General features: G+C 71.3%; 51 protein-coding genes (1 of these 51 only partly in view). 28 read left to right on the top strand and 23 right to left on the bottom strand.

Annotated elements, in window-relative coordinates:
• From ABIA38_RS42105 to ABIA38_RS42095, 3 genes are all read left to right on the top strand, one after another.
• Positions 1-1,742, top strand: the 3' portion of a protein-coding gene (locus ABIA38_RS42105; RefSeq protein ID WP_424644304.1) for a penicillin-binding transpeptidase domain-containing protein. The gene continues 22 nt to the left of window position 1, outside the view; only the last 1,742 of its 1,764 coding nucleotides appear in the window; its start codon lies off the left edge, out of view; the stop codon is at positions 1,740-1,742.
• Between the two features lie 119 nt (positions 1,743-1,861).
• A complete protein-coding gene (locus ABIA38_RS42100; protein WP_424644303.1) occupies positions 1,862-2,743 on the top strand; it encodes an acyl-CoA thioesterase in 882 nt (293 codons plus the stop codon).
• Positions 2,744-2,783: 40 nt separating this feature from the next.
• Entirely contained in the window at positions 2,784-3,119 is a 336-nt protein-coding gene (locus ABIA38_RS42095; protein ID WP_424644302.1) for a glyoxalase superfamily protein, read from the top strand.
• Between the two features lie 12 nt (positions 3,120-3,131).
• On the opposite strand, the gene ABIA38_RS42090 is transcribed toward ABIA38_RS42095, so the two are convergent.
• From ABIA38_RS42090 to ABIA38_RS42075, 4 genes are all read right to left on the bottom strand, one after another.
• Positions 3,132-4,514, bottom strand: a complete 1,383-nt coding sequence (locus ABIA38_RS42090; protein WP_424644301.1) for an HNH endonuclease — start codon at positions 4,512-4,514, stop codon at positions 3,132-3,134.
• Between the two features lie 102 nt (positions 4,515-4,616).
• Complete coding sequence (locus tag ABIA38_RS42085; RefSeq protein WP_424644300.1) at positions 4,617-7,634, bottom strand: NACHT domain-containing protein; 3,018 nt, start codon at positions 7,632-7,634, stop codon at positions 4,617-4,619.
• 281 nt (positions 7,635-7,915) lie between these two features.
• Complete coding sequence (locus ABIA38_RS42080; RefSeq protein ID WP_424644299.1) at positions 7,916-8,530, bottom strand: LPXTG cell wall anchor domain-containing protein; 615 nt, start codon at positions 8,528-8,530, stop codon at positions 7,916-7,918.
• Between the two features lie 616 nt (positions 8,531-9,146).
• Complete coding sequence (locus tag ABIA38_RS42075; RefSeq protein WP_424644298.1) at positions 9,147-9,851, bottom strand: TetR/AcrR family transcriptional regulator; 705 nt, start codon at positions 9,849-9,851, stop codon at positions 9,147-9,149.
• 162 nt (positions 9,852-10,013) lie between these two features.
• Here ABIA38_RS42075 and ABIA38_RS42070 point away from each other — a divergent pair, with 162 nt between their 5' ends.
• The 7 genes from ABIA38_RS42070 (at position 10,014) to ABIA38_RS42040 (ending at position 17,949) form a co-directional block, all read left to right on the top strand.
• Positions 10,014-10,673 (top strand): FMN-dependent NADH-azoreductase, encoded by a 660-nt coding sequence (locus ABIA38_RS42070; protein ID WP_424644297.1) that lies wholly within the window; start codon positions 10,014-10,016, stop codon positions 10,671-10,673.
• A complete protein-coding gene (locus ABIA38_RS42065; RefSeq protein ID WP_424644296.1) occupies positions 10,673-10,993 on the top strand; it encodes a DMT family transporter in 321 nt (106 codons plus the stop codon). The genes ABIA38_RS42070 and ABIA38_RS42065 overlap by 1 nt, the downstream gene beginning before the upstream one ends.
• A gap of 147 nt (positions 10,994-11,140) precedes the next feature.
• Positions 11,141-11,977, top strand: a complete 837-nt coding sequence (locus tag ABIA38_RS42060; protein ID WP_424644295.1) for an ABC transporter ATP-binding protein — start codon at positions 11,141-11,143, stop codon at positions 11,975-11,977.
• A 9-nt stretch (positions 11,978-11,986) separates the two neighbouring features.
• The gene (locus ABIA38_RS42055) at positions 11,987-14,551 is read left to right on the top strand and encodes an ABC transporter permease (RefSeq protein WP_424644294.1); all 2,565 of its coding nucleotides are present in this window, start codon (positions 11,987-11,989) and stop codon (positions 14,549-14,551) included.
• A gap of 10 nt (positions 14,552-14,561) precedes the next feature.
• On the top strand, positions 14,562-15,809 hold the full coding sequence (locus ABIA38_RS42050; RefSeq protein WP_424644293.1) for a sensor histidine kinase: 1,248 nt from the start codon (positions 14,562-14,564) through the stop codon (positions 15,807-15,809).
• Positions 15,806-16,456, top strand: a complete 651-nt coding sequence (locus tag ABIA38_RS42045; protein WP_424644292.1) for a response regulator — start codon at positions 15,806-15,808, stop codon at positions 16,454-16,456. The genes ABIA38_RS42050 and ABIA38_RS42045 overlap by 4 nt, the downstream gene beginning before the upstream one ends.
• 140 nt (positions 16,457-16,596) lie before the next feature.
• Positions 16,597-17,949, top strand: a complete 1,353-nt coding sequence (locus ABIA38_RS42040; RefSeq protein WP_424644291.1) for a TerD family protein — start codon at positions 16,597-16,599, stop codon at positions 17,947-17,949.
• 24 nt (positions 17,950-17,973) lie between these two features.
• Here the strand turns inward: ABIA38_RS42040 and ABIA38_RS42035 are convergent, their stop codons facing one another.
• Together ABIA38_RS42035 and ABIA38_RS42030 are read right to left on the bottom strand one after the other, a co-directional pair.
• Positions 17,974-18,705, bottom strand: a complete 732-nt coding sequence (locus ABIA38_RS42035) for a hypothetical protein (RefSeq protein WP_424644290.1) — start codon at positions 18,703-18,705, stop codon at positions 17,974-17,976.
• A gap of 51 nt (positions 18,706-18,756) precedes the next feature.
• Positions 18,757-19,380, bottom strand: coding sequence for a TetR/AcrR family transcriptional regulator (locus tag ABIA38_RS42030; RefSeq protein ID WP_424644289.1), 624 nt, complete (start codon positions 19,378-19,380; stop codon positions 18,757-18,759).
• A gap of 154 nt (positions 19,381-19,534) precedes the next feature.
• On the opposite strand from ABIA38_RS42030, the gene ABIA38_RS42025 reads away from it, so the two are divergent.
• From ABIA38_RS42025 to ABIA38_RS42015, 3 genes are all read left to right on the top strand, one after another.
• Positions 19,535-19,846, top strand: a complete 312-nt coding sequence (locus ABIA38_RS42025) for a 4a-hydroxytetrahydrobiopterin dehydratase (RefSeq protein ID WP_424644288.1) — start codon at positions 19,535-19,537, stop codon at positions 19,844-19,846.
• A 55-nt stretch (positions 19,847-19,901) separates the two neighbouring features.
• Positions 19,902-21,260: an acyltransferase family protein gene (locus ABIA38_RS42020; protein ID WP_424644287.1), complete on the top strand. Its 1,359-nt coding sequence runs from the start codon at positions 19,902-19,904 to the stop codon at positions 21,258-21,260.
• A 149-nt stretch (positions 21,261-21,409) separates the two neighbouring features.
• Positions 21,410-21,967: a hypothetical protein gene (locus tag ABIA38_RS42015; RefSeq protein WP_424644286.1), complete on the top strand. Its 558-nt coding sequence runs from the start codon at positions 21,410-21,412 to the stop codon at positions 21,965-21,967.
• Between the two features lie 133 nt (positions 21,968-22,100).
• On the opposite strand, the gene ABIA38_RS42010 is transcribed toward ABIA38_RS42015, so the two are convergent.
• The 4 genes from ABIA38_RS42010 to ABIA38_RS41995 all read right to left on the bottom strand — a co-directional run bounded on the left by ABIA38_RS42010 (position 22,101) and on the right by ABIA38_RS41995 (position 26,491).
• On the bottom strand, positions 22,101-23,135 hold the full coding sequence (locus tag ABIA38_RS42010; protein ID WP_424644285.1) for an agmatine deiminase family protein: 1,035 nt from the start codon (positions 23,133-23,135) through the stop codon (positions 22,101-22,103).
• A 35-nt stretch (positions 23,136-23,170) separates the two neighbouring features.
• Positions 23,171-24,844 carry an urease subunit alpha gene (locus ABIA38_RS42005; protein ID WP_424644317.1) on the bottom strand — a complete coding sequence of 558 codons (1,674 nt, stop codon included), beginning with the start codon at positions 24,842-24,844 and terminating at the stop codon, positions 23,171-23,173.
• A 20-nt stretch (positions 24,845-24,864) separates the two neighbouring features.
• Entirely contained in the window at positions 24,865-25,734 is an 870-nt protein-coding gene (gene ureA, locus ABIA38_RS42000; protein WP_424644284.1) for an urease subunit gamma, read from the bottom strand.
• A 139-nt stretch (positions 25,735-25,873) separates the two neighbouring features.
• Positions 25,874-26,491: a TetR/AcrR family transcriptional regulator C-terminal domain-containing protein gene (locus ABIA38_RS41995; RefSeq protein WP_424644283.1), complete on the bottom strand. Its 618-nt coding sequence runs from the start codon at positions 26,489-26,491 to the stop codon at positions 25,874-25,876.
• Between the two features lie 215 nt (positions 26,492-26,706).
• Here ABIA38_RS41995 and ABIA38_RS41990 point away from each other — a divergent pair, with 215 nt between their 5' ends.
• Positions 26,707-28,209 (top strand): APC family permease, encoded by a 1,503-nt coding sequence (locus ABIA38_RS41990; RefSeq protein ID WP_424644282.1) that lies wholly within the window; start codon positions 26,707-26,709, stop codon positions 28,207-28,209.
• Positions 28,206-29,798: an amidohydrolase gene (locus ABIA38_RS41985; RefSeq protein ID WP_424644281.1), complete on the top strand. Its 1,593-nt coding sequence runs from the start codon at positions 28,206-28,208 to the stop codon at positions 29,796-29,798. The genes ABIA38_RS41990 and ABIA38_RS41985 overlap by 4 nt, the downstream gene beginning before the upstream one ends.
• Before the next feature lie 130 nt (positions 29,799-29,928).
• Here ABIA38_RS41985 and ABIA38_RS41980 read toward each other — a convergent pair whose 3' ends face one another.
• Complete coding sequence (locus ABIA38_RS41980) at positions 29,929-30,438, bottom strand: inorganic diphosphatase (protein ID WP_424644280.1); 510 nt, start codon at positions 30,436-30,438, stop codon at positions 29,929-29,931.
• Between the two features lie 231 nt (positions 30,439-30,669).
• Here ABIA38_RS41980 and ABIA38_RS41975 point away from each other — a divergent pair, with 231 nt between their 5' ends.
• Together ABIA38_RS41975 and ABIA38_RS41970 are read left to right on the top strand one after the other, a co-directional pair.
• Positions 30,670-31,473, top strand: coding sequence for an enoyl-CoA hydratase/isomerase family protein (locus tag ABIA38_RS41975; protein WP_424644279.1), 804 nt, complete (start codon positions 30,670-30,672; stop codon positions 31,471-31,473).
• Positions 31,474-31,601: 128 nt separating this feature from the next.
• On the top strand, positions 31,602-33,056 hold the full coding sequence (locus ABIA38_RS41970) for an amino acid permease (RefSeq protein ID WP_424644278.1): 1,455 nt from the start codon (positions 31,602-31,604) through the stop codon (positions 33,054-33,056).
• Between the two features lie 17 nt (positions 33,057-33,073).
• Here the strand turns inward: ABIA38_RS41970 and ABIA38_RS41965 are convergent, their stop codons facing one another.
• The gene (locus tag ABIA38_RS41965; protein WP_424644277.1) at positions 33,074-34,066 is read right to left on the bottom strand and encodes a DUF5996 family protein; all 993 of its coding nucleotides are present in this window, start codon (positions 34,064-34,066) and stop codon (positions 33,074-33,076) included.
• Between the two features lie 153 nt (positions 34,067-34,219).
• Here ABIA38_RS41965 and ABIA38_RS41960 point away from each other — a divergent pair, with 153 nt between their 5' ends.
• A complete protein-coding gene (locus ABIA38_RS41960) occupies positions 34,220-35,278 on the top strand; it encodes an FAD-dependent monooxygenase (RefSeq protein WP_424644276.1) in 1,059 nt (352 codons plus the stop codon).
• A 627-nt stretch (positions 35,279-35,905) separates the two neighbouring features.
• Here the strand turns inward: ABIA38_RS41960 and ABIA38_RS41955 are convergent.
• The gene (locus tag ABIA38_RS41955; protein ID WP_424644275.1) at positions 35,906-36,880 is read right to left on the bottom strand and encodes a zinc-binding dehydrogenase; all 975 of its coding nucleotides are present in this window, start codon (positions 36,878-36,880) and stop codon (positions 35,906-35,908) included.
• A 182-nt stretch (positions 36,881-37,062) separates the two neighbouring features.
• Between ABIA38_RS41955 and ABIA38_RS41950 the strand changes: the two genes are divergently transcribed.
• Entirely contained in the window at positions 37,063-37,830 is a 768-nt protein-coding gene (locus tag ABIA38_RS41950; protein WP_424644274.1) for a DNA alkylation repair protein, read from the top strand.
• A 26-nt stretch (positions 37,831-37,856) separates the two neighbouring features.
• Here the strand turns inward: ABIA38_RS41950 and ABIA38_RS41945 are convergent, their stop codons facing one another.
• Complete coding sequence (locus ABIA38_RS41945; RefSeq protein ID WP_424644273.1) at positions 37,857-38,102, bottom strand: DUF397 domain-containing protein; 246 nt, start codon at positions 38,100-38,102, stop codon at positions 37,857-37,859.
• Between ABIA38_RS41945 and tgmC the strand changes: the two genes are divergently transcribed.
• The 3 genes from tgmC (at position 38,031) to lysA (ending at position 41,530) form a co-directional block, all read left to right on the top strand.
• Positions 38,031-39,152, top strand: a complete 1,122-nt coding sequence (gene tgmC / locus ABIA38_RS41940; protein WP_424644272.1) for an ATP-grasp peptide maturase system methyltransferase — start codon at positions 38,031-38,033, stop codon at positions 39,150-39,152. The genes ABIA38_RS41945 and tgmC overlap by 72 nt on opposite strands.
• A gap of 459 nt (positions 39,153-39,611) precedes the next feature.
• Entirely contained in the window at positions 39,612-40,160 is a 549-nt protein-coding gene (locus ABIA38_RS41935) for an SAV_915 family protein (RefSeq protein ID WP_424644271.1), read from the top strand.
• 44 nt (positions 40,161-40,204) lie between these two features.
• Positions 40,205-41,530, top strand: coding sequence for a diaminopimelate decarboxylase (gene lysA / locus ABIA38_RS41930; protein WP_424644270.1), 1,326 nt, complete (start codon positions 40,205-40,207; stop codon positions 41,528-41,530).
• A 96-nt stretch (positions 41,531-41,626) separates the two neighbouring features.
• Here the strand turns inward: lysA and ABIA38_RS41925 are convergent, their stop codons facing one another.
• The 5 genes from ABIA38_RS41925 to ABIA38_RS41905 form a co-directional block, all read right to left on the bottom strand.
• Positions 41,627-42,571: an NAD(P)-dependent oxidoreductase gene (locus tag ABIA38_RS41925; protein WP_424644269.1), complete on the bottom strand. Its 945-nt coding sequence runs from the start codon at positions 42,569-42,571 to the stop codon at positions 41,627-41,629.
• 189 nt (positions 42,572-42,760) lie between these two features.
• Complete coding sequence (locus ABIA38_RS41920) at positions 42,761-43,465, bottom strand: Type 1 glutamine amidotransferase-like domain-containing protein (protein ID WP_424644268.1); 705 nt, start codon at positions 43,463-43,465, stop codon at positions 42,761-42,763.
• 206 nt (positions 43,466-43,671) lie between these two features.
• Entirely contained in the window at positions 43,672-44,088 is a 417-nt protein-coding gene (locus ABIA38_RS41915) for a VOC family protein (protein ID WP_424644267.1), read from the bottom strand.
• A 690-nt stretch (positions 44,089-44,778) separates the two neighbouring features.
• Positions 44,779-45,588, bottom strand: a complete 810-nt coding sequence (locus ABIA38_RS41910; RefSeq protein ID WP_424644266.1) for an aldose 1-epimerase — start codon at positions 45,586-45,588, stop codon at positions 44,779-44,781.
• 283 nt (positions 45,589-45,871) lie between these two features.
• Positions 45,872-46,831, bottom strand: coding sequence for a hypothetical protein (locus tag ABIA38_RS41905; protein WP_424644265.1), 960 nt, complete (start codon positions 46,829-46,831; stop codon positions 45,872-45,874).
• A gap of 270 nt (positions 46,832-47,101) precedes the next feature.
• Here ABIA38_RS41905 and ABIA38_RS41900 point away from each other — a divergent pair, with 270 nt between their 5' ends.
• The 3 genes from ABIA38_RS41900 (at position 47,102) to ABIA38_RS41890 (ending at position 51,355) form a co-directional block, all read left to right on the top strand.
• Entirely contained in the window at positions 47,102-47,530 is a 429-nt protein-coding gene (locus ABIA38_RS41900) for an SRPBCC family protein (RefSeq protein WP_424644264.1), read from the top strand.
• Between the two features lie 283 nt (positions 47,531-47,813).
• Positions 47,814-50,216, top strand: coding sequence for a transketolase-like TK C-terminal-containing protein (locus ABIA38_RS41895; protein ID WP_424644316.1), 2,403 nt, complete (start codon positions 47,814-47,816; stop codon positions 50,214-50,216).
• A 134-nt stretch (positions 50,217-50,350) separates the two neighbouring features.
• Complete coding sequence (locus tag ABIA38_RS41890; protein ID WP_424644263.1) at positions 50,351-51,355, top strand: hypothetical protein; 1,005 nt, start codon at positions 50,351-50,353, stop codon at positions 51,353-51,355.
• 82 nt (positions 51,356-51,437) lie between these two features.
• Here the strand turns inward: ABIA38_RS41890 and idi are convergent, their stop codons facing one another.
• Entirely contained in the window at positions 51,438-51,989 is a 552-nt protein-coding gene (gene idi, locus ABIA38_RS41885; RefSeq protein WP_424644262.1) for an isopentenyl-diphosphate Delta-isomerase, read from the bottom strand.
• Between the two features lie 231 nt (positions 51,990-52,220).
• Between idi and ABIA38_RS41880 the strand changes: the two genes are divergently transcribed.
• Positions 52,221-52,802 (top strand): hypothetical protein, encoded by a 582-nt coding sequence (locus ABIA38_RS41880; RefSeq protein WP_424644261.1) that lies wholly within the window; start codon positions 52,221-52,223, stop codon positions 52,800-52,802.
• Between the two features lie 103 nt (positions 52,803-52,905).
• On the opposite strand, the gene ABIA38_RS41875 is transcribed toward ABIA38_RS41880, so the two are convergent.
• Positions 52,906-53,310, bottom strand: a complete 405-nt coding sequence (locus ABIA38_RS41875; protein ID WP_424644260.1) for a chaplin — start codon at positions 53,308-53,310, stop codon at positions 52,906-52,908.
• A gap of 206 nt (positions 53,311-53,516) precedes the next feature.
• Entirely contained in the window at positions 53,517-53,840 is a 324-nt protein-coding gene (locus ABIA38_RS41870; protein ID WP_424644259.1) for a chorismate mutase, read from the bottom strand.
• Positions 53,841-54,124: 284 nt separating this feature from the next.
• Between ABIA38_RS41870 and ABIA38_RS41865 the strand changes: the two genes are divergently transcribed.
• Entirely contained in the window at positions 54,125-54,526 is a 402-nt protein-coding gene (locus tag ABIA38_RS41865; RefSeq protein ID WP_424644258.1) for a hypothetical protein, read from the top strand.
• A gap of 42 nt (positions 54,527-54,568) precedes the next feature.
• Here the strand turns inward: ABIA38_RS41865 and ABIA38_RS41860 are convergent, their stop codons facing one another.
• Positions 54,569-54,856 (bottom strand): hypothetical protein, encoded by a 288-nt coding sequence (locus ABIA38_RS41860; protein WP_424644257.1) that lies wholly within the window; start codon positions 54,854-54,856, stop codon positions 54,569-54,571.
• A 494-nt stretch (positions 54,857-55,350) separates the two neighbouring features.
• Between ABIA38_RS41860 and ABIA38_RS41855 the strand changes: the two genes are divergently transcribed.
• Complete coding sequence (locus ABIA38_RS41855; RefSeq protein WP_424644256.1) at positions 55,351-56,670, top strand: FAD-dependent oxidoreductase; 1,320 nt, start codon at positions 55,351-55,353, stop codon at positions 56,668-56,670.
• Positions 56,671-57,171 lie beyond the last annotated feature (501 nt).

Genomic DNA, 57,171 nt, shown 5'->3' with positions numbered 1-57,171 from the left:
GGGGCGAAGAACACGTCTACGACCACGAGTACCGAGGTCACGACCAGTTCGCGGAGGAGCGGCAGGACGAGCAGCAGGACGAGCGGTACGACACACATCGGCGCAGAACCGGCTGGGTGTTTCTCGGGTTGGCCCTGTTACTGGTGATCGGCACCGGCTACGGGGCCTATTCGTTTCTCAAGCAGGACGATTCGTCCGCGTCGCCGACCGCCGGGGCGCCCGGTACCGCGTCGGCGAATGTGGTCGAGCAGAGTCCGCGCAATGCCGCGCGGCGCTTCCTCGGCGAGTGGCAGGCGGGCAACTGGACCGCTGCGGGCACCCTGACCACCGATCCGGCGGCGGCGAGCGGGACCCTGGTCGGGCTGAACGACGGGCTGCGGGTGACCGGCCGCCGGCTCACCGTGGGCGAGGCGCAGCCGGCGCACCCCGACGGGAGCATCCCGGTGGGCTTCGAGGCGCGCCTGACGCTCAACTACGCGGGGGACTGGACGTACACGGGCACCGTCACTGTCGCCAAGACGCCCGACAAGGGCTACCTGGTCGGTTGGGCGCCGACCGCGCTGCACCCGGAACTGACCCCGGCCACCCGGCTCAAGCTGGTGCCCAACCAGGGCAGCGTCGGCGGCGAGATCCTGCGGACCAAGGACGGTACGGCGTTGTCGCCGACCGAGTATCCGTCGCTGGCCACGATCCGTACCGGCCTGGCGAGCAAGGCCCGGCCGGGCGAGGACGCCAAGGTCGGCGGCACGGTGCTGCTGGTCGACGCGGCGTCGAGCGCGTCGGTCAAGCAACTCGGCACGGTCGGCGAGGTCCAGACTGCGGCGCCTCGGGAGGGCGGCGTCAAGACCACGCTGGACGCGGGCCTCCAGGCGGCGGCCGAGCGGGCGATCAAGGGCGAGTCGCGGACCGCGTCGCTCGCGGCGGTGCGAATCGGTACGGGTGAGATCGTCGCGGTCGCCAACAACCCGGCGAACGGCCCGAACAACGCGTTCCTGGGCACGACCCCGCCCGGTTCGACGCTCAAGATCGTCACCGCGGCGACGCTGCTGAGCAAGGGCGCGGTCGGCCTGGACGACAAGGTGGGCTGTCCCGAGTCGGCGAACGCGGGCGGCATGCGGTTCACCAACTCCGAGGGCCGCTCCTTCCCGGACGGCACCTTCAAACTCGCCTTCGCGCAGTCCTGCAACACCACGATGGCCAACCTGTCGAGCAAGCTCACCGGGAACGACCTGGCCACGATGGCGCACGACTGCTTCGGCATCGGCGGCGACTGGAAGACCGGGATCGTCTCGTTCGACGGCCGGGTGCCGGCCGCCTCCGGCGACACGATGAAGGCGGCGAACATGATCGGCCAGGGGCAGGTACAGATGAACCCGCTCACCATGGCGTCGGTGGTGGCCACCGCCAAGTCCGGCACGTTCCGGCAGCCGTACCTGCTCGCCGACCAGGACCAGGGCCGGTGGCACGCGCCGCGCGAACTGCCCGCCGGGGTCAGCGGCCAACTGCGCACGCTGATGCGGTCCGTGGTCACCGAGGGCACCGCGCAGAACGCCCTCGGCGGCCTGAGCGGCGACGTGGGCGCCAAGACCGGCACCGCCGAGGTGGGCGGCGGCAAGCCGAACAACGGCTGGATGGTGGCCTACCGGGGTGACATCGCGGTCGCGGTATGGGTCGAGGGCGGCATCACCGGCGGCCAGTCGGCGGGGCCGATCGTCAGGTCGTTCCTGGCGGCGGCGGGCTGAGTGCGGGGCGTGCGCGCGGCGGGGCGGGTCGGGCCGGGTGGGACGACCGGCCGGCTCGCCGCGGCCCGCCGGGCCGACGCCCCCGGGTGCCACCGGCCGCGCGGGGGCGATGGTCCATCATGGGCGATGTGACCGAACACGATCTTGCCGCCGAGGGCCCGGGCCGGGCCGAGACCTTCCTCGACCTGCTGCGCCTGGAGCAGATCGAGGAGAACATCTTCCGGGGCTGGTGCCACGCCGGCGCGCCGCTGCGCGCGTTCGGCGGCCAGGTCGCCGCGCAGGCCCTGGTGGCGGCGGGCCGCACGGTGGTGCCGGATCGACACGTGCACTCGCTGCACAGCTACTTCCTGCGCCCCGGCAGCACCACAGCGCCGATCGTCTACGAGGTCGACCGGGTCCGCGACGGGCGCTCCTTCGCGACCCGGCGGGTGACCGGCGTACAACACGGCGCGGCGATCTTCACCCTGTCGGCGTCCTTCAAGGTGACCGAGGAGACCCCGGAGCACCGCCGCGCGATGCCCGACGTCCCGCTGCCGGAGGACCTGCCGGACCCGTACGAGAAGTTGTCCGCCGAGGAACGTGCCCACTACGAGGAGTCGCAGACCCGCCTGCTGATGGACCTGCGCTTCGTCCCCGAGGACCGGTCGCCGGGCACCCACTTCGTCGACGGCATCCCACATCAAAGGGTATGGATGCGCGCGGCGAAGCAGCTCCCGGACGACCCGCTGATGCACGTATGCGGACTGACCTACATGTCCGACCTCACCTTGGCCGGCACCGCGGCCAAGCCCTACATCACCAACCCGGCCACCCTGCAGATGGCCTCCCTCGACCACGCGGTCTGGTTCCTCCGCCCCTTCCGCGCCGACGAATGGCTCCTCTTCGCCCAGGCCTCCCCCTCCGCCCAGGACGCCAGGGGCCTGGCCATGGGCGAGTTCTACAACCACGACGGCGTCTTGGTGGCCTCGGTGGTCCAGGAGGCGGTCATCCGGCAGCGGTAGCACGGCGCGGGTGACACCTCGGCCTGGCAGAGTGCGGGCCATGAAGGAACAGGCAATCCCGATCCTGCGCGTGGTCGACGCCGCCGAGTCCGTCCACTGGTACGCCCGCCTGGGCTTCGCCAAACAATGGGAACACCGCTTCGAACCGAACCTCCCGGCCTTCGTGGAGGTAGCGAGAGGCGAGGTAAGCCTCTTCCTCAGCGAACACACCGGCGACGCGACCCCCGACACCCTGATCTACCTCCGGCTGACCGACATCGCCCCGGTGGCCCGCGAGTTCGGGGTACCGATCGAACAGGCACCCTGGGGACAAGAACTCGAGCTGACCGACCCGGACGGAAATCGGCTGAGACTCGGCACGCCGACCGACGGTTGAACCGGACCGGCATCAATCCGAGGCGAAGCACCGCTCGCGATGGTAGGCAAGATGCACCTCGTCGATCTCGTGAGCCGAATTGCACCGCAACTTTCCGACCTCGGCGTGGTCCTCGGTGCGCCGGACCATCCCGTGCGGGTCCACATAGATGGCCAGGCCGTCGAACAGAACATGGTGGTTCGGGCACAGGCACAACAGGTTCGCCAACTCGTCGGGGCCGTTGTGCGGTCTCCCGAGCCCACGAATATGTGCGGCCTGGCTCGAGGTCCCGGAACGTATCCGCAACTGCAGGCCGCACACCTGGCACTCGTCGCCATGCAACGCCTTCACCTTGCGGGCGAGCGCACCATCGCGAATCAACTGCCACAACAACAACTCGCGCCGGGTCACCGGCTCCGCCGCCGTCGACCTCACGACCGAGGTCGTGTGGTCCAACAGCCCGAGCGCATCGTGCAGTTCGTGCCCGCCGACGGTGTCCGTACCCGCGATGGCAGTAATGGCTTCCAGCCGCTCGAAGAGCTCCTCGGCCAACACCTCGGCCTCGGTGATGAGCCGACCTCGGACCGGACCAGCCTCGTCGGTTTCCGTCGAGACGGCCGGGTCGACATGTGCGGTCTCGCCCGAGGCCGACGTCGACACGTTCTTCGGACCCTTCTCGGGGGACCCGGCTTTGGGTCGGCGAACCCGCGGAAGCGAAGGGCGTCCTTCCTCGACCCATTCGCGCCAGGCCCGTGGCGCAGCTGTCAGCGCTTGCTCCGAGGACAGCTCCGGATTGCGACGGTCTACGATCCAACGCCAGTCGAGGCGACCGTTTTCGAGCGGGACCAGGGAAATCTCATAGGCGTAGTTGGGGAACACGGGTCCGTCCGGACCGCCTCCCTGTTCGACCCGCTCGGCATGCCGGATGAGCCCGACACCGTCGAACCGCACCTGACCCTTTTGCTTGCCTCTTCGTTGGCCGGTACCGGGCACCGAACTGAAGATCAGCAACGGTTCGGCGACCCGCCGGTCCCCGCCTACGAGCGCAAGTTGGCGTCCCCAAGCGGCCAGCAGTACCGCATTGCCCGCGGTCGTACCCACGCGCTGCCGTTGTCCCGGCTTGTGGTCGCCGTAGTACCGAAGTCCCGCACCGTCCTGGTGAAAGTGATCGTGCCACGGGGTCTCTACGGTGCCGAACTTCCAGTGGCTCAACCGGATCAGCACCGCCGGGCGGCGTTTGCCGTCGACGGCGTCGATCCCGGCGATGCCATTGATCCCGGCCTCCAGCATGGCTCTCTTGCCGCCCGGAGTGTCCGTGACATGCCAGAAGTTGGCCAGGTCCTCCACTGTCTCCGGAGCGGGGTCCTTCGTCTTGGCATACCGATATTCCTTGCCGACTTCCAGAAACGAACCCACTCCGGCCCCGCTTTCCCCGACTTCGCCGCTGAGATCCGCTCACCCTGCCATGCCCTTCGAGGCCGGTCGAGCAGCAGCGCTTGCGCCGAGTCGGGCGCGGCATCAGTCGGCCGACATGCCGACCTGGAGTTTGAGTCGGCCGCCGGTGATGTGTTCGGTGAGTGGGCCGAGGTGTGGCCGTTGGGATTCGTCGATTCGAAGCCAGGTCAGGTTCGGGAGGGCGGCCAGGGGAGTCAGGTCGGTTACGTGGGCGTCGCAGATGCCCACGGTGCCGAGTCGGGGCAGCGCCGCCAACGGGGTCAGGTCCGTCACCGGCGAGCCGTCCACGTACAGGCAGTCGAGGCCGGTCAACCCACGCAGCGGACCCAGATCGGTGACCAGGGTGTCGGCGATGCCGAGCGTCTCCAGCCTCGGGTACTTCGTCAGACCGGACAGATCCGCGATCGGTGTGTGATGCAGGATCAGGCACCGTAACTTCGGGGCATCGGGCAGGACTCCCACCTCGTGCAGCGGCTCGTCGTTGAAGTGCAGGCTGGTAATCCAGGGGAACCGGGACAGTATCCTCGGACCGGAAAGCTGAGCGCACCCGAGGGTCAGCGAGGTCACTCCCGGCAACTCGACCAACGGGCTCAGGTCCGTGATTCCGGTGCCGACCATTCCGAGCGACTCGAGGTTCGGGAGCGCGGCGAGCGCACGTGCGGGTATCTCGGACATCTCGGCGGGGAGGTACACCGTCCGCACATCGGCGCGGCCCGCCAGCAGTTCCAGGGCCGCCGAATCCGGAACCTCCAAAACGCAGTTCTCGAAGCCCACGTACTTCAGAACGGTCTCGTAGTACCTCTCCCGATCCGTCAGTGTGCTCCACACGGTCATCAGGTCCAACCGGATCGCGGACCACTTCCGGTCTCGAAAGCGAGCCAGCAGGGGGATCACCGCATCGCCACCGATCGTCCCCGCCGTATGCACGATCCTTCGAGCGTCCTGATCCGACAGCCGCCGATCCCGGGTCAGGTCGACGAGCAGATCGATCACGAACTCCCCTGCGGCGGCCAGTTGACCGGCCGCGTCCCAACCCTTCGGTGGTAACAAATCGGCCGTTTCGGCCCGGAATCGGGCCGCCCGTTCCGGGTCCACCATGCCCACGCCGGATACGCACGCGGCGCCCAGTAGCCACAACCGGTCGCGGTGCCCCGGGTCGGGCTCGGCCTCTGCTCGGGTGATCAGGCCGTCCAGTAACTCCCGTTGCCGGGACGGGTCGTCCTGGGTGCGGGCGACGGCCATGATCAGTACGTCGTGGTACAGCGGGTCGTGCGCGTGGTTGATCAGGTGGTCCAGGTGCTCGGCGCGGATGATCTCCAGCGCCGCGAGGTAGTCCTGAAAACTGGCGTGCCGGAACTCGAAGACGTCCAACTCGGGTTCCTGGAGCAGGCCGCTGCGCGCAACCAGGCTGTCCAGTACCTCGCGTGCGGTGTACGGCGGTTCGACCGTCTGCCGGAATCGGGTCAGCACATCGGCCACACACCCGGTCGCCACCCGGAGGGTGATCGATCGGCGGCCGTTGAGCGTCATCCACATCGCCAGCGCGGCGAGCACCTTCTCCATCTGCGTCGGCTGGAGCCGCACCCGGGTGGTGGCGATCCGCCGGGCCCGTTCCCGGCCGCCGAGCAACATCGCCATCGCCGATCGGTACAACTCCGTCCGGCCCTCCGGGAGCGCCTGATCCGCGTGCCGATGCAACGCGCACATCAGCGCGCACAGCAGCGGATTCGTGCCGAGCCGGGCCAGATCCCGGCGGCGGTCCAGGGTCCGCTTCAACTGCTCGGCACAGGCGCCCAGTTCGCCGGGATCACCGGGCTGCGCCCGATGCCAGCGGTCGACGAACAGCTCGACCTGCGCGCTCGACATGGCCTGCAGCTCACCGGCGACGAACCCGGCCTTTCGCAGCCGCAGATGCCGCCGCTCGGACAATACCCTCGGTCGGGAGGTGAGCACGTAGGCCGCGTCCGGGTAGTCCACGCACAGCTGTTCCAGCCAGTCCAGTGCGTCCGCCCGGTGTTCCTCGGGCAGTTCGTCCACGCCGTCGACGAAGACCACCGCCCGACCGGTACGCAGCCGGCGGGCCGCCCAGCCCGGGGGCTGCTCGGTTCCGAGCGTGGATCCGGACGCGGTGACGAAGTCGGCCGGCTCCGGCAACACCAGTCGATCGTCCGCGACCATCGTGCGCAGCTTCAACAGGAACGGCGCCCGGTCGGTCCAGGAGGCCAGTCGCGGCGGGAGGTCACCGGAGGCGACGTGGACGGCCAACCGCCGCAGCAGTGTGCTCTTTCCGGACCCGGCCGGCCCCTCCAGAACCATCCGATCGCTGCGCGCCAGCGCGTCCTCCAACAGGCTGCGCGCGGTCTCCGCCCGGGCCGCGTCGTCGTCCCATCGGCGCCGCGGCCCGGGTTCGCGGCGGGTTTGCACGACCAGGCTCACATACGCGGTGGTCAGCTCGTATGTGCTCTCCTCCGAGTCAAGTTCGGTGACCCCGAACAGCCGGGCCTGGTCCAGCTTCGTCCGCAGGCCGGCGCCGTATCGACGGCCGAACTCCGCGTCCTGTGCCTCGATTTCCGGCACCCGCCGCAACAACTCGGCCTGGTCGGAGGACTGTCGGACCAGGGTGCGGGCCAGAAACTCGGGCTGTTTGGTGAAGAAGTCCACGATGTGCAGGCAACATTCGTCCAGCAGCGCGTCGTAGAGCGGCGTCCCCGACTCCGGCGACCGCCCCGCACGGGCCGCCAACCGCGCCCGCAACACGGCGGGATCGAGCCCGGCCGCCTGTACGTCGTCCATCGTCACCGCGGCACCGAGGGTGACCACCACCGCGGCCACGATCCGCTCGCCCTCGACGGGTGTCAACCGCGCGAAGTCGCGTTCCACGTCGGTGAGTCGCCGGGTCAGTGCGCCCGTCAACCGCTCCACATCACCCGCACCGACCCGCCGCGGCACCCGACGCCGAGCCACCCGATCACCCATCCGAACCGGATCCTCGACCAACCGCGCCCCGGGCGGCGGGGCGGTGAGCCGCCGCAACGCCCCCACGACCGCCGTGGCAAGCAGCCGCCCCTGTATCGGATCCACGTGATGCCCCCGATCCCGAACCCGATCCCTGACCCGCGATCGCCGAACCGGCCCTCTCGACGCCGTCCCGACGCCGTCTCTTCGAGTATGGGCGCGGTCGGCGCCGGCGCGCGTGGGGTTACCGAATCCGGGTGCCGGGGCGGAGGTTGGGATGCGTGGAGATGGCGCCGTCGGGAATGGGGTGGTCGTGCACAACGACGGCGGCCGTGGCGCTGGGCCCAACTCGCCTACCCGGCCGGGAAGGTCGGGAGTTCGGCATCGTGTTGGGTGGCCCCGGCGGTTCAGTGGGTACGTCGGCGCCTGGCGGTGACCAGGGCGGTGCCGCCGACGACCACCAGTACGCCGCCGCTGAGCAGCAGGGGCAGCGCCGTGGCACCACCGGTCTTGGGCAACGAGGCCACCTGCGGCCCGCCGGTCGTGGCGGGCGGCGTCGTGACCGGGGTGGTGCCGGGTGCCGAAGTAGGCTCGGCAGTAGTGGTCGGTGTCGCACCGACGATCTTGAACGTCCGGACCACATCGGCGGTTGCGGGAATCCTGAACACCCAGGGGTTGATGCTGCCGGACGTGACGCCGGACGGAGTCGAGGTCTCGACCGTCACGGAAAGTCCGATGACGACCTTCTCGCCTGCGCGCAGGGGGTCGGGTAGGTCGACGGTGCCGAGCAGCAGCGCCTCCGTGTCGGTGAGCGTGAGCGTCCGCGGCGATCGACCCGGAAGGGTGTAGCGGACCACGAAGTCCTTCGACTTCGCGTGCGTACCATCACCGCTCAGCTCGAGCGCGATCCCGATCTGCAGCCCGTCGATGCTCTGTTTCGTGATGTTGGTGATCGTCATGCGGCTTTCGAACGTCTCGCCACGGGTGACGGTCGATGGAACATTGTTGAGGTCGAGCGTCACCCTGGGCTTGTCGGGGTCGCCCGGGCTCGGCTTCTCCGTGGGGGCGGCGGTCTTGGTGGGGGTGGTCCCGTTCGTGGGAGGAGGCGTGGTCTTGCCGCCACCCGGCGTCGCCGATGCGGACACCGACGGGGACACCGACGGGGACGTCGACGCAGGAGTCGACGGGGATGCCGACCCGTCGGCGGGGTGCGCGGCGGCGACGGCCCCGGGGAGGCCGAGCGCGGCCAGGATCGCGACCGGCGTACCGATCGCGAATATGCGGGCAGATGAGATCATTTCGGACCTACGCATGACAGAGTCGTCCCTTGTCTCGAAAACGAGGCTGCAAAAACGCGAACCCGGCGCCCGGGCACGGTCGGAGTAGGTGTCCTTCGGGCCCGGCGGATCGCCGCCGCCCGACTTCCACTCTCAATCCCATAGACGCGCTTCCCTCGACCTGGTTGCGCCCAACGCCGCGTCGAGCACCCTCGAACCGGTCGAAGCGGGAATCAGTGGGAATCAAAGGGAATCAGCGAGGATCAAGACCACACCTCGAGACGCAGCTCCCGGTCAGCGGCGGGCATCGAATCCCCCATCCCCCGGACACCGCCGCCGTTTCGACCGGGCCCGCCACCCCTTACTCCCGCACCGCCCCCGACTCCGACTCCGACTCCGACCCCGACCCCGACCCCGCCAGCACCCCCCGCCCAAGCTCCGCCAGTGCCGCCTTGATCCGGTCCACCGAGATGCCCTGTTCTCGCTGTCGCCGGTACAGCTCCGGGGCCAGCGGGGCCAGCAGCACGTCGGCCAGCGTGTCCGGGTCCGGCGTTCCCGCTGCCAGCAGGCGTACGTGGGTGTACCAGAAGTCGTAGGCGCCCGTCCGGTAGCGGGCCGGGCCCGTTTCGGCGCCCAGCAGCAAGTGCACGTGACGCTCAAGGAGTTCGACCATCGCCGCGTAGAAGGCCGCCAGGCGCTCTGCCGGGTCTGTCTCGTCCGGGCCCAACGGCGGTGCCCCGCGCAGGATTTCGTGTTGCAGCGCGCGTTCATGCGCGTCCAACAGCGCCCGTGCGATCGAGGCCCGGTCCGGGTAGCGGCGGTACAGCGTCCCCCGCCCGATGCCCGCCGCCTTGGCGATGTCCTCCATCGTCACCTCGGCCGGATCGCCGGAGGCGAACAGCTCCTCCGCCGCGGCCAGTACCCGCGCCCGGTTGCGCGCGGCGTCCGCACGTTCGCGCGGCGGCGCCGCTCCGGCCGCTCCGGCCGCTCCGGCCGCGGCGACCGGAAGCCCGGTGAGCAAGTCCGTGCGTTCGGCACTTTCGGGGTCTTCGGTGCGCTTGGTCATGATCGCCACCCTAGTCGTCGAAGTGATCAAACGGACGGTGCGTCCACTTAACCAAATCCAGATCGACCGAACAAGTGGACGCGGCGTCCACTTATCTATTACGCTCTCGATCCGGGAAGTGGACAGTCCGTCCACTTACTCACGACAGATCGGGAGCTCTCCGTGCCTCACCTCCTCCACCTCGACTCCAGCGCCCGTGCCGACTCCTTCTCCCGTACCCTCGGCGCCGCCTTCGCCGACGCGTGGCGGGCCGCCCGGCCCGACGCCGGCTACACCCATCGCGACCTCACCGCCGACCCCATACCGCCCATCGGCCAGGCCTGGACCGAGATCTGCGACACCATGTTGCGCGAGGGCATCACCGAGATCGCCGACTATCCGCAGGCCGTCCGTACTCCCGAGCAGCGCGCGGCCTGGGCCACCGTCGAGCCGTTGCTGGCCGAACTGGTGGCCGCAGACGTGGTGTTGATCGGTGCGCCGATGTACAACTTCGGCGTACCGGCCCAGCTCAAGACCTGGATCGACCAGGTCACCTTCCCCAGGATGTCGCTCGCGCCGCGCCGGTTCGTGGTCGCCTCGGCGCGCGGCGGGTCCTACCTGCCCGGCACTCCTCGGGCGCCGTTCGACCACCAGACGCGCTACCTCGTGGACTTCTTCGCCGGGCACTACACGATCGCGGACACGATCGTGCTCGGTACCGAACTCACCAACTCGCTCGTGGACCCCAAGCTCGCCGAGCGCCGGGGGCAGCACCTGTCCTCGCACGCGGAAGCGCTGGCCGGCGCCGCGGAGTTCGGGCGTTCACTGGTACAGGGGTACTGATGGCCTGGCTGATTCTGCTCGGTGCGGGCCTCGTCGAGGTCGTCTGGTCGCAGAGCATCAAACCCACCGAAGGATTCACCAAACCACTGCCCACGCTGGTCTGCTTCCTGCTCGGCGCGACGGCGGTATATCTGCTCTCCGTCGCGATGCGCGACCTGCCCGTGGGCACCGCCTACGCCGCGTTCACCGGGATCGGTACGGTCGGCGCGATCACCCTCGGCATCACCGTCCAGCACGACGCGCTCGGCGTGGGCCGCGTCGCCGCCCTCGTGCTGATCGTGGGCGGCCTGATCCTGGCCCGATTGACCTCGACCGCGTGACCCCCGAGGGGAACCGCCGCCCCACAACAAAGGACGCCCAACATGCAACTTTAGTGACACCACCGGCCACGTTCGCGGCTATCAGCCGTACCCGCCGGCGGCGGAGGCTGGGACATGTCAGGAACCCCATGCCAAGGAGCACACCGCATGTCTCCCGGAAACCGCCGGCGCCCCCCGACCATCACCTCCCCGGCGCACGGGCCCGCCGAGCCCGACGCCTATCAGCGCATCGATCACGACGATCGGGCCAAGGGCAGCGCGGCCAGTTCCCGGTCCCTGACCAAGTGCTACGGCGACGGCGAGACCCGCGTGGTCGCGCTCGACGAGGTCGACGTGGAGATCGGCCGCGGCCGGTTCACCGCGATCATGGGCCCGTCCGGGTCGGGCAAGTCGACCCTGATGCACTGCCTCGCGGGCCTCGACTCGGTGACTTCCGGCCACAGTTGGATCGGCGACACCGAGATCACCGGCCTCAAGGACAAGGAGTTGACCAAACTCCGCCGGGACAAGATCGGCTTCATCTTCCAGGCGTTCAACCTGCTGCCCACGCTGACCGCCCTGGAGAACATCACGCTCCCGATGGACATCGCGGGCGTCAAGCCGGACAAGGCCTGGCTGGACAACGTGATCGAGACGGTCGGCCTGCGCGACCGCCTCAAGCACCGGCCCAGCGAGCTGTCCGGCGGTCAGCAGCAGCGCGTCGCCTGCGCCCGGGCGCTGGCGAGCAAGCCGCAGATCATCTTCGGCGACGAACCGACCGGCAACCTCGACTCGCGCTCCGGCGCCGAGGTGCTCGGCTTCCTCCGCAACAGTGTCAACGACCTGGGCCAGACCATCGTGATGGTCACCCACGACCCCAACGCGGCGTCCTACGCGGACCGGGTCCTGTTCCTGGCCGATGGTCGGGTCGTGGACGAGATGTTGTCGCCGACCTCGGACACGGTGCTCGCGCGCATGCAGCGCTTCGCCCGCTCTGCGAACTGAGGCACCGTCATGTTGAAGGCCACATTCCGCAGTTTCCTCGCCCACAAGGCGAGAATGGTGCTCTCCGCACTCGCGATCCTGCTCTCGGTCGCGTTCGTCGCCGGCACGTTGATGTTCACCGACACGATCAGCAAGACCTTCCACGACCTCTCCCGCACCGCCGCGGCCGATGTCACGGTCAAGCCCAAGTCGGACTTCCGCGAGGATCGGCTCGGCCGCACCGGCCAGCAGCCGACCGTGCCGGACGCCACCGTCGCCACCGCCCGCTCGGTGCCCGGGGTGGCCGACGCGCATCCCGACGTCACGGTCACCAACGTGATCGTCGTCGACGGCAAGGGCAAGAAGGTCGGCCTGACCTCGGAGCCCGAGGTACAGGCGGCCGACTGGTTCCCGAACAAGCAGTCCCCGGTCGAGCTGAAGAAGGGCCGCGCGCCGCAGGGACCGGGCGAGGTCGTCCTGGACAGCGACTCGGCCGCGCACAACAAGGTCAAGCTCGGCGACAAGGTGCACGTGATCGCCGCGCCGGGCCCGTTCGACCCGGTCGTGGTCGGGCTGGCCGACTACAAGACCATCAACCCGGGCGTGACCCTGCTCTTCCTGGACGGCAACGCCGCCCGCGAGCGGCTGTTGGGCAAGCCGGGCGTGGTCACCTCGGTCTCGCTCACCGCGCAGTCCGGCGTCGACCAGAAGGAGCTCAAGAGCCGGGTCGCCGCCAAACTCGGCGCGGGCTTCGACATCAAGACCCGCGACGAGGAGGCCGACGCCGCGTCCGCCGACCTGGGCCAGGCGCTCAACGTGGTCAAGTACGCGTTGCTCGGCTTCGCCGGAGTCTCACTCCTGGTCGGCACGTTCCTGATCTTCAACACCTTCTCGATGCTGGTCGCCCAACGCACCCGCGAACTGGGCCTGATGCGCGCGATCGGAGCCAGTCGGGCCGACGTGAACCGCTCGGTCCTGGTGGAGGCGATGCTCCTGGCGCTGGTCGGGTCCACCCTCGGCCTGCTCGGCGGGTTGGGGCTCGGTCAGGGGTTGTTGACCCTGATGGGCTCGGTCGGCGTCGACCTCAAGGGCACACCGCTGGAGATCAAGCCCGCGACGCCGATCATCGCCTACGCGGTCGGTGTCCTGGTCACCGTGGTCGCGGCCTACCTACCGGCCCGCAAGGCCGCCCGGGTCAGCCCGATGGCGGCGCTGCGCGAGGCCGGCGCGCCGCCCGCGAAGTCGCTGCGCGGGCGGGCGATCGGCGGCGGCGTGCTCACCGTGCTCGGCGCGATCGGCCTGGCCGTCGGCGCCTCCGCGACCAAGCTGGACGCGGCGCACGGGCTCGCCCTCGGCGGCGGGCTGATCGGCACCCTGATCGGCTTCATCGTGCTCGGGCCGGTGCTGGCCCGACTGGTGATCCCGTGGCTGGCCGCCTCGTTCCCGCGCCTGTTCGGCACGGTGGGTCGCCTCAGCCGGGAAAACGCGCTGCGCAACCCACGCCGCACCGGGGCCACCGCCGCCGCGCTGATGATCGGCGTCGCGCTGGTCGCCTCGCTGTCCGTGGTGGCCACCTCGATGAAGGACTCGGTGGGCAAGCAGATCGACCAGCGCCTGGGCGCCGACTTCACCCTGCAGAGCCAGGGCGGCCTCAACTTCGCCCCCGACGTGGCGGAGACGGTGCGCAAGGTGCCGGGCGTGACCAACGTGGTGCGCCAGCGCGACACCGAGGCCAAGGTCGTCTTCAACGGCTCGGCCGAGACCATCACGGTGACCGGGGCCGATCCGGGCATCGACGCGATGATGAAGCAGAAGTACACCGCGGGCAGTGCCGCCGACGCCCTGGCGCCCGGCAAGATCGCGCTGCCCAAGTCCTACGTCAAGAGCCGCAACCTGGGCGTGGGTGGCACGGTGACGCTGCGCACGCCCAACGGCAAGACCGCCGAACTGCGGGTCGGCGCGGTGATCAACGACGAGGGCATCGGCCTGGCCACCTCCGGCGGCGGCATGGTCGGCCTGGACACGCTGAACAAGCTCGTCCCGGAACTGCTCGACTCGGCGATCATGGCCAACACCGCCGCCGGCGCCAAGAGTTCGACCGTGCGGGCCGCGCTGGACGCCGCGCTCAAGCCGTTCCCGCAGGTACAGGTGCGGGACCAGGCGGACTACAAGAAGACCGTGCAGGAACAGACCGACCTGATCCTGCAGATGGTCTACGGTCTGCTCGGCCTGGCGATCATCATCGCGATCCTCGGTGTGGTCAACACGTTGGCCCTGTCGGTGATCGAGCGCACGCGCGAGATCGGTCTGCTGCGGGCGATCGGCATGTCACGGGTCCAGCTCCGCCGGATGATCCGCCTGGAATCGGCGGTGATCGCGGTGTTCGGCGCGGTACTCGGGCTCGCGCTCGGCGTCGGCTGGGGTGTCGCGGCGCAGCGCATGCTCGCCTCGCAGGGCCTCGAGGTGCTGAGCATCCCGTGGCCGACGATCGCCGGGGTCGTCGTCGGCGCCGGCGTCGTGGGCCTGCTCGCCGCCCTGCTGCCGGCCCTGCGCGCCTCGCGGATGAACGTCCTGGCCGCGATCTCGACGGAATGACCCTCCTCCGATGATCGACACCACCGCGACATCCGACGGTGCGCCGGCCTCCTCGGCCGACGCACCGTCGGCGGCGGTCCCGCGACCCGAAGCCCGGCCCGGCTACCGTGGCCGGGTGAGCATCCGCGCCTGGTGGGCGAGTCGCCGCGCGTTCGGGTTCGACGTGCTGGTCGCCACGAGCGCGGTCGCGCTGGGCCTGACCCTGCGGATGGGGCGCTACGCGGGCCTGGCCGACTGGCCCTATCTGCACCAGGTCAGCGCCGTGCTGACCGGCGCGCTGCTCCTGCATCGCAGGCGCGCGCCGTTCGGCTCCGGGGTGGCGATCTGCGCGGTGGCGCTGTTCTACCCCACGCACGCGCTCTTCTTCGCGGCCTACGCCGCCGGCGCCTACATCGAGGACCGGCGGCGGGCCTGGGCACTGATCGCGGCCCTGGTACTGATGGGCAGCCAGCCGTGGAGCTACCCGGCCCCGCTCACCATCGTCAGCAGCGGGAGCATCGCACTGGTCCCCGCGCTGCTCGGCTTGTATGTCGCCGCGCGCCGCCGGATACGCCTGGATCGGGCCGAACAGGCGGCGCGCGAGCGCGAGTTGGGCTTCGAACGGGTGCGCCTGGAGGAACGTTCGCGGATCGCCGGCGAGATGCACGACGTGATCACCCACCGGGTCAGCCTGATGGTGCTCCAGGCAGGTGCCCTGCGCACCCGGGCCCGGGACGAGGACGTGCGCGCGTCGGCGGAGGAGCTGCGCCTGGTGGGCTGCAAGGCGCTGGAGGAACTGCGCGGCCTGGTCGCGGTGACCCGGTCCGAGCAGCAGGTGGGTTCGGTGGTGGCCACCCCGCGCGCCGTGCTGGACGTGTCCGACCTGGTCGCCGATTCGCGATCGGCGGGCGTACCGGTCGAGTTGGTCGTCCTGGGCGAGCCGCACGCGACCTCCCCGGTGGTCGGCCGGGCCGCATACCGGGTGGTCCAGGAGGCGCTGACCAACGTGCACAAGCACGCGCCGGGCGCGGTGGTGGACATCCGACTGCACTATGTGGGCGACGAGGTGCAGATCAGCGTGCGAAACTCGGCTCCCACCCGGGCCGCCGAGATCACCCTCGGCGCCGGCGGCAGTGGACTGCTCGGCCTGCGCAAGCGAGTCGAGCTGGTGGCCGGCACGCTGCGTACCGGACCGCTGCCGGACGGCGGTTACGAGTTGCTCGCGATATTGCCGGCCGGCGCCTCGACCACGACCCTCACCACCGGAGAGCCCGCATGATCCGCGTCCTGCTCGTCGACGACGAACGTATGGTGTGCGCCCACCTGCGCACGATTCTCGGCGTGGCCGACGACATCGAGGTGATCGGCGAGGCGTACGACGGCGCGGAGGCGGTCGAGTCGGTGTTGCGCCACCGCCCCGACCTGGTGCTGATGGACCTGCACATGCCGGGCGTGGACGGGCTGACCGCGATCGAACAGATCGTCGACCTGCCCAACGCCCCTCGGGTGATCGTGCTGACCACGTTCGGTCTGGAGCAGTACATCCTGCGCGTGTTGCACGCGGGCGCCGCCGGATTCCTGCTCAAGGACACCCCGCCGGAGGACCTGATCGGCCTGGTCCGGGTCGCCATGGACGGGCACACCGTGCTCTCCCCCGCGGTCACCCGCGACCTGGTCACCGCCTCCTCCGGGCGCAACGCGGCCCGCGAGCGGGCCGCACTGGCCGTCACCTCGTTGACGGATCGCGAGATCGAGGTACTCACCTGCATCGGCGAGGGGTTGTCCAACGCGCAGACCGCCGACCGCCTGTTCCTGAGCGAGACCACGGTCAAGAGCTACGTCTCGCGCATGCTCACCAAGCTCGGCTGCGCGAACCGCACCCAGGCGGGTCTGCTGGCCTACGACGCGGGGTTGATCCGGCGGTGAACACCACGAAGTCCCGCCGGACCGGCGCCCCGCCCCGCACCCGACTCCGCCGACCGCACCCGTGCACTGCGCCGGCCGGGCCTGCTCGGTAACCTCGAAGGCGTCCGGCCCGGCCGGATCCGCGAACCGGAGGAGTGCGCATGTCGGTGACGCTCACGAAGGGCGCCAACTGCCCGCTGGCAGTGGCCGCCGTGGTGGTCGAGGTCGCCTACTCGGCGCCGGTGGACGTGTCGGCGCTGCTGCTCGCCGAGTCCGGAAAGGTGCGCACGGACGCCGACTTCGTCTTCTACAACCAGCCGACCGGGCCCGGCGTGCAATTGCGCGCGGGTGGACCGGGCCGCCCGGCGGCGGTGCACGTGAACACCGGCGCGGTGCCGGCGGACGTCCGGACGATCGTGGTGACGCTGAGCCTGGACGAGAGCCCCGGCGCACCGGCCACCTTTGGCGGCGCGACGCCGCCCACCGCCACCGTGCGCGATCCGGCCGGCGAGGTGCTGGTGACGTTCACTCCGCACGCCCTCGGCCGCGAAACGGCATTGGTACTCCTGGAGTTGTACCGGCGCGGCGGCATGTGGAAGGTCCGCGCGGTCGGCCAGGGCTACGCCAACGGACTCGCGGGCATCGCCACCGACTTCGGCGTCACGGTCGACGACGCCCCCGGGCCACAACCGCAGGGCCAGGTCCAAGCCCGGGTCCACGCCCAGGCCCCGACGCAACAAACCCCGCCGCCCACCCCGCCCGCCCCACTCCTCCCCCACGAACCGCCCAGGCCCGCCGCGCCGATCCCACCGCCGGTCCCACGCCGCCCGGCGGTCACCGCGCCGCCCCCGGCATCCGCCGCACCATCCGCACCCACCGCCACGCCCGTCGCGGCGCGCACCAACCAACTCCCCACCCCCACCGCCACGCCCGGTCCGGTCAACCTCGACAAGGGCCGGGTCAGCCTGCGCAAGGACCAGTCCGTGTCGCTGGTCAAGACCGGCGCGCCGGCGCTGACCCGGGTCCGGATGGGCCTGGGCTGGGATCCCGCCAAGACCGGCGGCAGCATCGACCTGGACGCGTCCTGCCTGGCCTTCGACGCCCACGGCAAGGAGGTCGCCACGGTCTGGTTCATGAAGTTGTCCGGCCTGGACGGCGCCATCGTGCACTCGGGCGACAATCTGACCGGCGAGGGCGAGGGCGACGACGAGTCGATCGTGGTCCGCCTGGACGCCCTCCCGCCGCAGGTCACCGGACTCGTGTTCACCGTCAACTCGTTCCTGGGGCAAAAGTTCACCGAGGTCTCCCGTGCCTTCTGTCGACTGGTCGACGACCTCACCGACACCGAACTGGTGCGCTTCGACCTGTCCGCCACCGAGCCGCACACCGGCGTGCTGATGTGCAAACTGGTCCGCGAGGGCTCCGCCTGGACGATGACCGCACTCGGCCGCTTCGCCGACGGCCGTACCGTACGCAAACTCGTCGACCCGGCCCGCGCGGCCCTCGGCCACTGAGCAACTGCACGAGCCGCCGACCGACTAACGTGGGCAGTGCTCCCCGTACTTCACCACGCCCACCCCCACCGTGTCCGGCACCGGCTGCCCCTCGGCCGGGCGTTGGGTACACACCACCCAGTGCGTCTCGATCAGCACCGGCCGATCCCCGCGCAGATCCTCCACCTTGACGTGGGCGTCGCCGCGCAGCCCTCGACGGACCACGTTGACGCTGCGCCCGATCAGATTCGGCATCCGGCCGTCGACCACCTCGGGGCCCGTGGTCGCAACCGTGCCGGCCGGGCACTTCTCGTCGTTCCGCACCACGCCCAATTCGACCGGCAGTTCCTTGGCCAGCGGCCCGGCCCCGGGCTTTTGGTCGCACACCTTCCAATTGGAGTAGATGAACTGCCGCCGCCCGCGCCCACTGGCGTCGTGCGATGTGACAAACCGGTAGCCGGCCCGCCGGGCCCCGTCCCACGCCTCCTGCAGATCGACCCCCACCACATCGGGCAGCACCGACTTCGGCAGCCGAACGGTCGGCGAAGCAGCCGGGGCCGCGCCCGGCACCCCAGAGCCCGCCGGCCCCGAACCCGAGGCCGCCGAGTCCCCCGAAACCCCTGATGCCGCCGAAGCAGCCGAAGCAGCCGTAATCCCCGACGTGTCCGCGGTCGCCTCGTCACCCCGATCCCGGTGCACGAGCGCCAGGATCACCACCACCGCCACGACCGCACCGATCACCCCGAGCCGCTGCCGCGGATTCCGCCACCATGTCATCCACCCACGATGCGCCCGACCCGCCCGAATCAGCGGCAACCCACCCCGTGATCACCTGTTCGTGTGGTGCTCCACTCCAGGAGTCGGCGAACCCCCGACGCCCACACCCAGCTCGCGAATCGCCACCCCCGTCGCCTGCCGCACCAACTCGTCCCGATCCACCCCCGGCGCCCCGATCACGATCCGGGTGGCCAGCCCGTCCAACAACGAATGCAGACGCAGCACATACCCGTCCGGATCCGGATGCGGCGCGATCATCGTGCGCAGGTCCGCGATCCACGGACCCTCGATCTCCGCGCTCGCCGCCAGCACCTCCGGATCGCCGAGCGCGCGCGTCCAGACCTCCAGCCACAACGTCCAGCGCGAATCGGCGCGCTCGTCGGGCAGGTACAGATCGATATAGCCGGCCAGGCGTTCCGCGATCGGTATGTCGGTCGCGGCCGACAACGCCCGCCGCCGCTCGGCGAAACCCTGCTCGCTCCAGCGCAACGTCTCGATCAGGAGTTGCTCCTTGGAGCCGAAGTAGTACGCGACGTGGCCCCCGCTGATCCCGATCCGCCGGCCCAGGCCCGCCATGGTGAGCTGCGCCAGGCCGTGTTCGCCGATCGCGTCCATCGCCGCCCGGAGCACCACCTCCCTGGGCTGCGCCAACCGCTTGCGCCGTGTCCCCGTCATGCTCAGCACCCCTGGTTCGTTCGACGGCGGACCTCGCCTGCCGTCATGTTAGAACGTCGTTCAATACCGCGCCCGGCGAACCGACCCGGCCATACTGACGGAGGCGGCGCCCACCCCAGCGCCCCGGCACCGACCCCCGACGAGAGGACCCACCGTGGCACCCCAGCCGCTCACCGACGCCGAGCTGACCAAGGCCCTCGCCGACCTCCCGGGCTGGCAGGTCGTCGACGGCGAGTTGACCGCGACGTACAAGTGCGCCCGCGCGGACGTCCCCGCCTTCTACGCGACGGTCGCCGCCGCCGAGGACCAGGCGAACCACCACGCCCGGATCACCATCCTCTACGGCACCCTGTCCTTCGCCCTGACCACCCACGACGCGGGCAACCGAATCACCGCCGCCGACACCGAATTCGCCGCCCGCGTCGCCGCCTTCGCCACCGCCCACGGGGCCACCGCGCAGCCCTGAGTCGGCCGCCGCCCCCGGGGACAGCCGCGGATTCGCCTCGCTATCGTGTTCGACCATGCCACCGCACACGGTCGACTCCCCGACCCAAGAGCCGCCCTCCGGGGGCACCGTCGCAGCGAAGTCGAAAAAGCAAAAGCGGGACGCCCGAAAGCAGCTCGACGCCCGAAAGCCACGACTCGCCGCATTGGACGGATTTCGGTTCATCGCCGCGATGATGGTGGTCGTCTACCACTACGCGGGCTACGGCGGCGGCGTCGCGGCGGGCGCCTGGGGCGGCGAGCGCACCGTCGTACTGTTCCCCAAGCTGTCCTGGATCGCCGCCTACGGCTGGACCGGGGTCGAACTGTTCTTCCTGATCAGCGGCTTCGTGATCTGCATGAGCTGCTGGGGACGCAACCTGGGCGACTTCTTCCGCTCCCGGGTGATGCGGCTGTTCCCCGCCTACTGGGTCGCGGTCCTGGGCACCGCCGCGGTGCTGACCGCCTGGCCGAGCGTACGGGGGGCGCCGTCGTACTCCGACATCCTGTCGAACCTGACCATGCTGCACCAGCCGCTGGGGATTCGGCACGTGGACGGCGTGTACTGGACGTTGTGGACCGAGCTGCGCTTCTACCTGCTGTTCGCGATCGTGGTGTGGAAGGGCGTGACCTATCAGCGGACCGTGCTCTTCTGCGCACTCTGGACGGTCGCCGCGGTACTGACCAAGGCGAGCGACAGCGAACTCCTGGACGCCGTCGTACAACCCAAATACGCACCGTTCTTCATCGGTGGCGTCGCCCTCTTCCTGGTGTATCGATTCGGTCCGAATCTGCTTCTCTGGGGCATCGTCGGCTTTTCCTGGCTGCTCGCCCAGCACGAGATAGTCGTGGAACTCCCGCGTGAGGTCGACGGAAACCACGGACACCTGTCGAGCACGATCTGCATCGCGTTGATCACCGGGTTCTATCTGCTGATGTCGCTGCTCGCGCTCGGCAAGCTCAATTGGGTGACCTGGCGCGGATTCACCACGCTGGGCGCGCTCACCTATCCGCTCTACCTGCTGCACGAGAACATCGGCTGGACGATGATCCACCGCCTGCACGCGGCGAAGGTGGCGCCGTACACCATCCTCGCCGTGGTGATCGGCGCGATGCTGGTCGCGTCCTGGCTGCTGCATCGGCTCGTCGAACGCCCGCTCGCCCCCTGGCTCGGCCGGCAACTCGCGGTCGGCTTGGCGCAGATGCGCGACCCGATCGACCTGCGCGCCCGAAAGCCCGCCACGCCTCCGAAGGACCGCGGCAACCCGGACGGGCCGACCGCGTCCGAACCCGCCGCGGTCGAGCCGGTGACCCCGACGCCCACGCGCCCGATCGCACAGGTGCCGCCCCAGGCGAGCGGCCCCAACCCCTGGCGGCCGTACTCCCCCGAGGCCTGAGCCCGCGCACCCGGTCGGCGCGGCCCGGCCGGCGCCGGCCGGGCCGCGCCGACCGCCCGGGTGGTCGCCCCGCGCCGGGCCATCCAGGCTTCACGCGGCGATCTTCGGCAGTTCATCGGCGCGACCGGCGGGGCGCCTAGCCTCCGGGCATGAACTCCGCCGCTCCCGCGTCCCTGCGCGCCGACGTATCGGTGGCTCGCCCCCTCGCGGCCACCGTTCGCGGCCGGCTGCTTCCGTTCGCCGGGGCCGGGGCGGCCGGTTGGCTGATCGGGACCTACCCGATCCGGGTCGCCGTTCGGGACTCGTGTGCCGACTTCGGGCAACGTGGTTGCACCGGGGACGACTTCGGGCCGTCGCTGATCGGCCTGGCCGGGCTGCTGCTGCTCCTCGCGCTGATCGCCGGCGCGGTCGCCGCGACAGCCGGCCGGCGGCCGATCCCGACCTTCGCCGCGACCCTGGTCCTCGCCGGCACGATCGCGGTACTGGCCGCGTTCACCGAGCCCGCGTCCAACGCGGGTTGGTACATACCGACCGCGACCACCGTCGCACTGGCCGTCCTCCTGCTCGCCATCGCCGCGTTCGGCGCCGGCGAACGCGGCCCCGCCCCGATGGCGCGGGCCACCGATACCCCGGAGTCGGCCGACCCGCCCGCCACCGCCGGATCGGCCGACCCCGGCCCCCGCCCGGACGGCCCCTCGCCGACCTGACGCGGCTGCCGGCGCGCTCGCCGACGCGGCCTTCGCCACCGCCGAGTCGCGGCCGGTGTACGACTCCTGACGAGCCGTCACCGATCCGGGCGGCGGACGGCACGCTCCCGCGCCCCCGGCCGGCCGGCCGCGCTCACCCCTTCGGCTGCTGCTGGGTGATGCAGTGGATCCCGCCGCCGTTGGCGAAGATCTCCCGGGCGTCCACGAGTTCGATGGTGCGGCCCGGGAAGAGCTTCCCGAACGTGGCGGCGTTCTCCTGGTCGCGCGGGTCGTCGAAGGCGCACAGGATGACCGCACCGTTGGCGACGTAGTGGTTGATGTAGCTGAAGTCCACCCAGTCGTCGTGCGCTTCGAGCACGGTCGGCGCCGGGATCTCCACGACCTCCAGGGCCCGCCCCTTGGCGTCGGTCGAGGCGCGCAGCAGCGCCGCGTTCTCCTTCCCGACCTCGTGGTCCGGGTGCGCCGGGTCGGGCTGCACGTGTACCAGGACCAGGCCGGGACGGGCGAACGAGGCGACGATGTCGATGTGCCCTCGGGTGCCGTACAGGCCGTAGTCCCGGGTCAGCCCGCGCGGCAGCCAGATCACCTTCTCGACGCCCAGGAACGCCGTCAGCTCGGCCTCGACCTGCTCCTTGGTCCACCCGGGATTGCGGCCCCGGTCGAGCTGGACGGTCTCGGTGATCAGTACGGTGCCCTCGCCGTCGACGTGGATCCCGCCGCCCTCGTTGACCATCCGCGACGCGTAGCGCCGCACGCCGGCCGCCTGGACGACCCGCTCGGCGATGTGTCGGTCGTGCTCCCACGAGGCCCACTCCTGGGCGCCCCACCCGTTGAACACCCAGTCGGCGGCGGCCACCTGCCCCTTGCCGTCGGTCAGGAAGGTCGGGCCGATGTCGCGCATCCACGCGTCGTCCAGCGGGTGCTCCAGGACGGTCAGCGGCCGAGCGACGTAGTCCCGCACGGTGTCCGACTCGCCCAGGTCGGTGATCAGCGTGACCGGCTCGTAGCGCGCGATCGTCTCGGCCACCGTGCCCCACGCGGTGCGCGCCGCGTGCAGGTCCTCCGCGCCGAAGGTCTCGTTGCGGCTGGGCCAGGCCATCCAGGTGCGCTCGTGCGGAGCCCATTCCGCCGGCATCGAAAAGCCGTCTGCGGCCGGGGTGTTGCTCATTTCGTGAATCCTTCGAAAGACAGCGCCGGATCGAACTACAGGAAGTACAAACGGTTCAACGACACCGACTCGGCCGCCTCCGAGGTGACCGGTTCGCCGTCCATGGTCACCGCCCCGGTGTCCGCGGCGACCCGGACCTCCGCCAGTCGGTTGTTGTGGATCATCGCCGCCGGGCCGATCCCCCGGGTGCCGCGTACGCCCACCCGGCGCCGCCGGGTCGGCATCAGATCGCCCCCCGTGGCCGCTGCGGCCTGCGAGGTGAAGGCCACCGACAACTCCGCGGGAGCCGCGCCATGTGCGCCGAACTGCGGGCCCAGGACCAGCGGTTCGCAGGTGTCCGTGGACGCGTTCGGATCGCCCACCACGCCGTAGGCGGGGAATCCGCTCTTCAGCACCAACTGCGGCTTCGCGCCGAACCATTGCGGCTGCCACAACACCAGGTCGGCCATCTTGCCGACCTCGATCGAGCCGACCTCGTGCGCCAGGCCGTGTGCGATCGCCGGGTTGATGGTGAGCTTGGCGATGTAGCGCTTGACCCGTTCGTTGTCGTGCCGTTCGTGCTCGGCGCCGCGCTCGAACTTCATCTTCCCGGCCATCGCGAAGGTGCGCCGCACGGTCTCCCCCGCGCGGCCCATGCCCTGCGCGTCCGAGGAGGTGATCGGGATGACCCCGAGGTCGTGCAGCACGTCCTCGGCGCCCATCGTGCCCGCCCGGATCCGGTCCCGCGCCATCGCCGCGTCGCCCGGCAGGTCGGTCTTGAGGCCGTGCGCCGACACGATCATCCCGAAGTGCTCGCCCAGCGCGTCGCGGCCGAACGGCAGCGTCGGGTTGGTCGACGAGCCGATCACGTTGGCCACCCCGGCCATCCGCATCACGTTCGGCACGTGGCCGCCGCCGCAACCCTCGATGTGGTACGCGTGGATCGTCCGCCCGTCCAGCACGGACAACGTGTCGTCCACGGACAGGCACTCGTTGAGGCCGTCGGTGTGCAACGCGACCTGCACGTCGTGGTCCTCGGCCACCCGCAGGGCCGTGTCCAGGGCCCGGGCGTGCGCGCCCATGTCCTCGTGCACCTTGAAGCCCGACGCGCCGCCCTCGATCAGCGCCTCGTCCAGCGGCCCCCGCCCCGAGGACGAACCCCGGGCCAGGAAGGCGATGTTGACCGGCCAGGCGTCGAACGCGGAGAACGCGTGCCGCAGCGCCCAGGGCGAGTTGACCCCGACACCCCATACCGGGCCGAACTCCTGGCCGACGATCGTGGTGACGCCGGAGGCCAGGGACGCCTCCATGATCCGCGGCGACAGCAGATGCACATGCGTGTCGATCGCGCCGGCCGTACAGATCAGCCCCTCGCCGCTGACGATCGTGGTGCCGGTGCCGACCACCACCTCGACACCGTCCTGCGTATCCGGGTTGCCCGCCCGGCCGATCGAGGCGATCCGGCCCTCGCGGATCCCGATCGAGACCTTGCGGATGCCCTGGATCGCGTCGATCACCACGACATTGGAGATCACCACGTCGCACGTGTCGCGAACGGTGATCGCCTTCAGGTGCAGCCCGTCCCGGGCCGTCTTCCCGAAGCCGGCGAGAAACTCGTCACCGGGCAGCGCCGAATCCTGCTCGATCTCGACCACCAGCCCCGAATCCCCGAGCCGCATCCGGTCCCCGGCCCGGGGACCGTACGTGGACGCGTAGTCGCGCGGGTCCATCACCTCGCCGCCACCACCACTCACGAGCCGTCACCTTCCTTGCCGGACCCGGAACCCGATGCCCCATCGGAACCCGACACGCCGTCGGTACCGCCCACACCCGAACCACCCGGCTCCGCCCCCGCGTACCCGCACGCGTGTGCCTTCCGCAGCGCCTCCTCGCGGGCCCCCGGCGCGTCCAACGGTCCGTCCACGAGTCCCGCGAAACCGATCGCCACCCGCGCGCCGCCGATCGGTACCAACCGCACGTCGACGGTCGCTCCCGGATCGAACCGCACGGTGGACCCCGCCGGGATGGCCAACCGCCGGCCGTACCCCGCCGCCCGGTCGAAGCGCAGCCGCGGGTTGGTCTCGAAGAAGTGGAAGTGCGACGTGACGCTGATCGGTACCTCGGACGTATTGGTCACCGGCACCACCACCAGGTCGGCATCGGCATACGGGTCCACCGCGGGTCCGCCCGGGATCACCGCGCCCGGCGCGTCGTCGCCCAGCGAGCCGGGCCCCGACACCGGTGCCGCGACCGCGCCCGAGCGCGAACCGTGCCCGTGACAGTGCACCTCGCCCGCACCCGCCGGCAGTCCCTCGCCGGAGCGGAACGGATCGGTCACCACGGCCAGTCGGGTCGCGTCCTCGAAGACCGCCTCGACCTTGACGTCCGCCAGCACGTCCACGACCCCCGGCAGCACGTCGGTCACCCCGAGGACCGAACGCCCGGCGTCGATCGCATCGGCCAACCGCGCCCCGTCCCGAGCCGCCTCACAGACCGTGTCCGCGATCAGCGCGGCGGCCTCGGGCACGTTCAGGAGCAGCCCCCGGGCGCGCCGCGCGCGGGCCAACTCGGCGGCCGTGAAGATCAGCAGCCGGTCCCGCTCGGTGGGCGTCAGCCGCATCCGTACCTCCGTATTGAATGGCGTTCAATCGGCATTGAACGCCATTCAATACGGGCATGTCAACGCCCTCGCCCCGTGCCCCGACCGAGTGTCGAGCGACCCACCCGACACCCGCCCCGACACCCCCGCCCGGACCGACTCACCCGCCCAGCCGTACCGCCAACCCGTCCAGCAGCAGCCGCAACCCCGCCTCGAAGCCGCGCTCGTTCAGGGTCCGCGCGTCGCTCGCGGCCAGTGACTCGGCAAGCGCGGGATAGTCGGCCCGATAGTCCGCGACCGGCCGGACGAAGCCCTCCACATAGGTCTCGATCACCGACCCGACCACCAGGTAGTCGAGCGCCGCGGAGACCTCCGCCGCCTCGGCCGGGCTCAGCCCGATCCGGACCAGCATCCGGGCGGTGGCGTCGTACGCGCCCAGCGCCTGTTCGGTGGTCACCGGCCGACGGGCGATCACCGGCAGCGCCTCGGGGTGGCGCAGATAGGCCGCCCGGTAGCCGCGCGCAAATGCCGCGATGCCCACCCGCCAGTCCGGATCCTCCAGCGGCGCGTGGTCGATCTCCCGGGTTATCACCACGGTGATCGCGTCCAACAACTCCTCCTTGGACGCCACGTGGTTGTAGAGCGAGGGCCCCTGCACGTCGAGCCGCCGGGCCAGGGCCCGCATGGTCAGCGCGGCCATGCCCTGCTCGTCCACGAGTTCCACCGCGGCCCGGGCGATCAGTTCGCGGTCGAGTTTGGGACGGCTCGGTCGACCCATCGTGCGTTCACCTCGTGCCATTCGCGAGCACCGCTGTCGGTCACTCTGCGTTGCCAACCTAGCCGGAAGTGCACTCTTCCCCTACACCCGGTGGACGGTTAAGGTCCTCAAACTAACTAAGTAAGTTTAACCGTCCCCGCTGCGAGGTCCCGATGAACCACGGCACTTCTCGCCCACCGACACCGGCCGCGTCCGCGTCGCCCGCCTCGACCCGCGTGGTCGATCACGACGCCGAACGACTCGGCGAGCTGGGATACGAACAGGAGCTCAAGCGCAGTCTGAGCGTCCTGGGCAACATCGCCATCGGCTTCGCGACGGTCTCGCCCGTGGTCGGGCTGTACGCGGTCGCGCAGGTCGGCACCTCCATCGCGGGACCCGCGTGGGTATGGGTGCTGCCGATCTGCCTGCTCGGCCAGGCGCTGCTGATGTGCGTGTACTCCGAGCTGTCCTCGCAATATCCGATCGCGGGCGGCGCCTACCAGTGGGCCCGCCGCCTGGTCGGCCCCACCTACGCGTGGCTCGCGGGCTGGGTCGGACTATGCGCGGTGGTGTTCGCCAACACCACGATCGTCTACCTCGGCTCGCCGTGGTTCTTCGCGCTGTTCGACGCCCGACCCACCCCGGGCCGGATCGTCGTGGTGGCGGCGATCTTCCTGATCTGTTGTACCGCGATCAACGCGTACGGCATCGATCTGCTGCGCTGGCTCCTCGCGGCCGGCATCGCGGCGGAGGCGCTCGCCTCGCTGGGCGTGGGATTGGCCCTGCTCCTGGCCTTCCGGGAGAACGGCTTCGCGATCCTCACCGACACGATGGGCGCCGAGGCGCTCTCCGGCGGGTCCACCTTCTCCGCCATGCTGACCGCGCTCGCCGTCGGCGGCTGGGCGTTCTTCGGCTTCGATGCGTGTGTGGCCTCCTCCGAGGAGACCAAGGACGCCGCCCGGCACGTGCCGAAGGCGATCTGGTGGACGCTGATCAGCGTCGGCGGTCTGGTCGTACTGAACGCGGTCGCCGTGCAACTGGCCCACCCCGACCCGGCGAAGGTGGTCGCGGGCGAGGACCTCGACCCGGTCACCACCGCGGTGGTGACCTCGTTCGGCTCGTGGTCGACCAAACCGTTCGTGGTCGTGGTGATCATCGCCTTCGTCGCCTGCGCGCTCGCCTCGCAGGCCGCCGCCGCCCGCGCGGTGTACTCGGTCTCCCGGGACGGCGTGTTGCCCGGATCCCGCGCGCTGCGCGTGGTGAACCGGCGCCAGGCACCCGTCGGCGCGCTGGTGATCGGCTCCGCGATCAGCTGCCTGGCCCTGCTACTTGCCCTGAACAGCGCGGCGATCGGCAGTCTGATCACCTTCGGCAGCGCCGCGATGTACCTCCAGTTCCTGCTGATCGCGCTGGCCGCGCTGATCGCCCGGCTGCGCGGCACCTGGACGCCCGGCGGGCTGATCCGGTTCGGCCGCTGGGGCACGCCGCTGAACGTGCTCGCGGTCGCCTGGCTGGCCTTCGAGTTCGTCAACATCGCCTGGCCGCGCAAGATCCTCGCGCCACCGGACGCACCCACCTACCAGATCTGGGCGGCCGTCCTGGGCATCGCCGTCGTGGTCGGCACCGGCGTGGTGTACCTGCTGGTCAAGCGCCCGCAGGACAAGGTGCGGGTGAGCGAGAGTTTCGCCGACCGCGGCGCCGTGACCGACACCCCGATCCCCCTGGAGAGCACCGCATGACCGCCGCCGACCTCGTCGTCCTGGACGCACACGTACTGACGATGGATCAGCACGCGCCCCCGACCGATGCGATCGCCGCCCGCGACGGGCAAATCGTCGCGCTCGGCGCCGACGCCCGGGCGCTGATCGGGCCGCACACCGAGGTGCTGGAGGCGCACGGACACACCGTCACCCCCGGACTGACGGACTGTCATCAGCACCCGGTGATGGGCGCGGACACCACGCGCGGAGCCAACCTGGTCGGCGCACTCACCCTGGACGAGGTATTGCGCCGGCTGGCCGAACAGGCCGCGCCGTGCGGGTCGGACGACTGGGTGATCGGCTTCGGCGGGGAGTACGCGGCATTCGCCGGGCGGGCCATCCACCGCGACCTGATCGACGCCGCGGTGGGCGGTCGGCCGGCGTTCGTCTGGATGTCGGACAGCCACACCGCGCTGCTCAGCACGGCCGCCCTGCGACTGGCCGGGCTGACCGGCCCGCGCGAGTTCGCCGACCACAGCGAGATCGTCTGCGACGAGCGCGGTCCCACCGGCGAGTTGCACGAGATGACCGCATGCCTGCTGGGCTATCGGGCGGTGCCGCCGATGCCGCGCGCCGAACTGCTCGCGCGCGTCGAGGAGTTGTTCGCCGAGCAGAACCGGCACGGGGTCACCGGCGGACACGTCCCGGACGACGCGCCGCGCACCGTCGACACGTTGGCCGGGCTGGCCGAGGAGCAGCGGCTGAGCATGCGAATCCGGCTCGCGCCGTGGTGCCCGCCGGGCGAGGTGGACCACCTCGCCGAGCGGATCGGCGAACTGCGCGCCCTGACCGGCCTGGTCCGGCTCGCCGCGGTCAAGTTCTTCGCCGACGGCGCGATCGACGGCGGCGGGGCGTGGCTGCACGAACCCGACTGTTGCGGCCAGTCGCACAGGTCGCAGTGGAAGGACTTCGACCGGTACGCCGAGGCGGTCGCGATCGCGGCCCGGGCGGGTCTCCCGGCCTGGACACACGCCATCGGCGACCGGGCCGTGTCCCGCGCCCTGGACGTATACGCCGAGCACGGCGCCCCGTTCGGCACCCGACACCGCATCGAGCACGCCGAACTGCTGAGCGACGCCGACGTCCCGCGCTTCGCCGCGCTCGATGTGGTCGCGTCGATGCAGCCGACCCACATGGACTGGTCGCTGCCGGACCACTCCGACAACTGGTCCCGGCGGGTCGGCCCGGACCGCGCCGCCCGGGCCTGGCGCTACGCCGACATCCTGGCCGCCGGCGGCCATGTGGCCCTCGGCTCGGACTGGCCGGTGGCCGCGTTCGACCCGAGGCGCACCCTGGCCGGCGCCCAACTCCGCCGCCCGGCAGGCGAGCCGGACCGGGCCCCGTACGGCGCCTCGGCCGCCATCACGGCCCGACAGGCCCTGGCCGGCTACACCACCGAGGCGGCCTACGCGGCGGGCGAGGACACCGTGTCCGGCCGCATCGCGGTGGGGCGACTGGCCGATCTGACGATGTTCGCCGCCGACCCGTTGACCTGCCGCCCGGACGACCTCCCGGAGCTGCCGGTGACGGCGACGGTGGTGGCGGGCCGCGTGGTACACCGAGCCTGACCGGCGGGGGCAGCCGGCGCCCGACCTGGCCCGGCTGCCCCCTATTGCCCGCACGCCCGCATGCCCGCGCGCCGAGTTCCCTCCCGACGTTCCTCCAGACCGTTGCTGCCGACCGTTTTGCCGACTATTCCTACCGACCCTCGAACGGCCATTCGCCGCCGTCGAGTTCGCGTCTCTCGTAGGCGGCGACGATCTCCTTCTCGGCGGCGCCCCGGCCCTCCCAGTGCGAGCCCTCCACCGATTTGCCGCGTTCCAGGTCCTTGTAGACCTCGAAGAAGTGTGCGATCTCGTTGAGTTGGAAGGCCGGGACATCGCCGATGTCCTGTATCGGCTGTTTCCGCGGATCCCGGGCCGGCACGCACAACACCTTCTCGTCCGGGCCCTTCTCGTCGCTCATCACGAACATCCCGACCGTACGACAGCGAATCACACACCCGGGAAAGGTCGGCTCGTCCAGCAGCACGAGCACATCGAGCGGGCCACCGTCGCCGCCGAGTGTGCGGTGCACGAAGCCGTAGTCGGCGGGATAGGCGGTGGAGGTGAACAACATGCGGTCGAGCCTGATGCGTCCCGTACGGCGGTCCATCTCGTACTTGTTCCGACTGCCCGCGGGAATTTCCACGACGACGTCGAACTCCACGACGGCTCCTTAACGGCCTATGGATCAAGACCGGATATACGCGGTATTCCGCATTCCTGACGTACCGTGTCGAGGACTTTCCCACGCCACCGGGCCGTTACGCACGTGAAGCACGGGACAACCGCCCCATACACCTACGCCGACCACCCGATCGCCGCGACCCTTGACTCGGTCAACTAAGTAAGGTTTCCTGTCCATCGGCCCATCCCCGCGCACCCACCTGGAGCAGCCGTGATCCGGATCGAGGACGCCGACCGCGTCCGGACCATCACTCTCGACCGTCCCGAAGCGCTCAACGCGTTCAACGAGGCGCTCTACGACGCGACCGCCGAGGCGCTGATCGCCGCCGCCGCCGATCCCGCCGTCGCGGTGGTGGTACTGACCGGCGCCGGGCGGGCGTTCTCGGCCGGCACCGACCTGATCGAGCTGGCCCAACACAACAGTGGGACCAAGGTCAAGGGAAAGCACGGCTTCGGCGGACTGATCGATCAGGTCCAGGCGTTCCCCAAGCCGTTCCTGGTCGCCGTCAACGGGCTCGGTCTGGGCATCGGGGCGACCATCCTGGGCTTCGCCGACCTGGCGTTCATGGCCGACACCGCACGGCTGAAGTGCCCGTTCACCTCGCTCGCCGTCGCCCCGGAGGCGGCGAGCAGTGTGACCTTCCCGCAGCTGATCGGCCGGCAACACGCGATGTGGGCGCTGCTGAGCAGCGAGTGGCTGAGCGCCGCCGAATGTCTGGAGATGGGCCTGGTGTTCAAGGTCTGCCCGGCCGACGAACTGCTCGACGTGACGATGCGGCACGCCCGGATCCTGGCCGCCAAGTCGATCCCGTCGCTGATCGAGTCCAAGCGGGCCGTCCTGGACGCGCTCGGCGACCAGGTGGTCCGGGCCCGCCGCCGGGAGGACGCGGCGTTCGGCCGGCTGCTCGGCAAGCCGGCCAACCTGGAGGCGCTGGCCGCGTTCGCCGAGCGCCGCGAGCCGGACTTCGCCGCGATCGACGCCCGGGAGGGCGGGGCGAGCGAGGCGGGCGCCTGATTGCCCGGGTTTGCCGGGTGGCTCCCGAAGTAGGGGGATACGGGTTTACGGGATACTGACGCGTCCGCACGATCATCCCGTCTCGCCCTCACCCTCGTCCCGTCCCCGTCCCCAGGATCAGCACCGCCATGAGCAGCCAGCAGACCCCCGAAGGCCCGGCCGCAGCCGAAGCGGGCCCCACGCCCGGCCCCGAGACCGGCCCCGACGGCGCCCATCACCACCTCGGGCACAGCCTCAAGCCGAGGCACATGACGATGCTCGCGCTCGGCGGGGCGATCGGGGCCGGGCTGTTCGTCAGCACGGGTGCCGGGATCCACACCGCCGGACCGGGCATCCTGATCTCCTACGCGCTGGCCTCGGTGCTGGTGCTCCTGGTGATGCGGATGCTCGGCGAGATGGCGGCGGCGGTACCGCGCAGCGGTTCGTTCTCCGAGTACGCCGGGGCCGCGTTCGGGCGCTGGGCGGGCTTCACGGTCGGCTGGATGTACTGGTGGATGGTCACCATCGTGCTGGCCGTCGAGGCGTCCGGCGCCGCGGCGATCGCGCACGGGTGGTTGCCGGGCGTGCCGATCTGGCTGTTCTCGCTGGTGATCATGCTGGTGTTCACCGGCGCGAATCTGCTCACCGTGCGCTCGTTCGGCGAGTCCGAGTTCTGGTTCGCCACGGTCAAGATCCTGGCCATCGTCGGCTTCCTGGTGCTCGGCGTGCTGGCCATCGTGGGCTGGCTGCCGAACACCGAGGCGCCCGGGCTGAGCAACCTCACCGGTCACGGCGGCTTCCTGCCCAACGGCTGGGACGGGGTGATCGCCGGGCTGCTCGCGGTCGCGTTCTCCTTCGGCGGCCTGGAGATCGTCACCATCGCCGCCGCCGAATCAAACGACCCGGCCCGCAACGTGGCCCGCGCGGTACGGACCGCGGTGTGGCGGATCCTGCTCTTCTACATCGGCTCGGTCGCGGTGATCGCCACCCTGCTGCCGTGGGACTCGGACCGGCTGGGCAGCCCGTACGTATCGGTCCTGGAGGATCTCGACGTCCCCGGCGCCGCACACGTGATGGACGTCGTGGTCTTCACCGCGCTGCTGTCCGCGCTCAACTCGATGTTGTACGGCGCGTCCCGGATGGCCTTCTCGCTGTCCCGGCGCGGCGAGGGGCCGAGGCCACTGTCCCGGGTGGCCGGCAACGGCGTGCCGCGCATCGCCGTGCTGGCCTCCTCGGCGTTCGGCTTCCTGGCCGCGCTGCTCAACGTGTGGTGGCCGGAGCAGGTGTTCAAGCACCTCCTGAACTCCGTCGGCGCGATGCTGCTCTTCGTCTGGTTCGCCATCGCCGCATCCCAGCTGGTGCTGCGCCGGCGGCTCGAACGTGAGGATCCGGACCGGCTGCTGCTGCGCATGTGGGGCTTCCCGTACCTGACCTGGTTCGTCCTGCTGGCACTCACCGCGGTGTCGATCCTGATGATGTTCGACGCCGACGCCCGCCCGCAGTTGCTCTCGTCGGTCGTGGTGGTGGCGGTGGTGCTGGGCTTCGCCCTGGTCCGCGAGGCCCGGCGGCGCGACCTGCGCAGGCGGGCCGCGCGCCGGTTCTGACCGTTGTCGGGCGTGCCTCAGAGTCCGGCGCGCGCCAACGCCCGGAGTTGCTCGCTGTCCGGGCACCAGTTGGAGCGCAGTTCGTCGGTCGGCCAGCCCGCCAGGCTCGCGCTCGCGGCGAAATTGGACTGGAGGTAGCCGAGCAGCGTGCGCCGCGGGTCCTCGGCACGGCGGACCACGTCGTAGGGCAGCGTCGAGCGGGAGCCGTCGGGCAGCCATTCCGCCTCGCGCGGGGACAACGGCTGCTTCTCGACGCCGTCGGGCTTGGGCGCGGCGTAGGAGTAGTAGGCCGGATAGGGGACGGCCGGGTCGCCGGCCCAGAAGCCGAACGAGATCACCTCGTGCGAATACGCCTCGGCGGTCACCGGGTCCACGCCGCTCATCGGCGGCTCGACCCGCTTGCCGGAGAACCGGGTGAGGGCGAGGTCGAAGGAGTGCCAGAACAGCTGTACGGGCGAGGTCTTGCCGTCGAACCAGCCCATGAACTCCTCGAACACGTCTGCCGACCAGGTCAGGATCCGCCAGAACCGTTCGGCGTATTCGGCCTGATAGCGCGCGTTCCCGGTGTCCTCGCGAAATGGAACGGTCAGCTGCGGGACCCCGAACGGCTTCTCCAGCAGCGGTACATCGATCCCCAGGTCGGCCAACACGCCGTGCACCGCGAGGTCGAACTCGGCCACGCTCAGCCCGTCCACGAGCGCGATCTCGCGCACATCGCCGCGATCGGTACGAAAGACCACCCGGTGGTCGAGGAAGTCGAACGCGATGTCGAACGCGACCCCGGCCACGGACAGCCGGCGGGTGGTGAAGCCGCGGGCGTCGATCGTGAAGGTGATGTTCCACCAGTGGTTCTGCGGGTGGCTCGCGGCGAGCTTCACCTTGCCGACGATCTGCGCGAAGAGGTGCAGCGTGTCGAGGGTGTCCGCCCATGCCGCGTAGGGGAGTTCGGGGAGTCCGTGGAGCCGCGCCGATTCGGCGGCCTGCGTCGGGTTGCTCGAAGGGGTGCCCATGGGCCGATTCTCGCCTCCCGAGGCCCCCTGCGTCCCGTTTTGCTCCGCCGTCCGGGCCGGCCGGGGCGATTCCGAGCCACCCTCCGAACGGGTGCGCGAGTCCGGCGCGTACGCTGCGTGCGACAACATCCCAACACCTGTACAGGGGCCCTCGTGCGCGTTGTCGTCAGTGGAGCCGGCATCGGTGGGCTGGCCACCGCCCTCAGTCTGCACGCGGCGGGTATCACCGACGTGACCGTATACGAGGCGGTCGAGGAGATCCGACCACTCGGCGTGGGCATCGGCCTGCTGCCGGACGCGGTGCGCGAACTGACCGAACTGGGCCTGTACGACGACCTCGCCGAGATCTCGGTGGTGATCGCCGAGGTGGCCCACCACGACCGCTACGGCGACCGGGTCTCCGCGGCGCCGGCGGGGCTTGCGGCGGGCGGCCCGGCGCCGCGTTTCGCGGTCCATCGGGGCGAGTTGCAGATGTTGCTGCTGCGCGCCCAACTGGCCTGGCTGGGCGCCGAGTCGCTGCGGACCGGCCTGCGGTTGAGCGGCTACGCGCAGACCGCGGACGGGGTCACCGTCGAGTTCACCGACCGGGCGGGCGAGACGGTCACCGACGAGGCGGACGTACTGATCGCGGCGGACGGCATCGACTCGGCGGGCCGCGCGCTGATGTATCCGGGCGAGGGCCCGCCGAGCCGATCCGGCGTGCTCCAGTGGCGCGGCGTGTCCCCCGCGCCCGCGCTGCTGACCGGCCACACGCTGATCACCGTCGGCGACGCGGAACAGCGCTTCACCGCCTACCCGTTGCGTGCCGCCGAGGGCGAACGCCCGGCCCTGCTCGGCTGGTCGGCCGAACGCCCCGGCTCGGGTGCTTCGATCGAGCCGGCCGACTGGACACACCCGGCCGAACCGGACGCGATCCTGCGGCACTTCACCGACTGGGAGTTCGACTGGCTGGACGTGCCGGCGGTGATCGCGAACGCGGACGTGGCGTACGAATACGCGCTGGTCGACCGCGGGCCCCTGCCCAGCTGGTCCGACGGCCGGGTCACCCTGCTGGGCGACGCGGCCCACCCGACGCCGAGCGCGGGCACGGACGGCGCGGACGGCGCCTCCCGGGCGATTTCGGACGCTCGGGCGCTGGCGGGTGAACTGGCGGCGCACGCGGACCCGGTGGAGGCGCTGGGGGCGTACGAGGCGCGGCGCCGGGGGGTGTGACGGTGGGGGTGTGACGGCGGGGTGTGACGCCGGGGTGTGACGCCGGGGAGTGTGACGGCGGGTGGTGTGACGGCCGAGGGCAACCGGCCAACCGGGCGCGAGGGTTGCCCGGGTGCCGTTTGGCGGGGGGGGTTCGGGGGACGGCGGGCCTGGCGCGGGCGCTTGGGGGTTCGGGCTCGGGGTAACGCGGCGTGGCGTGGTCGGTGACGCGGCGGGCCGGGCGGGTTGGCGGGGGTTGGCTTGGCTGTCGGCCCGACGGTGGTTGCGCGGTGGAGGCGCCCGCCGGGCGAGACGGGACGGGCGGGACGCGGACTGCGGCGGTCAACCGGGCCGGGTTGGGCAGGAGTTGGCTCGACCGCTGCCGGAGGCCCGTCGCGCAATCGGCGCTCCCGCCGCGCGGGCCGGGCGGGCCCGCGCGACAAGGGCCGGCCGGAGCAGGCGGGATGCGGGGCAGCGGCAAGCAACCGGGCTGGGTCGAGCCTGAGTTGGCCCGACCGCTGCCGGGACCGTCGGGCGATCGGTGCGCCGGCCGGATGGGCCGGGCGACAGGTGTCCGGCCAAGGGCGCGGAGGTGGGCAACGGTCGTGCCGCCCACCTCCGCGCCCTCGGCCGGTTGCCGCGCATCGCTCAGGGAAGCAGAACCACCTTGCCGACGGTGCGGCGTGCGCTCAGGGCCCGGTGTGCCTCTGCCGCGTCGGACAGGGGGAACCTGGTGATCGTCGGGGTGAGTTCGCCCGCCGCAGCAGCGGCAAGCGCGGCCTCGGCGAGGGACTTGATGCCGCCGGGGCGGTTGGTCATGCGTGGGCCGAGGGGGTTCTCGACGGCCACGCCGGCCGCCGCCGCGCGGGCTTCCAGGTCGGGGACGGCCGCCCCCGACGACCAGCCGAATGTGACGATCCGACCGCCGGCGGCAAGCAGGTCCAGGGCGGCTTCGCCGATCTTGCCGCCGACGCTTTCCAGGACCACCGTCACCGGCCGCCCGGCGAGCCGCACCTGCTCGGCCCAGTCGGCGGCGGTGTAGTCCACCGCGAGGTCCGCCCCGGACTCGGCCACCGCCTCGACCTTGGCCGCACCGCCGGCCGCGCCGATCACCACCGCGCCGACGTTGCGCGCGGCCTGGACCAGGAGCGTGCCGAGGCCACCGGCGGCTGCGGTGATCAGTACGACGTCGTCGGCGGTGAGCGCGGCCACCTCCAGGATGCCCAGCGCGGTACGTCCGGTGCCGACCATCGCCACCGCGACCTCGGCCGGCACGTCCTCGGGCAGCGGGATGAGCGCCTGGTCGTCGATGACCGCGAACTCCGCGTAGCCGCCGTTGCCATTGCCCAGGTGCGCCACCACGCGCCGCCCGACCAGACCCGGATCCACCCCGACCCCGACCGCGTCCACCGTCCCGGCCACCTCCCGACCGAGCGTGACGGGCAATTCGGGCAGCGGGAAGGGCCCCATGGTCTCCCCCGTACGCAACATCACGTCCACCAAGTGCACCCCCGCCGCAGCCACGGCGATCCGCACCTCCCCCGGCCCCGGCTCGGGAGTCGCCACTTCCTCGTAGCGCAGATTCTCGGCCGGACCGAACTCGTTCAGACGAATGGCACGCATCGAACTCTCCGGGATTCGCAGGACACCGCAGGACGGACCCCAGTCTCGAACCTCAAGCCCACTTGATGTCAACCCGACCTCAACCCGACGTCAACCCGACGTCAACCGGCGCCACCGGCGCGACCGGCGCGACCGGCGCGACCGGCGCGACCGAGGCAACCGAGGCCGCATATCGTGTCGCCATGCCCGCTGCCGAGGAGCCCGCCGCCGAGGGATTCGATCCCGAGGAAGCCGCCGCCAAGCTCGTCCACGCCCTCGCCATGCTGGGCACACCCGAGCGCGCCGAGGCCGAACGGGCGTACCTGAAGAGCGATCTCGACTTCCTCGGCGTCACCGTGCCGGTGCTGCGCAAGACGGTCACCTCGGCCGCGCGCGCCCGCCCGGAACCGACTCGGGCCGAACTCCTGGCCTGGATCGACGCGTTGTGGGCCCGACCGGTGCACGAGAGCCACTTCGCGGCGATCGAGCTGCTGCGCATCCACCTGCGCGTACTCACCCGCGCGGACCTCCCGCTCGTCGAACGCCTGATCCGCGACTCGGCCGGCTGGGTCTACGTGGACACCCTCGCGGAAAAGGTCGCCGGTCCACTGATGGGCCTGCCACCCGCCGACTTCGCCACCGCCGACCGGTGGGCCGGCGACGCCGACTTCTGGATCCGCCGCGCCGCCCTGCTCAGCCTGCTGCCGGGCGTCCGCACGGGCACGCCCGACCTGCCCCGGTTCGACCGCTACGCGGACCCGATGCTGGACGAGAAGGAATTCTTCATCCGCAAGGCAATCGGCTGGCTGCTCCGCGAGATCTCCAAACGGGACCCGGCGTACGTAGTCACCTGGACCACGGCACACCGCCCCCGAATGTCCGGCGTAACCCTCCGCGAGGCACTCCGCCGCCTCCCCGAACCCGACGCAACCCGCCTACGAACGATGCCCCGCCACCCCGCATCCGGGTAGATGCCGGGGCATCACCCGGCGGTACGTCAGCCGGCGCGCAGCATCGACAACATGGCCGCCCAGGACGCGCGAGCGACAACCAGGTGACCGAAGTTCGGGTCCTTCGAGTCACGAACAGGAACAACCGCAAAGCCGGGCGCAACCTCGACGCACTCCGCGTCCGCACTCGCCGACCTCCTCCAGAACGGAGAGACCCGAACATGAGCGACGACGAAGCCACGAAGCTCCGCAACCAACTCGCCGACCTGCTCGCGACCGATGGGGTGTTGCATTCGCCCGAATGGGATGCGGCGGTCCGGCAGGTGCCGCGCGAGGCGTTCCTGTCCGGCGGATGGTTCGAGTACGAGGACGGTGGCTGGTATCGGCCGGCCTCGGTCACGGACGGGCCGAGCGGACTCGCCAGGGTCTACGAGAACGACACGCTTGTCACCCAACTCGGCGGGATCATCGTGCCGCGCGAAGTCGACGGGCGGGTGATGCAACTCCCCACGTCGTCGAGCACCATGCCGGGGCTGGTCGTTCGGATGCTCGAAGAACTACGCGTCTCCGACGACTCGCGAGTTCTCGAAGTAGGCACGGGGACCGGCTACTCGACGGCACTGCTCACGCGTCGACTCGGCGACGACCGGGTGACGAGTGTCGAGGTCGACCGCACCCTGTCGGCAAACGCAGGGGTCGCGCTCGCCTCGCTCGATCTCCGGCCCGATCTCATCGTGGGCGACGGGCTCGCCGGCTACGGTGCGGCAGCGCCCTTCGACCGCGTGATCGTCACGTGCGGGGTACGGACCATCCCGGCCGAGTGGATCGCGCAGACCCGCCCCGGCGGGGAAATCCTCGCCCCGGTTTACGGCGGATGGATGGGCGCAAGCGAGCTGGTTCGGCTCACGGTCGCCGACGACGGCACCGCGAGCGGTCCGGCACTCGGCGGTCGAGCCGGTTTCATGATCGCCCGACCACACACGCCGCCCGCGCTCGGTCTGTTGCCCGATCTCGACGCCGGCGACGAACAACCGACCGACTTCGGCGCGGACGTGCTTGACGACGACACCGTTCGATGGGTCGCACAGTTCGCGGTACCGAGCACACAGCGGCTCACGCTCACCCGCAACGGACGGACCGAACACATGGTGATCGACGTCGAAGCCGGCGCGTGGGCGAGCGTGTACGAACGCAACGGCCGATGGCTCGCCCGGCAGGGCGGACCCGCCCGACTCTGGGACACGATCACCGAGCACGTGACCGCTTGGCGGGCGGCCGAACTGCCCGCCGAACGACTGCGGGTCCACGTGGGACCGGACGGTCAGCGCCTTGTCTGGGAGTAGCCCGAGCCGCCCCGCCCACTCGCGACCCCAACGCGCGGCCGGGCGGGGCTTCGGCAGCCCTGGGCCTACTCGGGGGGCTCGCCCTCGGCATCCCGGGTGGGGCTCCCTCACACACGACTCCGGCCGTTCCGGCTCGCCTCTTTTGCGAGGCGCGTCTTGCCCGCGGCTGCTGCTCCGACCTGACCTGCGGTGTTCCCTTCGCTCGCGACCCGGTTGTGGCCCCGACCCCGGCCCGGCCCGCTCGCCCCGCTCGTGAGCCGTGCTTCGCGGCACGGCCACCGTCCCGGCCCCGGCCCGCCCCGTCCTTCCTCGCCCCGTGTCAACGTGTCGTCAACAAGGCGCCGTGAATGATCAAGGGTGCGGTAGGGGCGGGGTTGCCCGGTATGGGGTGGTCGTAGCTTCGGAGTGAGGGCCCGCGGGTGGCTGCGGGGTCGGACTTCGGAGGCTGTCGTGTCGGACGTGTTGATCACCGATGAGGAACCCGCTACTACGACCACCGCCCGGCGCGTGCTGATCGTGCCGGTGCGGTCGACGGCCGGCGCCGAGGTGGTGCGGCTGTGCCGTGACCCGCTCGGCGCCCGGGTCGTGGTCGCCTTCACCTCGGTGGCCCGACTGCGCGCCGTGCTGGGCGTGGAGCAGGAATGGATCCGGCTCGGCGCGGGCGCGGTTCGCTCACTCGCGGACGAGGCCGGCGTCGAGCGGCTGCTGATCGACCCGGCGTTTTCGGCGCCCCCGGTGCGGCACGAGGAACCCACGCCCGACCCGATCGAGCCCGCCGCCCCCGCCCCGACCCCGGCCCCCGCCCCAGCCCCCGCCGCCGCGCCGCCGGCCGTGGCCACCGCCGGACTCGCGCCGTCGCGGGCCGTTTCGGCGAGTCGGCCGCATCTGGGCCTGGCCACCAATACCGCGTCGGATTCGGGGACCTACTGGGATCCGCAACTCCTCGGCGTACTGCGCATCACCTCGGTCGTCGCGGTGCTCCTCGTGGTGCTCTCGTTCGTCGACTGATCCGCCGTCACTCAAGCTTCAAGCGCGTGTACAAGGGAGTTGCCATGTCTGTGACGGTTGTGGAACCGACGTTGGACGCGGGCCTGTGGCCGCGGTCGGCGGTCGAGCGAGGTGGCCAACTGGCCGTCGGGGGCCTGGCCCTGGGGGAGTTGGCCGAGCGGTTCGGGACGCCGTTGTATGTGCTCGACGAACAGCATGTACGGGAAACCTGCCGGGCCTACCGGCGCGCCCTGCCCGGCGTCGAAATCGCCTACGCGGCCAAGGCGTTCCTGTGTCGCGGACTCGTCGGCTGGTTGCGCGACGAGGGATTCGGCCTGGACGTGTGTTCGGCGGGCGAACTGGAGTTGGCCGCCCTGGCCGGGATGCCCGGTGAGCGGATCATCCTGCATGGCAACGCCAAGTCGGGCGACGAACTGCGCGCGGCGTTGCGGCTCGGCGTGGGCCGGATCGTGTTGGACAACCCGGCCGAGATCGCCCGGTTGGCCGCGCTGGTGGCCCCCCGACAGCGGCAGCGGGTGATGGTACGCGTGGTGCCCGGCATCGAGGCCGGTGCGCATCACGCGATCCGGACCGGCGGCGAGGACCAGAAGTTCGGCCTGTCCATCGCGCGTGGCGATGCCGAGGACGCGGTATTGCGCGCGGTTGCCCAGCCGCACCTGGAACTCACCGGGCTGCACTGCCACTTGGGGTCGCAGATCGGTTCGGTACGACCGTGGCTGGCGGCCGTCGCCACGCTCGCCAAGTTCCTGGCCGGACTGCACGACCGGCACGGGATCGTACTGCCCGAGCTGAATCTGGGCGGTGGCCACGGAATCGCCTATCGCAGCGGCGAACACCCGCTCGACATCGAGTCGTTCGCGGTCGACGTACGCCGCCAACTGGCCCGGCAGTGCGCGCTGTACGACTTGGCCGTACCGCGCCTGATCGTCGAGCCGGGGCGGGCGATCACCGGGCCCGCCGGGGTGGCCGTGTACCGGGTGCTCGTGGTCAAGCGGACCGCACACCGGGTGTTCGTCGCGGTGGACGGCGGCATGGCGGACAACCCGAGGCCGGCCCTGTACGGCGCGCGGACCACGGTGCGGCTGATCGGCCGTACCGGCGCGGCCGACTCGCGGCGGGTGACCGTGGTCGGACGCTACTGCGAGTCGGGCGACGTATTGGCCGCCGATGTCGAACTGCCCGAGGACGTACGCCCGGGCGACCTGCTCGCGGTGCCGGCCGCCGGGGCGTACCAGCAGTCGATGGCCTCGACGTACAACCTGGTCGGCCGACCGCCGGTGGTGGCGGTTCGGGACGGGCGGGCGCGGGTGCTGCTGCGCCGCGAGGGAATCGCCGACCTGCTCGCCCGCGACACCGGCGACGAGGACTGAACGCGCGGCGCCGGCGGGCCCGTTCGGCCGGGCCCGCCGGCCGCCTGCGCTGCCCGGCGCTCGCCGCCCGGTGCTCGGTGGCTCGGCCCTCGGCGCTCAGGCCGAGCGGATCACCTCGATCGTGCTCGCGAAGCTGTCACCGCCGTGGCCTCGGGCGATCGCCCGGTCGGTGACCGACTTGATCGCCTCCAGTACGCCCACGTCCAGGCCGCGTGTCTTCGCGGCGGTGACGATGTGCTCGATGCCCGCCGCCTCCATGGTCAGGTTGTCCTGTTCGCCGGGGTAGGCGCCGGCGTCGATCGCGGCGGCTGTACCGGCCATGATGTCCGGCAGGATGCCGAAGATGACGTTGGCGAACGGCAGGAACTCGGCGGCCGATACCCCGTCCGCGCCGACCACGCCGAACGCGTGCACCAGGCCGGCCAGGGCCGTGTAGAAGAAGTCCAGCATGCCGAGGTCGTAGAGCGCGGCCAGGCCGTGCTCCTCGCCCAGGAACGGCGCGTTGGGCCCGAACGCCCGTAGCGTCGCGCCGTGTTCGTCGAAGGCGGCGGGCGAACCGCTGTACAACACAAAGCCGTTGGCGGTGCCCACGACGGGGGTCGGCACCATGATCGCGCCGTCCAGGTACGGGATACCGTGCCGCGCGGCCCACCCGGCGGTCTCGCGGGAGCGCTCCGGGGTGTCCGAGGTCAGGTTGACGAGCGTGCGGCCGGCCCACGTGTCGGTGCCGGGAATGGTCGCGTCGGCCAGGATTGTGTCGGCAATGGCGTAGTCCGTCACGCACACGATCACGAGCGGACTCGCGGCGACCGCGGCGGCAGGCGAATCGGCGCGCCGGGCACCGCGCGCGACCAGGCCGTCCGCACGGGCCGCGGACCGGTTCCAGACGGTGACCGGATGCCCGGCGGCAAGCAGCGCACCGGCCAGCGCGGTACCCATCGCGCCCAGGCCGAGCACGGACACGGGGGCGTCGGCCGGGTCGAACGGGTGGGACGGCACGGACGGGACGGGCGGGACGGGCGGGTTCGGGGCGGCAGGCATGACGATCTCGTTCCAGGCGGGAGTGGGAGCCCGAGCCGGTACCGGGTCGGTGCGCCGGCTCGCGATATCGATGCTGCGCCGGCGCTGTCGTCTGCTCAAGTACCTACTTGAAATTCAGGTACCAGAAGAATGGTAAGTATCCAGGTCAGGGCCTGATCGGCAGCCCGATCGGCAGCCCGATCAGCCTGATCAGAGCCCGACCATCGGCAGGGCGGACTCCCTGACTCCGCCGTCGGGGGCGGCCTCGACCCGATACGCCCGCGCCTCCGCCCGCTCGGCGACGAAGTGCCCTACCTCGCCGTCGACGAGGTGGATCGCGGCGCCGTCGTCCAGCGCGAAGCCGGGCGCCAGGACGCCCGCCGCGACGGCCGCGTGATAGGCGGGACGGCGGCCCGCCTCGCCGTCGTAGTGTGGGCAGAGGCTCCCCGCTGCCCACCCCAGGCCGTCCGCGAGCGGGCGCAACTCCGGTCCGTACGAGTCGGTGATACCGCCCTCGAACCAGCACAACGCACCGGCACTGAGGCCACACACGACGAGGTCACCCGCCTCGGCCCGGGCGGCGAGCGCGACGTCCAGCCCGTGCAGCCGCCACAACGCGAGCAGGTTGGCGGTCGAGCCGCCCCCGACGTAGACCACGTCCTGCTCGGCCAACTCCGCCGCGAGGTCCGCGCCGGACCGCCGGAAGAGGCTCAGGTGCCGCGCCGAACAGTCGAGCGGCTCGAACGCCCCCCGAAACCGCTCGACATAGCCCTCGGCATCCCCGGAGGCGGTCGGCACGAAGCACACGTTGGGCCGAGGCCGCCCGACCAGCGCGAGCACGTACCGATCGAGCGCGGTCGCCCCGTCGTTCATCGAAAACCCGCCGCCACCCATGGCCACCAGATGAGTTGTCATCGGGCCATCTTCCAGCCACCCGGTCAGGGCCGCCCCGTGTCGGCCCTACCGGGATGCCGGTGTGTCCTCCGTCAATCCGAACCGGGCCATCCCTTGGCTACCTGGTCAGCGCCGCCCCGTGTCGGCCTCACCAGGATGCGGGTGTGTCCTCCATCAGCCCGATCAGGCTCCCGTCCGGCCCCTTCAGGACCGCCCCCGTGACGGCCTCACCAGGATGCGGGTGTGTCCTCCATCAAGCCGATCAAGCTCCCGTCCGCCGCTTTCAGGACGGCCAACTTGCGGCCGGGCATGGTGACGATGCCGGTCTTCGTATCCCCGTTGACCACCTCGGCAATCGGCAACTCGGCCATACCGCCCCCGGTCACCTCGCCCAACGCGGTCGCCCCGGACGTGGTCAGCTCCCGCCACGCCGCCTCGATGTCCGTCACCCTCCAGAAGACCAGCGGGTGCTTGAACCACGGCAGCCGGGACAGGCCCACTTCGAACACCCCGTCGGTGAACGACGTGTAATCGGGGCTCTCCCACGCCGGCCCGTATCCCAGCGTCGCGGTCCACGCCGCCACCGCCGCAGGCATATCCCGCGCCGGATACACCACCGCGCGTACCCCGCCGAGCACATCCATTCCCCGCTCCTCGCTCCGAGTCGATCACCGACATCGGGAAACTAGCAGCGCTCCGGCCTGCGGAGATCCCCCAAGCGGGGGACCAAATCGCCCGCTCTTCGGCGTCACCGAAATCGACTCGGTCGGACCCCGCGTCGGGCGATGCGGCCCGACGCCGCGTTCGCGTGACGGGGTACGTCCGACCAAGCAGCCGGCCACCGCCGCAACGCCCGCCGCCCTGCCGATTGGCGCGTTGAAGGGCGAACTCCCGTGTGGGTCGGCCTGGTTGGTGAGCGGGTCCCCCCGAGCGCCGGAGATCGCCCTGCTCGCGCACAGTCCCACCACGTCCGGCTCGACCCCGGACCCGCCGGCGCCCCGGCGCCGTCGCACCTGCTGGGCCCGGGCACCGTCACCGGGTCCGCGTGCACGGCCGGTTCGGGGGCGAGGGCCCGCATGTCCGAGATCGCTCGGACGGCGCCGGCTGTCCTGCCCGTACCCGGCAGGCGAAGGGCTTGCCGCCGCCCCTGACACCGCAACGATGTCCGAGAACCCCCATAAGCCCCGGACCAGCCACCCCAGGGCCGGCGGGGCCACGCCACGCCGCCCCGCAGCCCCTGAAACCCCAACTTCCGCACCCAACGCAGCGGGTGGGCGGGTGGGCACAACCCTCCCGAGCCAAGTGCAACGCGACCGCAGCCCGACCCCTCAGGGCTATGTGGCCACGAGCCAGGTCCAGCTCGTCGACGCGACCAACGGCTCCCCTGCCCGGACCAACCGCTCCGCCGAGCCCACCAAACCGTTCGGCGGGCCCGTTTGTGGCTCGACGCATACGTGCTCGGGAGGCAGGTCGTACACCACCGTGTAGTCGCAGTCCGACGTCATCCGCAACCGCAACGCCCCGGGCCACACCAACGTCGCGTCGACGCCGCCCGGCGTGCCGTAGCAGTCGTCGCGAGGGCCGTCGACCGGTGGGATCCGTCGGCCCGTCGGCAGGTAGTCGGCGCCGCGTTCCTCCTGCCACGCGGGGGCGAAGGACAACTCCAGCAGCCCGCCCGTCGCCAACTGCCGCCGAAACCAAGGATGCCAACCGGCCTGCGCCGGGAACGTGGCCCCCTCGGACTCGACCCGCAAGACCGTGTCGAGGCCGTCCGGGCGCAGTGTGAAGGTCTGTTCGACCCGCCCGGCGAATGGCCACGGGTCGGTCAATGCGAACTCGAAGGTGGCCGACGAGTCGTTCGCCGCCACCTGCTTCCACTCGGTCCGATAGCCGAGCCCGTGCAGCGCATGCGGCGCCGCGTCGGCGGGGAACTCATGGACCGCGCCGCCGAATTCGAACCGGGCGTCGCCCATCCGCCCCACCCACGGCACCATCGGATAGCTGCCCCACTCGGCCGGCCGCGCGCCCTCGGTCCGGAGCAATTCGAGTCCGTGCACCCGCAGGGAGCCGAGCCGACACCCGGCGGCCGGCAACACCCGCGCCTCGGCGCCTTCGCAACGCAACCACACTTCGCCGTCGATCATGATCGGCAGATTACGCGCAGCGCTCCCGAAGCCTGTTCTCGAGCACCTTTCCGGCGGGATTCCCGGGCAGTTCCGCGACGCTCCCGATACGCTCCGGAAAGGTCTGTCGCACGCCCCCCGATGACCCCCTCATGACCCCTCATGACCCTCATCACCCCGCATGACCGCACGCGCGGCGCGGAATTCCCGGATGCCGCGCGGATTCGGCACATGCGCCGCACCCGCGTACCCAGCACACCCGGCACACCCGGCACACCCGGCACTCCCACTCACACGTACAGACTCACAGGTACAGGAAGTGCGGCGACACCACGATCACCGAAGGCACCAGGAGCGCCGCCGCCGTGAGCACCCGCAGTCCCGCCGAGGCGACCGGTGCGCCCACCCGGACCCCCGCCACCGCCACCTCCGGGTGCGCCGTCGCATACGCCTGATGCACCGTCAGCTCCTCCTGGCGCTGCTGCGGCCACGCAAAGCACGGGCAGAACGGGCCACCCGCCTGCCCCGGCCCGGACAGCTTGACGATCGCCCGGCGCAGATTGGCCCGCGCGATCGAGCCGCGCACGTCGGCGTCGGCCGCCTTCTCGGACAACTCGGCCGCGTGATCGGCCCATTCGGCGAAGAAGCGCACCGTCGGATAGGCATCGGCCAACGTGTCCGCGCAGACCATCCACTGCGCGTCGCGCCGGCGCAGATGCCCGGCCATGTGGGTGAGTACGGCGTTCAGTTCCTCGGGGCGCAGCAGGTCGAGCGCCCGGGTGGTGGCCTCCACGCGCGGCGGCCGGGACGGCAGCAGGACCAGGCGCGGCGCCTCGTCCTCGACGATCACCAGGCGCGGCCGGCCGCCGTCCTCCTCGTCAAGCAGCGGTGCGCTGTTCTCCAGCCGGTCCAACTGGACCCGCAGCGCCCGCCGGTAGTCGCCGGCGGCCCCCGCGCCGCGCCGCCAGCCGAGCGCCAGGAGCAGCAGGGCCAGGATCGCGACGGTGATCTGCGCGGCCAGCGGTACGTGCGGCATCCCGATCCGCGGCTCGAAGCCGGCCGCGCGCATCGGGGCCTGCCACAGGTCGGGGGTGTAGACCGGGATGGCCAGCGCGAACGAGGCGAGTACGCCGCCGGCCGCGGCCCGCCACGCGCGCTGCACGTGGCGCGGGCTGAAGCCGCTGCGCTCCGCCCGGCGCAACACGCGTGGGGCGGTCACCAGAATGGCCGCCGCGAAAGCCGTCAGCACAAGTCCGTACAACACGTCCCCGCCGCCCCTTTCCGGTCTCGCCCGCCCGCTTGCCCATTCGGCCCTGCAACGGTTCTAGGTGCCAAGTGGTTTCCGCGTCCAGGAGACAGGCCACATCGGCCGGGTGATTTATTCGGCCGAGGCCAACCACCCGGTGGTGTTGCGAACCCGGCAAGGACCCGGATCGAATCGGGCTCGGATCGAACTCGGATCGGGGTCGAAGCCGAATCGATTCGTATCGTCCCATCGCAACGCGCGTAATTTCGAACCGACAGGAGTGTCTTCATGCGCGAGATCTCGCGTTCCGCTGTGATCGCCGCCACACCCGACAAGATATGGGCGGTCGTCGGCGACTTCGGCGCCCTCGGCGACTGGCACCCGGTGGTGCCGCCGAGCACGATCGAGGGCGGCGGCGACGCCAACACCCCGGGCGCGATACGGGCGTTCGCGATCGACGGCGAGGTGGTCTCGCGCGAGCAACTGCTCAGCCACGACGCAGACGCGCATCGGATGAGCTACGCGCTGATCCAGGTACCACTCGCGGTGACCGACTATGTCGGCACACTGGCGGTGAATCCGCACCCGGACGGCAGCGAGGTGGTCTGGTCGGCCGTCTACGCGGGCGACGAGGACGTAGTGGAGACCGTCGAAGCGGTCTTCGCGGAGGGTACGTACGGCGCGGGCCTGACCGCCCTGCGGGAACGCTTCGCGTAACCACCGCCGCCGCCCCCCGGAACACCTCGGCCCTCCCCCGGCCACCCGGCCACCACGACCGCCCCGACCGCCCCGGCCACCCCGGCCACCGCGCGCCCCGCCCGCCCCGGCCGTCTTCGATCGTCGACCCGGATCGAAGGCGGCCGACTCGGCGACCACACCAAGCCGCCGACCCGACACCCACCGCCACCACGACCGCCCCACTCGTAGACCGCCCCACTCGTATCGCATGGTGAGACGATCGCCGTATGCTTCGGCCACCCCAACCGATCTTGAGGTGACCATGCTCCGCAGCGACCCGGACCACGCCGCGTCCGCCCTCGGCGCCGACCACGCCGCGTCCGCGCTCGGCATCGACCTGCCCGTCCTCGAAGCCGTCCAGCGCCGCATCCTCTGGCTCGCGACGCGCATCGTCGACTCCGCCAACCACGACCGGCCCAACGCCGACGGGATCAAGGTCGGCGGGCACCAGGCGTCCTCGGCATCGCTCGTGTCGGCGATGACCGCGCTGTGGTTCGCGCACCTCGACGGCCCGGACCGGATCAGCGTCAAGCCGCACGCCTCGCCGGTCTTCCACGCGATCCAATACCTCCTGGGCAACCTGGACCGGTCCTACCTGACCACGCTCCGCGCCAAGGGCGGGCTCCAGTCCTACCCCTCCCGGACCAAGGATCCCGACCGCGAATGGGTGGACTTCTCCACCGGCTCGGTCGGCCTGGGCGCGGCGGCGCCGCTGTTCGGCGCGGCCACCCGGCGCTACGTGGACGCGCACTTCGGGCCGCGCCCCGCGTCCCGCTTCATCGCGCTGCTCGGCGACGCCGAACTGGACGAGGGCAACATCTGGGAGGCCATCGCCGACCCGGCCACCCAGGGCCTGGGCAAGGTGATGTGGCTGGTCGACTTCAACCGGCAGTCGCTGGACCGGGTGGTGCCGGGGATCCGGATCGACCAGTGGCGCGGCCAGTTCGAGGCGGCCGGGTGGCATGTGGTCGAGGTCAAGTACGGCCGCCGACTGCAGGCCGCGTTCGACCGGCCCGGCGGCGAGCTGCTTCGGGCCTGGCTCGACGCGATGCCCAACGAGCAGTACCAGGCCCTGTTCGGCCTGGCCGATCAGGACGTCCGGGCACACTTCCTGGACGGCGCGCCGGCCGGCGTCGCGGAGACCGTCGCGGAGGTACCGGACGCCGAACTGCACGCGCTGGTCACCGATCTCGGCGGGCACGACATCGCCGCACTGCTCGACGCCTACCAGCGCTGCGACGCGGTCACCGACCGGCCCAGCGTGGTCTTCGCCTACACGGTCAAGGGCTGGGGCCTGCCGATGGCGGGCAACCCGCGCAACCACTCGGCGCTGCTGAGCGGGGATCAGGTGGCCACGCTGCGCGCCGAGTTCGGGCTGACCGAGGGCACCGAGTGGGACCGCTTCGACGCCGCCACCCCCGAGGGCATCCTGGCCGGGCAGCGCCGCGAACACCTGGCCCGCGCCGCCAAGCCGGGCCCGCTCGGCGTGCCGGTGACCCCGGCCACCAACCAGCGGATGACCAAGCCGGTCTCCACCCAGGAGACTTTCGGCCGGGTCCTGGTCGACCTCTCCCGCGACCCGGCGCTCGCGCCCTACCTGGTCACCACCGCGCCGGACGTGGCCACCTCGACCAACCTGGCCGGTTTCATCAACCGCACCGGGGTGTTCGCCCCCACCGACCGCCGGGCCTGGTCCGGCGACGGCGCGCTGAAGTGGATCGAGGGTCCGGGCGGGCAGCACATCGAACTGGGCATCTCCGAGATGAACCTGTTCCTGCTGCTCGAACAGCTGGGCCTGGCCGGGGACTTGTCCGGCCAGCCGCTGATCCCGATCGGCACGGTCTACGACCCGTTCGTCTGCCGCGGCCTGGACGCCTTCATCCACGCGGTCTACTCCGGCTCGCGGTTCATCGTCGCCGGCACCCCCTCGGGCGTGACCCTCGCCCCCGAAGGCGGCGCGCACCAGTCCACGATCACCGCGTCGATCGGGCTCGAACTGCCCGGCACCACGCTGCTCGAACCCGCCTACGGCACCGCCCTGGACTGGCTGCTGTGCGACGCGGTGGGGCGGATCGCGAGCGGCCCGGACCATGGGGTCGACCCGGACAACGGCGCGTACTACTTCCGGCTGACCACCCGCCCGATCGATCAGGCGCCGTTCGAGGCGGCCCGGACCCGGCTCGGCGACGCGGTGTTGCGCCGGCAGGTGCTGGCCGGCGCCTACCGGCTCCTGGAGGCGCCCGAGTTGCCCGGCGCGCCGAGCGTCTACCTCGCCGCGTCCGGCGCGGTGTTGCCCGAAGTGCTCACCGCCGCGCATGAGTTGCGGGACGAGGGGATCGCCGCGCAGGTGGTGGACATCACCTCGGCGGACCGGCTCTACGGCGCCTGGCAGCGCACGCTGCGCCAAGGGGTGCGCACCGCGACCACGCCGTCCGCGCCGGGCGCATTGCGCGCCGCGTTCCCGCATCGGGCGCCGGTGGTCACCGTGCACGACTCGTCCTCACACACGCTGGCCTGGCTCGGCTCCGCGCTCGGCGTGCCGTGTGTGCCGCTGGGCGTGGACCAGTTCGGCCAGACCGGCCGGATCGAGGACCTGTACGAACTGCACGACCTGCTGCCCGGTTCGATCGTCAACGCGGCGCTGGCGGCCCTGTCCCTGGACTGAGCGCCGACGCGCGGGGTGGGGCCGGGCCGGCCGGCCCCACCCCGGTGCCGCAGGCGCGGCACTGGACGCGGCGGGCGTGCTCACGCGTACGGTATGCGTGCTGACGGAGCGTCCGACGATTCGAGGAGCTGTGCATGCGACACGGGGGCATGGGACGACGGTGGAGCACGTGGACGGCGGCGGGGCTGGCCGCTGCGGTCGTCCTGACCGGGTGTTCGTCCGACTCCGGTGACAAGGGCGGCAAGAACGACAAGGGCGCGCAGGACACGACGGCCGGCGGCACCGCCGGCCCGAGCGGCGGCGCGGCGCCCGGCGGGAAGAACGACAAGGACCCGAAGTCGGTCTGGGCCGCGCTGCTCGCCGCCACCACCACACAGCAGGTGGTCGAGTACCACTCGGTACGCACCGCGACCGGCGACACCGCCAAGGAGTCCACGGTCAAGGACGAGTTCCGGACCTGGTACGACGCCGGCGCCAAGACCGCATACACCGACCGCGGTTACCAGGTCGCGACGGACGCGCCGGTCAAGCGCTCCTCGTGCGAGGCGGGCAAGGAGTGGAGCTACAACAACACGCTCGCCAAGTGGTCCGACACCCAGCGGCCATGCGTGGTGGACATGGCCCACGAGGGGAAGTTCGTCGGCGACGGCATCCTGCCCACCGGGCTGACCGCCGATCAGGCCAAGATGTTCGCCGGCCAACTCGAGGCCGTCCCCGGGTGGTTGACCCCCTCGGCGGTGGAATCCGCGCAGCAGAACGGCAAGTCGTACCTGCGACTGACCGTGGACCTGAAACCACAGGCCGCGGCGGGCTCCGCGGTCAACACCGACCTGCTGCTCAACGCGTTCCGCGCGACGATCCCGGACTTCACCAAGGGGCCCTACCGGATCGAGAACTTCGGCGAGCAGAGCGGCTCCCCGGTGCGCGCGGTGTTCTGGCTCGACCCGGCCACCCACCTGCCCGCGTACTCGGAGGTGAGCACCGCGGTGGTGGACAAGGGCGCGCCCACCGGCGCGGTCCGGCACCTGCGCACGGAATACCTCTTCGGCGCCCCCGCGCCCAAGTCGGACCGCACCGCACTGGTCCCGCTGCCCGCCCCGAGCTGGCCCGACCAGGGCACCAAGCCGCCGCAGGCCTGACCGACGCGCAGGGCGGGTCCGGTGTCGTTCGGACCGCCCTGCGCGGGTGTCGCGGATGTTCGGCGCTGCCGGGTGCGACGAGTCAGCGGGCGGCGAGCGCCGTCAGCGACTCGCGGACCGGGTCGAGCACCGCGCTCAGCCACGCGGTGTGCTCGTGCTCGGCCAGCCACGCGTCGAGTTCGGCCAGGGGCACGTACGCGACGTCGTCGACCTCCTCGGGGTTGAGCCCGAGTTCGCCGCCGACCACGCCGACGAAGAGATGGTTGAACTCCTTCTCGACCAGGCCGGAGACCTCGTCGGTGACGTCGTAGGTGACCAGCCCGGCCGACTCCAGGACGACGGGCTTGACCCCCAGTTCCTCGCTCAGCCTGCGCAACACCGCGTCCCTGGGCTCCTCGCCCGGGAACGGGTGGCTGCAACACGTGTTGGACCAGCGGCCCGGCGAGTGATACTTCGTCAGCGCCCGGCGCTGCATCAGCACCCGGCCCCGGTCGTCGAGGAGGAATACCGAGAACGCGCGGTGCAGCAGACCCGGCGGCTGATGAGCCTCCAGTTTCTCCGCGAGGCCGATGGTGTTCCCCTGCGGGTCCACCAGTTCGACCATGACCCGACCGTCCGGCTGCTCCTGCGCCATGTGCTCTCCCTGCTGTTCGGCCTTGCCTGCACAGTATCCGGCGGGCGAGGGGCGAACCGCCGATACCGCGCCGACGCCCGGCACACATCGTGGTCCGCCGGCTACATCGTTGTCTGTACGGCGGAATCCGCCGCCGCGACGATTCGGGTGCCGCGCGCGCGAGAGAGGCTGGTGGGGCCGGCTCGGCGCAATCGGTCCGAGCCGTGGGAGCAGTCGAAGGAGGAGAGCGCCGTGGTCGTCGCCATGATCGTGGCCTGCGAGGTGGGTTTCTGGGTGCTGATCGCCCTGGGCCTGCTGAGCCGCTACGTGTTGCATCGCCGGCGGCTGAGCAACGTGTTCCTGTACGGCACGCCGGTCCTGGAGCTGATCCTGCTCGTGGTCGCCGTGGTGGATCTGCGCGGCGGGGCGACGGCGGGCGCACGGCACGGGATCGCCGCGTTGTACATCGGGATCACCGTGCTCTTCGGGCATCGGGCGATCCGCTGGGTGGACCAGCGGGTGGCCTATCACTTCCTCGGCGGCCCGCTGCCGTGGCGGCCACCGCGCCGTGGGACGGCCCGAGTCCGGTACGAGGTGGTCGAGTTCGGCCGTTTCGTGGCCGCGATGGCGATCGCCGCGGCCCTGTTGGGCCTGCTGATCCTGATCACCGGTGACGCCTCCCGGACCAAGGCGCTGACCGGCTTCTTCGGCGCGTTGGGCATGATGACGCTGATCTCGCTCGTGGTGGCGGTGGTGGGCGTGTTCGAGGCGTTCGGCAAGCCGCCCAAGGCCAAGCCCGCGCCGCGCCGGCTGCGCGATCGGGCCGCCGCCTGAACGCACCGCCGGGCCGGTGCGGCCATGCCTGGGCCCCGGCGATGCCTCGGCCCCGGAACACGTGGGAGGTGTTCCGGGGCCGAGGCGGGTGTGGTGCGGAGCGTCAGCCCGTCATCCCGCCGGCGAGGCCGCCCGCGAGCGAGGCCGGTCCGGCCGGGTCCATCATCCGGGCCGGGCCCTCGAGCTCGTCGCCCGCCGGCAGGAGCTCCGGCGGGCAGTCGTCGTCGACCGGCGGCGCGTGGTGCTCCGGCATCGCGCGCTCGGAGCCGTCCGCATTGACGCAGGCGTTCCCGAACACCGGGTTCAGCACCGCGATGACGTCGATGCTGTTGCCACACAGGTTGATCGGGACGTGCACCGGTACCTGGATGGTGTTGCCGGAGACGACGCCCGGCGAGTCGGTGGCGGCGCTGCCCGCTTCGGCCGACGCGAACGCCTGGCCCCCCATCGCAACCGAACCGCCGAGAATGGCGGCGGAGACGACCGCACCCTTGGTGAGCTTGTTCACTGGTAGTTGTTCCCATCGATCGATAGACGGTGGAACGGGGGTTCCGAGACGTCCAACGCCCGAGCGGGATACCGGTGACGGGGGGCGCACGATCTTCCCCCGTAAGTAGCAACCGGTAGATGACGGAACGTCAAGTGGCACTACCGACGGGGTAATCGGCTCGATCGGCGGGGCGAGCCGAGCGGCACCCGAGCATGCGCGGGCGATCACGCGCGGGCGATCGCCTCGTGATGGTGGATCACTTCGGCGATCAGGAAGTTCAGGAACTTCTCGGCGAAGTCGGGATCCAGCTTGGCGCTCTCGGCCAGCGCGCGCAGCCGACGGATCTGTACCGCCTCGCGGGCCGGATCGGCCGGCGGCAGCCGGTGCTCGGCCTTGAGCACACCGACCCGCTTGGTGCACTTGAACCGCTCGGCCAGCAGGTGGATCAGGGCCGCGTCGATGTTGTCGATGCTGTCCCGCAGGTCCAGCAGTTCGGCGGGGGTGTCGGGCGCCTCGCCCGACGCTTCGTCAGTTGTTCCATTGGCCATAACGGGTGACCCTACCCGGCGGCACCGCGCCGGTGGGCGGATGGAGTTCGGGATCACCGGCCCCGCCCGGCATCACCCGCACCACCGGACCCAGCCGTGCGGTCGAAGGAAATATCACTACCTGTCATCTCTCGTTCTGCCAGGTGTCACATCGCCACCTGCGGGGGACCCTCTGAGTACGGTCCGCGCCGTCGGCTGTCCCTGTCGCGTCGTGACGACCGTTCGGCGGTGCTCGAGGGATGCGGCCGGAACTGCGGTAGGGGGCGAACGACATGATGGAGGAAGTGCGTCTGACGCCGAGCGAGCGGCGGATGCTGGAGGAGATCGAGGACGAACTGCGCAAGGACGAGGAACTCGATCTCGCCCTGCGGACGATGCGTCCTTCCCGCAACCGTCGACGGGCCGGTGCGCGCGGCCGGGTCGCGCCGGGCGCGGGCTCGATGCCGGCCGCGAAGCGCGCCCGCCGCTGGGGGCGCCGGCCGACGCTCTCCGGCACCTGGCATGTGCTCTTGCTCGTCGTGCTGTTCGCGGCGGTCTTCGCGGCGCTGGCCACCACGTCGGGGGTCTATCTGGTGGTGATCGGGTTCGCGCTGATCATCATGGGGTGCACGACGACGCTGGTGTGGTTGTGCGTGAGCTTCCTGTTGCGGCGCGGTGGCGGGGGCGGCGGTCGCGACAAGACGTGATCGCACGACTCCCGAGGGTGCTCATTCGGCGCCCCGGGGTGCTCATTTGGCGCGGTGGTCGCGGCTTCCGGTCGCGCGGCTCAGGCCTCGTCCGCGTGCCGCGACCATCAGCGTGCCCGCCGGGGCCGCGATGCCGAGCAGCAGGGCCGCGTCCAGCGCACCCAGGCCGCCCTGGCCGATGGAGTAGAACACCAGCGCCAGCGACGCGCACATGCACATCAACACGGCGGCGGTCATCCGCTCGGCGCGACGCCCCCGGGTGAGCAGCCAGAGGCAGCCGACCAGGCCGACGCACAACGTGACCAAAGCGGCGATCGCGGTGGTGGTCATCGCGCCTCCTCGTCTTCCTGCCCGTTCCTGCCCACGACCCGATCGGGCCGTGTCCGGCGTGTTACCCGAGACGAGCGCATCGATGCCACAACCCCACCGGAATCGAATCCTAACCTCCATGTACCCCATGGGGGTATATGGTCGGCGCCATGACACCCGCCACTCCCTCCGCCACCCTCTCCGGCGGCGGTTCCGGCCGGCCGGAACCGATCCGTCGACGGCGGTGGGCGACCGTTCGAGTGAGCGTGGTCCTCCGGCGCCACCGTCGCACCGGTCCGCACCGGTCCACACCGGTCCGCGCCACTGTGCGTAACATCACCGTTACGCTCGCGTCGAAAGTCGGAAACCGCCGAACGATTCACTCCGGGCGACATCGGTTCCCGGCGACGGGATTCCTCCGACCATCGACCCAGGTGACGGCGCGAAATGACGACACAGGACCATCCGACGGCGCTCCGGCGCACCGGCCGACCGGCTGCCTCGGGGGTGACCCGATGACGCCGGACATGCCGGTGGCCGACGTGGTGATCGTGGGGGCCGGGCCCGAGGCGATGGCGATCGCCTACGCGTTCACCCAGCGCGGGGTGCGCGATGTGATCGTGTGCGCGGCGGGGGTCGGCGGCTCGGGGCCGCCCGGGTCGACCGGCGATCCGGGTCCGGGTGGGGGCGCGGTGCACTGCTCCTCGGACGTGCCGGCGCTGGCCGCGATGGCCTGGGCCGGGACGCAGTTGTTCGAGAACGCGGCGGAGGTGCTCGGCGAGGATGTCGGCTATCGCGGCTGCGGCCGGCTGGTCGGGGTGGCCGCGGCCGACCTGGCCGCGCTGGACGCGGGGATCGCGATGCGGCGCGCGCTGGGCATCGAGGTCCGGTCGGCGGACGCGGACGCGGTCGCGGCGTACTGGCCCGAGTTGTCCGGTCGCGGCTTCGCGGGGTTCGCCCACGAGGTGCGCGGCGGCTACGCGGACACCCGGCGCACGGCCCGGGCGTTCGCCCGCGCCGCCCGGCACGGCGGCGCCGCGATCCTGCCCTGCGCGCCGGCGGTGGCCGTCTCGGCGACCCGGGATCGGGTCACCGGGGTCCGGCTGAGCGACGGCCGCGCGGTGGCGGCGGGCACCGTCGTGGTGGCCGCCGGCGCCGACTCGCCGGCGTTCGTCGCGCCGCTGGGGGTGGATCTGCCGGTACGCGCGGCCCGCGAGTTCGCGCTCCGGGTGCGGGTCGGCCGGGCGGTCGGCGAACGGCCGGTCCTGGTCGACCTGATCGGCCGCCGCTACCTGCGGCCGGACGGCCCGGACCGGTTGTTGCTCGGCATGCTCGATCCGGCCGAGGACACGTTCGACGACGAACTCGCGGCCCGCGCGTCGGCGCACCTGGCCGCGCGGCTCCCGGGCCTGCCCGAGGTCGCGCCGCCGACCACGTTCGGCACCCGCCGCGATGCCGGGCCCGACCACCTGCCGCTGATCGGCTCCACCGGCCCCGACGGGCTGTTCGTGGCCGCCGGTTGCGGCGAGCACGGCCTGGGCATCGTGCCGGCGGTCGGCATGCTGGTGGCCGACCTCCTGTGCGACGGCGCCAGCGGCCGCCCCGACATCCCGGGCACCGACTTCCACCCGAACCGCTTCCCCAGGCAGGCCGCCCACCGCCCACCGGGAGCACGCGCCCCACAACCACCGGCCCGAACAAGAGAGTCGGTGCCCGACACCACCGAACCGCCGCCCCACATCCCGGAGTCGGCAACCCGAACCCCCGAACCAGCCGCCCACGCCCCCGAGTCCCGCGTCACCCCCGTCCGGGAGCCCAGCCCCGACCGGGCATAGCCCCCGGACGGCAAGCCCACCCACCCGAGCCCGACCTCGGCACCGAGCAAGGCCCCGCGGCCCCCACCCGGGGCAGCACCGGGGTCGGCAGCCCCGTCCCGAACCCGCCGCCCGGGCCCCCGAGTCCCGCGTCACCGCTGCCCGGGAGCCCAGCCCCGACCGGGATTGGCACCCGGGCGGCAAGCCCAACCGCCCGAGTCCGCCCCGGCGCCGAGCAAGCCCCAGCCCCTGCCCGGGAGCCCAGCCCCGACCGCGGTTAGCCCCCGGGCGGCAAGCCCACCGACCCGAGTCCAACCCCGGCGCGAAGAAAGCTCCAGCCCCCACCCGGGACAGCACCGGGGTCGGCAACCCGCATCCCGAACCCGCCGCCCGGGCCCCCGAGTCCCGCATCACCCCCGCACGCGTACCCAGCCCCGACCGCGGTTAGCCCCCGGGCGGCAAGCCCACCGACCCGAGTCCAACCCCGGCGCGAAGAAAGCTCCAGCCCCCACCCGGGACAGC

This window comes from Embleya sp. AB8 (genome assembly GCF_049739465.1).
Classification (GTDB): domain Bacteria; phylum Actinomycetota; class Actinomycetes; order Streptomycetales; family Streptomycetaceae; genus Embleya.
This window is presented reverse-complemented; position numbering and strand designations above follow the sequence as displayed.

Excerpts from the sequence above, each read along its gene's own strand:
- ABIA38_RS42100 (WP_424644303.1), top strand. The coding sequence starts at position 1,862 with ATGGGCGATGTGACCGAACACGATCTTGCCGCCGAGGGCCCGGGCCGG.
- ABIA38_RS42095 (WP_424644302.1), top strand. The coding sequence starts at position 2,784 with ATGAAGGAACAGGCAATCCCGATCCTGCGCGTGGTCGACGCCGCCGAG.
- ABIA38_RS42075 (WP_424644298.1), bottom strand. The coding sequence starts at position 9,851 with ATGACCAAGCGCACCGAAGACCCCGAAAGTGCCGAACGCACGGACTTG.
- ABIA38_RS42065 (WP_424644296.1), top strand. The coding sequence starts at position 10,673 with ATGGCCTGGCTGATTCTGCTCGGTGCGGGCCTCGTCGAGGTCGTCTGG.
- ABIA38_RS42060 (WP_424644295.1), top strand. The coding sequence starts at position 11,141 with ATGTCTCCCGGAAACCGCCGGCGCCCCCCGACCATCACCTCCCCGGCG.
- ABIA38_RS42055 (WP_424644294.1), top strand. The coding sequence starts at position 11,987 with ATGTTGAAGGCCACATTCCGCAGTTTCCTCGCCCACAAGGCGAGAATG.
- ABIA38_RS42050 (WP_424644293.1), top strand. The coding sequence starts at position 14,562 with ATGATCGACACCACCGCGACATCCGACGGTGCGCCGGCCTCCTCGGCC.
- ABIA38_RS42045 (WP_424644292.1), top strand. The coding sequence starts at position 15,806 with ATGATCCGCGTCCTGCTCGTCGACGACGAACGTATGGTGTGCGCCCAC.
- ABIA38_RS42040 (WP_424644291.1), top strand. The coding sequence starts at position 16,597 with ATGTCGGTGACGCTCACGAAGGGCGCCAACTGCCCGCTGGCAGTGGCC.
- ABIA38_RS42035 (WP_424644290.1), bottom strand. The coding sequence starts at position 18,705 with ATGACATGGTGGCGGAATCCGCGGCAGCGGCTCGGGGTGATCGGTGCG.
- ABIA38_RS42030 (WP_424644289.1), bottom strand. The coding sequence starts at position 19,380 with ATGACGGGGACACGGCGCAAGCGGTTGGCGCAGCCCAGGGAGGTGGTG.
- ABIA38_RS42020 (WP_424644287.1), top strand. The coding sequence starts at position 19,902 with ATGCCACCGCACACGGTCGACTCCCCGACCCAAGAGCCGCCCTCCGGG.
- ABIA38_RS42015 (WP_424644286.1), top strand. The coding sequence starts at position 21,410 with ATGAACTCCGCCGCTCCCGCGTCCCTGCGCGCCGACGTATCGGTGGCT.
- ABIA38_RS42010 (WP_424644285.1), bottom strand. The coding sequence starts at position 23,135 with ATGAGCAACACCCCGGCCGCAGACGGCTTTTCGATGCCGGCGGAATGG.
- ABIA38_RS42005 (WP_424644317.1), bottom strand. The coding sequence starts at position 24,844 with ATGGACCCGCGCGACTACGCGTCCACGTACGGTCCCCGGGCCGGGGAC.
- ureA (WP_424644284.1), bottom strand. The coding sequence starts at position 25,734 with ATGCGGCTGACGCCCACCGAGCGGGACCGGCTGCTGATCTTCACGGCC.
- ABIA38_RS41995 (WP_424644283.1), bottom strand. The coding sequence starts at position 26,491 with ATGGGTCGACCGAGCCGTCCCAAACTCGACCGCGAACTGATCGCCCGG.
- ABIA38_RS41985 (WP_424644281.1), top strand. The coding sequence starts at position 28,206 with ATGACCGCCGCCGACCTCGTCGTCCTGGACGCACACGTACTGACGATG.
- ABIA38_RS41970 (WP_424644278.1), top strand. The coding sequence starts at position 31,602 with ATGAGCAGCCAGCAGACCCCCGAAGGCCCGGCCGCAGCCGAAGCGGGC.
- ABIA38_RS41965 (WP_424644277.1), bottom strand. The coding sequence starts at position 34,066 with ATGGGCACCCCTTCGAGCAACCCGACGCAGGCCGCCGAATCGGCGCGG.
- ABIA38_RS41955 (WP_424644275.1), bottom strand. The coding sequence starts at position 36,880 with ATGCGTGCCATTCGTCTGAACGAGTTCGGTCCGGCCGAGAATCTGCGC.
- ABIA38_RS41950 (WP_424644274.1), top strand. The coding sequence starts at position 37,063 with ATGCCCGCTGCCGAGGAGCCCGCCGCCGAGGGATTCGATCCCGAGGAA.
- tgmC (WP_424644272.1), top strand. The coding sequence starts at position 38,031 with ATGAGCGACGACGAAGCCACGAAGCTCCGCAACCAACTCGCCGACCTG.
- ABIA38_RS41945 (WP_424644273.1), bottom strand. The coding sequence starts at position 38,102 with ATGCAACACCCCATCGGTCGCGAGCAGGTCGGCGAGTTGGTTGCGGAG.
- lysA (WP_424644270.1), top strand. The coding sequence starts at position 40,205 with ATGTCTGTGACGGTTGTGGAACCGACGTTGGACGCGGGCCTGTGGCCG.
- ABIA38_RS41925 (WP_424644269.1), bottom strand. The coding sequence starts at position 42,571 with ATGCCTGCCGCCCCGAACCCGCCCGTCCCGCCCGTCCCGTCCGTGCCG.
- ABIA38_RS41920 (WP_424644268.1), bottom strand. The coding sequence starts at position 43,465 with ATGACAACTCATCTGGTGGCCATGGGTGGCGGCGGGTTTTCGATGAAC.
- ABIA38_RS41915 (WP_424644267.1), bottom strand. The coding sequence starts at position 44,088 with ATGGATGTGCTCGGCGGGGTACGCGCGGTGGTGTATCCGGCGCGGGAT.
- ABIA38_RS41910 (WP_424644266.1), bottom strand. The coding sequence starts at position 45,588 with ATGATCGACGGCGAAGTGTGGTTGCGTTGCGAAGGCGCCGAGGCGCGG.
- ABIA38_RS41900 (WP_424644264.1), top strand. The coding sequence starts at position 47,102 with ATGCGCGAGATCTCGCGTTCCGCTGTGATCGCCGCCACACCCGACAAG.
- ABIA38_RS41895 (WP_424644316.1), top strand. The coding sequence starts at position 47,814 with ATGCTCCGCAGCGACCCGGACCACGCCGCGTCCGCCCTCGGCGCCGAC.
- ABIA38_RS41890 (WP_424644263.1), top strand. The coding sequence starts at position 50,351 with ATGCGACACGGGGGCATGGGACGACGGTGGAGCACGTGGACGGCGGCG.
- idi (WP_424644262.1), bottom strand. The coding sequence starts at position 51,989 with ATGGCGCAGGAGCAGCCGGACGGTCGGGTCATGGTCGAACTGGTGGAC.
- ABIA38_RS41870 (WP_424644259.1), bottom strand. The coding sequence starts at position 53,840 with ATGGCCAATGGAACAACTGACGAAGCGTCGGGCGAGGCGCCCGACACC.
- ABIA38_RS41860 (WP_424644257.1), bottom strand. The coding sequence starts at position 54,856 with ATGACCACCACCGCGATCGCCGCTTTGGTCACGTTGTGCGTCGGCCTG.
- ABIA38_RS41855 (WP_424644256.1), top strand. The coding sequence starts at position 55,351 with ATGACGCCGGACATGCCGGTGGCCGACGTGGTGATCGTGGGGGCCGGG.